This window comes from Microcoleus sp. MON1_C5 (assembly GCF_036701875.1).
Classification (GTDB): domain Bacteria; phylum Cyanobacteriota; class Cyanobacteriia; order Cyanobacteriales; family Microcoleaceae; genus Microcoleus.
Window position 1 is genome coordinate 1 of record NZ_JAUBRN010000017.1, and the last position, 57,671, is coordinate 57,671.

General features: G+C 47.2%; 50 protein-coding genes and 1 pseudogene (1 of these 51 running past the window's edge). 22 read left to right on the forward strand and 29 right to left on the reverse strand.

Going from position 1 to position 57,671, the window contains the following annotated elements; translation table 11 throughout:
- The first annotated feature begins 169 nt into the window (after window positions 1-169).
- Both QUA71_RS10860 and QUA71_RS10865 read left to right on the forward strand, forming a co-directional pair.
- Complete coding sequence (locus QUA71_RS10860; protein ID WP_333284773.1) at window positions 170-1,030, forward strand: FAD-binding domain-containing protein; 861 nt, start codon at window positions 170-172, stop codon at window positions 1,028-1,030.
- The gene (locus QUA71_RS10865) at window positions 997-1,548 is read left to right on the forward strand and encodes a hypothetical protein (protein ID WP_333284775.1); all 552 of its coding nucleotides are present in this window, start codon (window positions 997-999) and stop codon (window positions 1,546-1,548) included. Before QUA71_RS10860 ends, QUA71_RS10865 begins: the two co-directional genes overlap by 34 nt.
- 100 nt (window positions 1,549-1,648) lie before the next feature.
- On the opposite strand, the gene QUA71_RS10870 is transcribed toward QUA71_RS10865, so the two are convergent.
- On the reverse strand, window positions 1,649-2,188 hold the full coding sequence (locus QUA71_RS10870) for a cyclic nucleotide-binding domain-containing protein (RefSeq protein WP_333284777.1): 540 nt from the start codon (window positions 2,186-2,188) through the stop codon (window positions 1,649-1,651).
- A gap of 148 nt (window positions 2,189-2,336) precedes the next feature.
- Between QUA71_RS10870 and QUA71_RS10875 the strand changes: the two genes are divergently transcribed.
- From QUA71_RS10875 to QUA71_RS10910, 8 genes are all read left to right on the forward strand, one after another.
- Entirely contained in the window at window positions 2,337-2,633 is a 297-nt protein-coding gene (locus QUA71_RS10875; protein WP_333284779.1) for a hypothetical protein, read from the forward strand.
- A gap of 285 nt (window positions 2,634-2,918) precedes the next feature.
- Window positions 2,919-3,956 (forward strand): hypothetical protein, encoded by a 1,038-nt coding sequence (locus QUA71_RS10880; RefSeq protein ID WP_333284781.1) that lies wholly within the window; start codon window positions 2,919-2,921, stop codon window positions 3,954-3,956.
- Window positions 3,957-4,237: 281 nt separating this feature from the next.
- Window positions 4,238-4,567 (forward strand): hypothetical protein, encoded by a 330-nt coding sequence (locus tag QUA71_RS10885; protein ID WP_333284921.1) that lies wholly within the window; start codon window positions 4,238-4,240, stop codon window positions 4,565-4,567.
- Window positions 4,560-4,901 carry a type II toxin-antitoxin system PemK/MazF family toxin gene (locus QUA71_RS10890; protein ID WP_333284782.1) on the forward strand — a complete coding sequence of 114 codons (342 nt, stop codon included), beginning with the start codon at window positions 4,560-4,562 and terminating at the stop codon, window positions 4,899-4,901. Before QUA71_RS10885 ends, QUA71_RS10890 begins: the two co-directional genes overlap by 8 nt.
- Before the next feature lie 64 nt (window positions 4,902-4,965).
- Window positions 4,966-8,085, forward strand: coding sequence for an SMC family ATPase (locus QUA71_RS10895; RefSeq protein ID WP_333284785.1), 3,120 nt, complete (start codon window positions 4,966-4,968; stop codon window positions 8,083-8,085).
- A gap of 470 nt (window positions 8,086-8,555) precedes the next feature.
- Window positions 8,556-11,864 (forward strand): PAS domain S-box protein, encoded by a 3,309-nt coding sequence (locus QUA71_RS10900; protein ID WP_333284787.1) that lies wholly within the window; start codon window positions 8,556-8,558, stop codon window positions 11,862-11,864.
- A 159-nt stretch (window positions 11,865-12,023) separates the two neighbouring features.
- Complete coding sequence (locus QUA71_RS10905; RefSeq protein WP_333284789.1) at window positions 12,024-13,898, forward strand: adenylate/guanylate cyclase domain-containing protein; 1,875 nt, start codon at window positions 12,024-12,026, stop codon at window positions 13,896-13,898.
- A gap of 120 nt (window positions 13,899-14,018) precedes the next feature.
- Window positions 14,019-14,621 (forward strand): Uma2 family endonuclease, encoded by a 603-nt coding sequence (locus tag QUA71_RS10910; protein WP_333284791.1) that lies wholly within the window; start codon window positions 14,019-14,021, stop codon window positions 14,619-14,621.
- 9 nt (window positions 14,622-14,630) lie between these two features.
- Here the strand turns inward: QUA71_RS10910 and QUA71_RS10915 are convergent.
- From QUA71_RS10915 to QUA71_RS10930, 4 genes and pseudogenes are all read right to left on the reverse strand, one after another.
- Window positions 14,631-14,810 (reverse strand): annotated as a pseudogene (locus tag QUA71_RS10915) (YebC/PmpR family DNA-binding transcriptional regulator); the annotation flags it as partial.
- A gap of 257 nt (window positions 14,811-15,067) precedes the next feature.
- Window positions 15,068-16,636, reverse strand: coding sequence for a hypothetical protein (locus tag QUA71_RS10920; protein WP_333284793.1), 1,569 nt, complete (start codon window positions 16,634-16,636; stop codon window positions 15,068-15,070).
- Between the two features lie 156 nt (window positions 16,637-16,792).
- Window positions 16,793-17,560, reverse strand: coding sequence for a YebC/PmpR family DNA-binding transcriptional regulator (locus tag QUA71_RS10925; RefSeq protein WP_333284795.1), 768 nt, complete (start codon window positions 17,558-17,560; stop codon window positions 16,793-16,795).
- 144 nt (window positions 17,561-17,704) lie between these two features.
- Window positions 17,705-18,343, reverse strand: coding sequence for a histidine phosphatase family protein (locus tag QUA71_RS10930; protein WP_333284797.1), 639 nt, complete (start codon window positions 18,341-18,343; stop codon window positions 17,705-17,707).
- A 63-nt stretch (window positions 18,344-18,406) separates the two neighbouring features.
- Between QUA71_RS10930 and QUA71_RS10935 the strand changes: the two genes are divergently transcribed.
- Window positions 18,407-18,679 carry a BrnT family toxin gene (locus tag QUA71_RS10935; RefSeq protein WP_333284799.1) on the forward strand — a complete coding sequence of 91 codons (273 nt, stop codon included), beginning with the start codon at window positions 18,407-18,409 and terminating at the stop codon, window positions 18,677-18,679.
- Window positions 18,666-18,887: a hypothetical protein gene (locus tag QUA71_RS10940; protein WP_006631027.1), complete on the forward strand. Its 222-nt coding sequence runs from the start codon at window positions 18,666-18,668 to the stop codon at window positions 18,885-18,887. The genes QUA71_RS10935 and QUA71_RS10940 overlap by 14 nt, the downstream gene beginning before the upstream one ends.
- A gap of 537 nt (window positions 18,888-19,424) precedes the next feature.
- On the opposite strand, the gene QUA71_RS10945 is transcribed toward QUA71_RS10940, so the two are convergent.
- Window positions 19,425-19,631: a hypothetical protein gene (locus QUA71_RS10945; protein ID WP_333284802.1), complete on the reverse strand. Its 207-nt coding sequence runs from the start codon at window positions 19,629-19,631 to the stop codon at window positions 19,425-19,427.
- Between the two features lie 434 nt (window positions 19,632-20,065).
- Here QUA71_RS10945 and QUA71_RS10950 point away from each other — a divergent pair, with 434 nt between their 5' ends.
- On the forward strand, window positions 20,066-20,422 hold the full coding sequence (locus QUA71_RS10950) for a DUF4864 domain-containing protein (protein ID WP_333284803.1): 357 nt from the start codon (window positions 20,066-20,068) through the stop codon (window positions 20,420-20,422).
- 7 nt (window positions 20,423-20,429) lie between these two features.
- Here the strand turns inward: QUA71_RS10950 and QUA71_RS10955 are convergent, their stop codons facing one another.
- Window positions 20,430-21,131: a class I SAM-dependent methyltransferase gene (locus QUA71_RS10955; RefSeq protein ID WP_333284805.1), complete on the reverse strand. Its 702-nt coding sequence runs from the start codon at window positions 21,129-21,131 to the stop codon at window positions 20,430-20,432.
- 331 nt (window positions 21,132-21,462) lie between these two features.
- Between QUA71_RS10955 and QUA71_RS10960 the strand changes: the two genes are divergently transcribed.
- On the forward strand, window positions 21,463-23,328 hold the full coding sequence (locus QUA71_RS10960) for a polysaccharide biosynthesis/export family protein (protein WP_333284807.1): 1,866 nt from the start codon (window positions 21,463-21,465) through the stop codon (window positions 23,326-23,328).
- Window positions 23,329-23,949: 621 nt separating this feature from the next.
- On the opposite strand, the gene larE is transcribed toward QUA71_RS10960, so the two are convergent.
- The 4 genes from larE to fraC form a co-directional block, all read right to left on the reverse strand.
- Window positions 23,950-24,777, reverse strand: coding sequence for an ATP-dependent sacrificial sulfur transferase LarE (gene larE / locus QUA71_RS10965; protein WP_333284809.1), 828 nt, complete (start codon window positions 24,775-24,777; stop codon window positions 23,950-23,952).
- 356 nt (window positions 24,778-25,133) lie between these two features.
- Entirely contained in the window at window positions 25,134-25,907 is a 774-nt protein-coding gene (locus QUA71_RS10970; protein WP_333284811.1) for an ABC transporter permease, read from the reverse strand.
- 254 nt (window positions 25,908-26,161) lie between these two features.
- Window positions 26,162-27,160, reverse strand: a complete 999-nt coding sequence (locus tag QUA71_RS10975; RefSeq protein WP_333284813.1) for a DUF5357 family protein — start codon at window positions 27,158-27,160, stop codon at window positions 26,162-26,164.
- 5 nt (window positions 27,161-27,165) lie between these two features.
- Window positions 27,166-27,684, reverse strand: coding sequence for a filament integrity protein FraC (gene fraC, locus QUA71_RS10980; RefSeq protein WP_190657547.1), 519 nt, complete (start codon window positions 27,682-27,684; stop codon window positions 27,166-27,168).
- Window positions 27,685-27,911: 227 nt separating this feature from the next.
- Here fraC and QUA71_RS10985 point away from each other — a divergent pair, with 227 nt between their 5' ends.
- Window positions 27,912-29,045, forward strand: a complete 1,134-nt coding sequence (locus QUA71_RS10985) for a cob(I)yrinic acid a,c-diamide adenosyltransferase (RefSeq protein ID WP_190731861.1) — start codon at window positions 27,912-27,914, stop codon at window positions 29,043-29,045.
- 463 nt (window positions 29,046-29,508) lie between these two features.
- On the forward strand, window positions 29,509-31,494 hold the full coding sequence (locus QUA71_RS10990) for a calcium-binding protein (RefSeq protein WP_333284816.1): 1,986 nt from the start codon (window positions 29,509-29,511) through the stop codon (window positions 31,492-31,494).
- A gap of 288 nt (window positions 31,495-31,782) precedes the next feature.
- Here the strand turns inward: QUA71_RS10990 and QUA71_RS10995 are convergent, their stop codons facing one another.
- From QUA71_RS10995 to petN, 4 genes are all read right to left on the reverse strand, one after another.
- On the reverse strand, window positions 31,783-31,971 hold the full coding sequence (locus QUA71_RS10995) for a CsbD family protein (protein ID WP_006631016.1): 189 nt from the start codon (window positions 31,969-31,971) through the stop codon (window positions 31,783-31,785).
- A gap of 85 nt (window positions 31,972-32,056) precedes the next feature.
- Window positions 32,057-32,299, reverse strand: coding sequence for a DUF167 domain-containing protein (locus QUA71_RS11000; RefSeq protein WP_333284818.1), 243 nt, complete (start codon window positions 32,297-32,299; stop codon window positions 32,057-32,059).
- Window positions 32,296-32,895, reverse strand: coding sequence for a DJ-1/PfpI family protein (locus tag QUA71_RS11005; RefSeq protein ID WP_333284820.1), 600 nt, complete (start codon window positions 32,893-32,895; stop codon window positions 32,296-32,298). The genes QUA71_RS11000 and QUA71_RS11005 overlap by 4 nt, the downstream gene beginning before the upstream one ends.
- Window positions 32,896-32,986: 91 nt before the next feature.
- A complete protein-coding gene (petN, locus tag QUA71_RS11010) occupies window positions 32,987-33,076 on the reverse strand; it encodes a cytochrome b6-f complex subunit PetN (RefSeq protein ID WP_071883976.1) in 90 nt (29 codons plus the stop codon).
- Window positions 33,077-33,158: 82 nt separating this feature from the next.
- On the opposite strand from petN, the gene QUA71_RS11015 reads away from it, so the two are divergent.
- The gene (locus QUA71_RS11015) at window positions 33,159-33,638 is read left to right on the forward strand and encodes a hypothetical protein (RefSeq protein WP_333284822.1); all 480 of its coding nucleotides are present in this window, start codon (window positions 33,159-33,161) and stop codon (window positions 33,636-33,638) included.
- Between the two features lie 141 nt (window positions 33,639-33,779).
- On the opposite strand, the gene QUA71_RS11020 is transcribed toward QUA71_RS11015, so the two are convergent.
- The 6 genes from QUA71_RS11020 to QUA71_RS11045 all read right to left on the reverse strand — a co-directional run bounded on the left by QUA71_RS11020 (window position 33,780) and on the right by QUA71_RS11045 (window position 41,186).
- Window positions 33,780-34,454, reverse strand: a complete 675-nt coding sequence (locus QUA71_RS11020; RefSeq protein ID WP_333284824.1) for an SDR family oxidoreductase — start codon at window positions 34,452-34,454, stop codon at window positions 33,780-33,782.
- A 171-nt stretch (window positions 34,455-34,625) separates the two neighbouring features.
- Window positions 34,626-35,237 (reverse strand): methyltransferase domain-containing protein, encoded by a 612-nt coding sequence (locus tag QUA71_RS11025; RefSeq protein ID WP_333284826.1) that lies wholly within the window; start codon window positions 35,235-35,237, stop codon window positions 34,626-34,628.
- 234 nt (window positions 35,238-35,471) lie between these two features.
- On the reverse strand, window positions 35,472-36,515 hold the full coding sequence (gene bioB, locus QUA71_RS11030; RefSeq protein ID WP_333284828.1) for a biotin synthase BioB: 1,044 nt from the start codon (window positions 36,513-36,515) through the stop codon (window positions 35,472-35,474).
- A 17-nt stretch (window positions 36,516-36,532) separates the two neighbouring features.
- Window positions 36,533-37,837, reverse strand: a complete 1,305-nt coding sequence (gene bioA / locus QUA71_RS11035) for an adenosylmethionine--8-amino-7-oxononanoate transaminase (RefSeq protein ID WP_333284830.1) — start codon at window positions 37,835-37,837, stop codon at window positions 36,533-36,535.
- 215 nt (window positions 37,838-38,052) lie between these two features.
- The gene (locus QUA71_RS11040; RefSeq protein WP_333284832.1) at window positions 38,053-39,465 is read right to left on the reverse strand and encodes an adenylate/guanylate cyclase domain-containing protein; all 1,413 of its coding nucleotides are present in this window, start codon (window positions 39,463-39,465) and stop codon (window positions 38,053-38,055) included.
- A gap of 251 nt (window positions 39,466-39,716) precedes the next feature.
- Complete coding sequence (locus QUA71_RS11045) at window positions 39,717-41,186, reverse strand: adenylate/guanylate cyclase domain-containing protein (RefSeq protein ID WP_333284923.1); 1,470 nt, start codon at window positions 41,184-41,186, stop codon at window positions 39,717-39,719.
- A 304-nt stretch (window positions 41,187-41,490) separates the two neighbouring features.
- Between QUA71_RS11045 and QUA71_RS11050 the strand changes: the two genes are divergently transcribed.
- Together QUA71_RS11050 and QUA71_RS11055 are read left to right on the forward strand one after the other, a co-directional pair.
- A complete protein-coding gene (locus QUA71_RS11050) occupies window positions 41,491-42,240 on the forward strand; it encodes a class I SAM-dependent methyltransferase (RefSeq protein ID WP_333284834.1) in 750 nt (249 codons plus the stop codon).
- Between the two features lie 251 nt (window positions 42,241-42,491).
- Complete coding sequence (locus tag QUA71_RS11055) at window positions 42,492-43,850, forward strand: FAD-binding oxidoreductase (protein WP_333284836.1); 1,359 nt, start codon at window positions 42,492-42,494, stop codon at window positions 43,848-43,850.
- A gap of 173 nt (window positions 43,851-44,023) precedes the next feature.
- Here the strand turns inward: QUA71_RS11055 and QUA71_RS11060 are convergent, their stop codons facing one another.
- The 4 genes from QUA71_RS11060 to QUA71_RS11075 form a co-directional block, all read right to left on the reverse strand.
- Window positions 44,024-44,410 carry a hypothetical protein gene (locus tag QUA71_RS11060; RefSeq protein WP_333284838.1) on the reverse strand — a complete coding sequence of 129 codons (387 nt, stop codon included), beginning with the start codon at window positions 44,408-44,410 and terminating at the stop codon, window positions 44,024-44,026.
- A 455-nt stretch (window positions 44,411-44,865) separates the two neighbouring features.
- Window positions 44,866-45,756, reverse strand: coding sequence for an ABC transporter permease (locus QUA71_RS11065; RefSeq protein WP_190660756.1), 891 nt, complete (start codon window positions 45,754-45,756; stop codon window positions 44,866-44,868).
- Window positions 45,757-46,647: 891 nt separating this feature from the next.
- Complete coding sequence (locus tag QUA71_RS11070; RefSeq protein ID WP_333060295.1) at window positions 46,648-47,670, reverse strand: ATP-binding cassette domain-containing protein; 1,023 nt, start codon at window positions 47,668-47,670, stop codon at window positions 46,648-46,650.
- 682 nt (window positions 47,671-48,352) lie between these two features.
- Window positions 48,353-48,541 (reverse strand): hypothetical protein, encoded by a 189-nt coding sequence (locus QUA71_RS11075; protein ID WP_015175516.1) that lies wholly within the window; start codon window positions 48,539-48,541, stop codon window positions 48,353-48,355.
- Between the two features lie 177 nt (window positions 48,542-48,718).
- On the opposite strand from QUA71_RS11075, the gene QUA71_RS11080 reads away from it, so the two are divergent.
- Window positions 48,719-48,922 (forward strand): hypothetical protein, encoded by a 204-nt coding sequence (locus QUA71_RS11080; protein WP_333284841.1) that lies wholly within the window; start codon window positions 48,719-48,721, stop codon window positions 48,920-48,922.
- Here the strand turns inward: QUA71_RS11080 and QUA71_RS11085 are convergent.
- On the reverse strand, window positions 48,878-49,801 hold the full coding sequence (locus QUA71_RS11085) for a histone deacetylase (RefSeq protein WP_333284843.1): 924 nt from the start codon (window positions 49,799-49,801) through the stop codon (window positions 48,878-48,880). The genes QUA71_RS11080 and QUA71_RS11085 overlap by 45 nt on opposite strands.
- A gap of 396 nt (window positions 49,802-50,197) precedes the next feature.
- On the opposite strand from QUA71_RS11085, the gene gyrA reads away from it, so the two are divergent.
- Both gyrA and QUA71_RS11095 read left to right on the forward strand, forming a co-directional pair.
- On the forward strand, window positions 50,198-52,909 hold the full coding sequence (gene gyrA, locus QUA71_RS11090; protein ID WP_333284845.1) for a DNA gyrase subunit A: 2,712 nt from the start codon (window positions 50,198-50,200) through the stop codon (window positions 52,907-52,909).
- A 234-nt stretch (window positions 52,910-53,143) separates the two neighbouring features.
- On the forward strand, window positions 53,144-54,439 hold the full coding sequence (locus QUA71_RS11095) for a ribonuclease D (RefSeq protein ID WP_333284847.1): 1,296 nt from the start codon (window positions 53,144-53,146) through the stop codon (window positions 54,437-54,439).
- A 446-nt stretch (window positions 54,440-54,885) separates the two neighbouring features.
- On the opposite strand, the gene QUA71_RS11100 is transcribed toward QUA71_RS11095, so the two are convergent.
- The 3 genes from QUA71_RS11100 to QUA71_RS11110 form a co-directional block, all read right to left on the reverse strand.
- Window positions 54,886-55,947 (reverse strand): NAD(P)-dependent alcohol dehydrogenase, encoded by a 1,062-nt coding sequence (locus QUA71_RS11100; RefSeq protein ID WP_333284849.1) that lies wholly within the window; start codon window positions 55,945-55,947, stop codon window positions 54,886-54,888.
- 28 nt (window positions 55,948-55,975) lie between these two features.
- Window positions 55,976-56,812: an SDR family NAD(P)-dependent oxidoreductase gene (locus tag QUA71_RS11105; RefSeq protein ID WP_333284851.1), complete on the reverse strand. Its 837-nt coding sequence runs from the start codon at window positions 56,810-56,812 to the stop codon at window positions 55,976-55,978.
- A 319-nt stretch (window positions 56,813-57,131) separates the two neighbouring features.
- Window positions 57,132-57,671, reverse strand: partial view of an SDR family oxidoreductase gene (locus QUA71_RS11110; protein WP_333284853.1) — the 3' portion only. The gene runs 291 nt beyond the window's last position; the window shows 540 of its 831 coding nt (coding positions 292-831); its start codon lies off the right edge, out of view; the stop codon is at window positions 57,132-57,134.

Consider the following 57,671-nt stretch of genomic DNA (forward strand, 5'->3'; position numbering starts at 1 on the left):
ATCAGTTGACGTGCCATAACTCATCACCTCTCAACATTATCTTTATTCTATGCAACTTCATGTAAAATTGGTATTACCAGGAGCGAAAAGCAATTTAGGGCGATCGGGCAGGCACGCCCCAACAAATAGCTTTAACATGAGGAAAGAATAGCAGGCGCTTGAAAAAACAATGAGTCAGGACATGAAGCGGGAATTTGCCAGCCGCGACGAATTAATTGCCTACGTGCGTGAACAGTTCCCCGAAGCCGCCGCCCGGGACAGCAGCGTACCCCCAACCCCAGGCGGGCGGAAAGCAGCCGAGACAGCCCTGCAACAAGTCGATCCCGGCAAGTACGCCTCAACCCGCAATTTCCTCAACGGTGCGATAACCCGCTTGTCGCCCTATGTGCGCTACGGAGTTTTGAGTCTGGCGGAAGTCCGGGATGCCGTGCTGGAGAAGGTGCGGCATCGAGAAGAGGCCGTAAAACTCGTCAACGAGTTGGGTTGGCGGGATTATTGGCAGCGACTGTACGCGGAATTGGGCAACGGGATTTGGCAAGACCGGGAACCCTACAAAACTGGCTACACTGCTAAAGATTACAGCGAAACTCTGCCGGAGGATGTCATCGAGGGATCGACTGGTTTGGTTTGCATCGACAGTTTCAGCCGCGAGTTGCGAGAAACTGGTTATTTGCACAATCACCAGCGGATGTGGACTGCCGCTTATCTGGTACACTGGCGCCGCGTGCGCTGGCAAGCCGGAGCTCGCTGGTTTTTGCAACATTTGCTAGATGGAGATCCGGCGAGCAATAATCTTTCTTGGCAGTGGGTAGCAAGCACTTTTAGTCACAAACCTTATTTTTTTAATCGGGAAAATTTGGAGCGTTACACTAAGGCTGTTTATTGTCGCGATTGTCCTATGTACGGGCAATGCGATTTTGAGGGAACTTACGAATATTTGGAAGGGCAGTTGTTTCCTCATGGAGAAAAGGTCGGTCGCAGCGGCGGTTCTAAAAGTTGGCAAGACTTTCAAAAGCGCCGGAAAAATTAAGGAAGTTCGGCAACCGATTCACTTTCTTCGGATTTAACGGATTTAACACCAATTACCAATTACCAATTACCAATTCCCAATTCCCAATTCCCAATTCCCAATTTATGAACAATCCGATTATTTGGCTGCACGGCGACTGTTTGAGTCCTGAAGGCCCGGCTTTTAAAGCGCACCCAGAGGCACCGGCAATCTGGGTTTGGGATGACGCGCTCATTGATGAATGGCAGTTGAGTCTCAAACGAATGGTGTTTATTTACGAATGTTTGCTGGAGTTGCCGGTAGTTATTCGGCGGGGCGATGTGGCTGCGGAAGTTATAGCTTTTGCTAAAGAATCCGGCGCGAATCAAGTGGTGACTGCGGAAAGTCCCAGTCCTCGGTTTCAGGATATTTGCCGGGAAATTAAGCGATCGCACCCTGTAGAAGTTTTGCCACCCGAACCTTTTGTCCGCTACGATGGTTACATTGATTTGAAGCGTTTTTCCCGCTATTGGCGCGTCGCTGAAAAATATGTTTTCTAATTGTAATTGGGGATTGGAAATTGGAAATTGGAAATTGAAAAGAGGTGTTCTTTTCTCTTGTTCCTTCTTCCTTCTTCCTTCTTCCCTCTTCCCTCTTCCTTCAACTCCCCTTCAAACGCTCCAACAGCCATTGAAATCTCGATGCCGCCAAATCTGGATTTTCGACATTTTCCGGGATAGCCCCCTCGTCGTCGGGCTCTTGATATATTAAACCATCACTATCATCGCCGAAGCGCTGGACTGTACCCCGCAGTCTCGACGACAGAAATTTGGTAATCGCCCGATAAAACCGCAGGGAAAAAAGCACGTCTTGCTCTAGTTTTTCAGTTAGCAGCCGCCTCGGAATTGACAGGATGAGGCACTCTTCAATTGCCGTGACGGTAGCAGAAGGAAGCCTCCCGTCTACAAAAGACATTTCGCCCAAAACTTCCCCGGCAATAATTTTTCCAATTTCTTTGTCGCCCAAAGATGATACAGCAACGCTCAAAGTTCCCTCCAGAACTATGTACAGGGCGTCTAATGGCTTACCTTCGGTGATGAGGGTTGTGCCGGGGAGGATTTGGGTGCGGGTGCCGTTGGCGAGCATCCAATCGATGTCGCGATCGCTCAATTCGCCTAAAATGACTAGAACTTTGCTCATAAAGTCAGGTTGAGATGAGATAATTTGTATTTTTTTACTTGTTTAGTTGCGTGCTGTTGTTAGATGGTCAGACCCTGAGCGAAAGCGAAGGCTAAAATTTACAAATAGAACACTAAATTTTACACAATTTTCATAATATTCAGTAATTTTGATACGATCGAGCCACAAATATTTCTCGGATCGGTGGTATTATTCTACATTAATTGTCACGGACTGTGCAGCAGCCGATCGCGTTGTTTTAACTGCACTTGCTTTGGACGGCGGGGCTGCCAAAACTGTTTTGAAAGCTTGTTGTCTCTTGATTTCGAGCTGGTGCGCCCTCAAAAACCGGATTTTTCCGGCGTGGCTGCGAGTGCAGCGCCCCCAAGTACACTATTGTAGAAGGCCAGCCAGACGCGCGATCGACCTCTCAATTAAACAGGAGCAAGGGTGCAATCATCCCTAGGATTGATTTTTTGGCGATCGATCTGTAAATTAAAATTAGCCTCTAAACCCACCGTCCGTTCTTGAATCTAATCAGCTTGAGAGTTGACTATTCAACGGTAAAATGGCAATCTAGGAACAACACAACTCATATTTGTGTCTTTTTTTAGGAAAGCTCTTGACGGTCGCCCTCAAACACTTACACTTTTAACACACCCTTCATTGAGGAGTATCTATGAATAGTCTATTTTCCAAGTCTACTTTTGCGTTAATAAATCTTGCAGCTTTAGCTGTTTGTTGCAGTACCATGTCAGCGAAAGCTGAAACTGGCAACTTGCCCGATGTCGCTACAACTGCAACAATAGCCGCTCAAAATATTGACCAAATTTCTGAGCCGACAGCAACTTCAGCAGTTAAGCCCGACGCAGAAACAACGGCTAGTAATAAAAAAATTGATTCTATCACTTGGAGCGAACTAACAGAAGCGGCAGAGCCAGTCGCCTCTGAACCGGCAGCCAACTTGCAAGTATCTATTGCTGCACCCGAAAAATCGGAAGCAGCAACATCTGAAATTGCTGAGACAGAAACAGCGCAAAATACCTCTATTGCTGCTGAAACTGAAAATTCGGAAGAAACTGCTAAAATTGCTGATAATGGTGTCGAAGTGCAGTCAACAGTCGAGACTGCCAAAAAGAGCGATCGACCTACCTCAATTGTTGCCGAGAGCCATAATCTGGAAGTAACAGCAACGAAGGAAGAAAAAGAAGCCCAAACAGCACAAGAAGTGTTGAGCAATCCTGTCAGCACTTCCGCCTCAGCATTGACAAACCAACCGAAAGTTGCTGAAAAACCGGCAACTGCCTCAGAAGCAACTGAAAAAGTGGCTCAAGGAACTCCAATCCGACCAGGCCGAGCCACCCGTTCTGGGCCCAGCTACGTCGGCATTGGCGGGAATCTAGGTTTTGGCGGAGCTACAGCGTTAGGCGAAGGTTCATTTACGATTATTAGCAAAATCGGTTTGACGAACAATTTGTCGGTGAGACCGACTCTTTTGTTGCGCGACAAGTTAACTGTTCTAGTTCCCCTTACCTTCGATTTTGTATCTCAAAATGCCGTCGAAGTCAGCGAGGAATTTGTGATTACTGCGGCTCCTTATGCAGGTGCTGGCGTGATAGTTTCTACCGGCAAGGACGGTCATTTTGGCTTCCTGATCTCAGGGGGTGTAGATGTGCCGCTGTCGAGAAATTTTACAGCAACAGCGGGACTGAATCTTGGTTTTATCGACGGAGCTGAAGCGGGATTGTTAGTCGGTGTCGGCTATACGTTCCCTAATGTTGCCAGGTAGTGTTGCTGTTTGAGCAAACGCAGGACAAGTAAATAGGCGTGGGGTTGGCTGTAGGAATACAGTCAACCCTTTTTGATGATGGAAAATCTGCCTATGCGATCGATGTAGGGTACGCCACAAGCAGAGAGCGCCGAGATTGATTTTTGTGAAAGATATAATGATGGTTGGATCGATCTGAGATGTTGCGTCATATTCAATAAGCTCTTTATGGACGGGCAGGATGCCCATCCCACAATCAAATTCACTCTTTGTGGAACAGGCCGGAAAGCCTGTTCTTGAAAATGGTGCAAGATATGGGATCGATCGCACTTTCTCACCCACCACCCGAAAAAATCATGACCAAAACAGAAATCTTAGCAGCACTCAAAAACCTGACAGCAGAAGAACGCCTAGAAATCATTGAAGCAGCTTCGCGGATGATGCGAGAAGAAATAGAAGAAAAAGCCCAGCGCAAAGCCGAGAGAAAGCGGAGACTCAGAGCAGCAGCAGAAGCAGCAGTTCCTTTGTATGAACCAGGAGGGCCGCTGCACGATTTGTGGTCGCCCGACAGCGAACCGTATTTCGATTCCGAGGAAGAATACCTGAGCGCAGGGGTAGAAACTAATGCGTAAGGGCGAAATTTGGCTTCTCAGACTAGATCCAACGGTGGGAGATGAAATTGGCAAAACTAGACCTGTTGTGGTTGTCAGCGATGATGAAGTGGGAAATTTGCGGCTCAAAGTAATTGTTCCAATTACAGCATGGAACGATCTTTTTTCCCCACTTGATTGGATGGTGCAGCTCGAACCGACATCAGAAAATGGCTTGGCGAAACTCTCCGCCGCTGATACTTTTCAAGTCCGTTCCGTTTCCCAACAAAGATTGGTCCGACAACTCGGAACCCTGTCCGAGACAATTATGGAAGAAATTGCAGAAGCACTGACAATTGTTCTGGATCTGGATTGAATAACTAGGCAACAGCGTACAAATAGTGTTATTTATAAATAGATTGTATGGCGCGATGGCCTAAATGATTCCTATACAACTTACACTCAAAAATTTTCTCAGCTATCGCGAAGCTGCTTTAGACTTTCGCGGCCTGCACACTGCTTGCATTTGCGGGCCTAACGGTGCTGGCAAATCCTCCCTCTTAGAAGCCATATGCTGGGCACTTTGGGGCTGTTGTCGCAGCGATACGGAAGACAATATCATCCACATTGGCGAAACTGATGTGCGCGTTGATTTCACTTTCTCCACCGGCGGCCAAATCTACCGGGTGATTCGCAACCGGCGGCGCGGACAATCGGGAAGTGTGGAATTTCAAGTCAGCTTGAATTCAGCCGTGACCGAGGAAAAACTTAATTTTCGCACGCTCACAGACAAGGGCCTGAGAACAACTCAGCAAAAAATCCTCGAACACATCAAACTAGATTACGATACTTTCATCAACTCGGCGTATTTGCGGCAGGGGCGAGCTGATGAATTTATGCTCAAAAAGCCGATCGAACGCAAACAAGTTTTAGCCAACCTGCTCAAACTCGACTCCTACGATACTTTATCCGAACAAGCCAAAGATACCTCCAAACAATTTAAAGCTCAAGTCGAAGTGCTCAAACAGAGTTTGCAAACCGTACAAGAGCAACTGCAACAAAAAGAGACCATCGCCTCCGAACAAACTCAATTGCAGCAAGCAACCGATTTGCTCCAGCAGCAGCAGCAAGCCGATACAACCGAGTTACAGCAACTGCAACTCCAGCACCACAACCGCCAAACTTGGCAAAAACTCCTCGCCGGCCACCAGCAACAGCACTACAATATCACTCAAGAATGCCGCCGCTTGCAGCAAGAACTCAGCGCAGCCAAACAGCAGCAAAATGAGCTGCAAGCCCTCCTAGGGCAAGAAAAGGAAATAACAGCAGGCATCGCGTATTTCCAGAGCTTGCAAGCCACAGAAGAAACTCTGGCGGGCAAATTTAAGGCAAACCAACAAGCCCAAAATCAGCGCCAGCAATTGCAAGAACAGCAACGGCAAGAACTGAGCTTTTTGCAAAGCAAAATTCAGCAGTTGCAAGCTCAATTAGAGGTTTTAGAACAAGATGAAAAAGATGTTCTGGAGATTCTCAAACAGCAGCCGGAGGTTGATAAAGGACTCGCACAGTTGCAAGCAGTTCGATCGCGCCTCAACGAACTAGAGCAACTGCAACTGCAAGTTTCGCCGCTGCTACAACAGCAGCAGCAAAAGCAACAAAAGCTCGATCGCGCCCGCGCCGGTTTAACCGCCCGCTTAGACGAAATCAACCGACAGGTGCAAGTTCAGCAGCAGCAGCGACAACCGCAATTACAGCAGGAAATCTCGGCCATCGCCAATCAAATTTTGCAGTTGGAAAACAAGCGAGTTTATCAGCAGCGAGTCCGCGAAAAAGGTCAAGAAAGGCACGACTTTCTAGGAAACCTGCAAGCCAAAAGCCGCGACTATCAAACCAGACTCGCGGAGATCGACCAAAAACTGCAACTGCTGCGGAAACATGAAGGAGAAAAAACCGCAGGCGAAGATAAAGCCTCGAATTTTGCGGAAAACGAGCCATCGAATTCGCCTTTAATGGTGCGGGATGCAAATTTTGGCAATTGTCCTTTGTGCGATCGACCTTTAGACGAACACTACTGGAACTTGGTAGTCACAAAACACCACACCCAACAGCAGGAAATCTGGAACCAACTGTGGGTAGTCCGCGAACAGTTGGCCGTCTCCGAGCGCGAAATTCAAGTTCTCAGACATGAATACCGCGAACTAGAAGAGGAATTAGCGCCCTACCAAGAATTGCGGGAACGCCGCAGTCATTTACAAGCACAATTAGATAGCCTCGGCCAAGATGAAAACCGCCTGCAAAGTATGCGTCAAGACGCGGCAGAAATAGAGCGGTTGCTACGCACCGGCGAGTATGCAGCCGATGATTTGGACCAACTAAAGCAAATCGAACAGCAACTGCAACAGCTCAATTACAGCGATAGCAGCCACTCCCTCGCCCGCAGCGATGAAAAGCGCTTGCGGTGGGCGGAAATTAAGCAAGCTCAAATCAAAGACGCTCAGCAGAAACTGAATAAAATTAATGCCCGCCGCCCGGATTTGCAAACTCAATTAGCCACAGTACAGCAACAGTTAGAACAGCAAAAAAATAGCTCGGAAATACAGCAGCAAATTCTGTCTTTAGATAGATACATTGCGGAAGTTGGCTATAATTTGGAGCAGCACGAACACGTGCGGAGCGAAATGCGCCGATCGCAGTTTTGGATCGCCCGCGCCGAAAAACTGCGAGCGGCCACTCAGCAGTACCCGCAAGTGCTGCAGCGCGTTAATGAAATAGCAAATTCCATCGCCGTGCGCGATCGAGATTTGCAAGCTGTCAGCGCTCAAACTTCAGCGATGAACCAGCAATTGCAAGAACATCCCGATCCCACAGCCCGCATAAGTGCGATCGAACAGCAAATCAGTCGCCGCCGCCAGCAGCTAGACCAACATTTGGGAAGCCTCGGACGCCTCCAGCAGCAGCAACAAAATCTAGAAACTCTGCAAGTTCAGCTAGTAGCTCAAAAAGAGCAAATGCAAGTTGCAAAACGCCAGCAGCGAGTTTATCAAGAGTTGGGTCAAGCCTTTGGTAAAAACGGCATTCAAGCTTTAATGATTGAAAATGTTTTGCCTCAACTTGAAGCTGAAACCAATCAGATATTGTCGAGATTGAGCGCGAATCAACTGCACGTTCAATTTATTACTCAGCGGGCTGCTGCTTCTAAAAAAGCAACTAAATTGATTGACACCTTAGACATTTTAATTGCTGATGCTCGCGGTACTCGCGCCTACGAAACTTACTCGGGCGGTGAAGCTTTTCGGATTAATTTTGCGATTCGGCTGGCGCTGGCGAGACTGCTGTCTCAGCGGGCGGGCACGGCTTTGCAAATGTTGATTATTGATGAGGGATTCGGAACTCAGGATGCTGAAGGGTGCGATCGGCTGATTGCTGCAATTAATGCGATAGCCTCCGACTTCGCCTGCATCCTCACCGTTACCCATATGCCCCACCTGAAAGAAGCTTTTCAAGCCAGGATTGAAGTAAGCAAAACTGCTCAGGGTTCTTCCATCAGCTTGTCAATTTAAAAGGGTTGACGAGCCGGATGAAAGGAGGAGAAGAAAAAAAGTTGAAAATATCAGTATTTTTACCTTCTGTTTTCTTTCCCCCTTCGCTATTTTCACCTTCTGTTTTCTGGATAAGTGCCGAATGTCTTTGGTTATACTAAATTCCCCAAAAGAAGGCAATTGTCTGCCCGTGTCCCAAACCATAATGGAATCAGTCATTGCCGATCTAAAATCTAAAATCTAAAATGGTATTAGTCGTCATTTCCAAAAAGAAGGCAATTGTCTGCCCGTAGTCCAAACCATAATGGAATCAGTCATTGCCGATCTAAAATCTAAAATGGTATTAGTCGTCTCCCCCGTCGGCTTTTGTGGGCTGCTGACTTTGTTAAAAAAGCTAAATTGAAAATAAAATTATAGAATAAGAATGGCTCAAGCTATTTATAAATTTTTATTGTTCTGTCCCCTCCCTGGGAATTTGGATATTGCCACAGATGACAACAGACTCTTTCCACCTGTCTCTCCTAGAGCGGGCGATCGCAGCGTCGAGCAACAGCATCCTCATCGCGGATGCTCGCAGGCCTGACATACCTATTATCTACTGCAATCCTGCTTTTGAGAAACTGACCGGTTACAGTGCCCAAGAAGTTATTGGACGCAACTGCCGATTTTTGCAGGGCCCCGATACAGATCGGGCCGAATTAGATAAACTCCGCAGCAGCTTGCGATCGGGAACGGAAATTCAGGTAGTTCTAAAAAATTATCGCAAAGACAAAACTCCTTTTTGGAACGAATTAATCGTTTCGCCCATCCTAGACAACGAGGGAAAATTAACTCATTTTATCGGAGTTCAGAACGATATTAGCAAAAGAGTAGCAGCCGAAACAGCCCTGCAAGAAAGCGAAGAAAGATTGCGGGCGATCGCCACTGTGACTCCCGTTCCCATGTCAATTACGCGCCTAGAAGACAGCGTTATTTTGTATGCAAATCCTGCCCTCGGGGAAAGTTTAGGTTTGAGTTCCGAACAACTTATCGGACGCAAAAAAATTGAACTTTATGCCAATATCAATGACCGCCGTCAATTGATAGAATTAGTCAAACAAAACGGCTTTAGCGACAGCGAACAAATCTGCCTTAGGAAAGCAAACGGCAGTTTGTTTTGGGTGAAAATGTCGATGCGCTCGATTAATTTTAACGGCGAAGCAGCAATTTTATCGGCATTTTACGATATTACCGCCCGCGTAGAAGCAGAAACAGCACTACGGCAAAGCGAAGCGAGATTTCAAAAACTAGCCGCCAACGTTCCCGGGATGATTTATCAATTTCAGTTAGCAGCAGACGGCACTATGTCATTCCCCTACGTCAGTTCCGGCTGCCGCGAACTCTGGGAACTAGAACCAGAGGTACTCCAAAATTCAGCTATTCCCGCTCTAGAAATGATTCATCCAGAGGATGCGCCAAGCTTCCAGGAATCTCTTGCTATCTCTGCTAAAACTTTAGAGCCTTGGCGGTGGGAAGGCAGATTTGTTTTTGCGGGCGATCGGATTAAGTGGGTTAGCGGGGCTTCCCGGCCAGAACCCGGCGAGAAAGATGACATTATTTGGGACGGCTTGTTGATTGACATTAGCGATCGCAAACTTGCAGAATCAGCACTGCGGCAAAGCGAAGCCAGATTCCAAAAAATGGCCGCCAATGTGCCGGGAATGATTTATCAATACTTGCTGCATCCCGACGGTTCCGATGAATTCATTTATGTCAGTTCAGGCTGTTGGGAACTCTACGAATTAGATCCAGAAAAAGTTCAAGAAAACTCGGATTTAATGTGGTCAACGGTGCATCCAGAAGACCTAAAAGTCCTTTTAGAATCAATCGCAATTTCCGGCGCAACTTTAAAACCTTGGATATATGAAGGGCGGCTCGTAACGCCATCGGGAAAACTGAAATGGATTCGCGGCATTGCCCGCCCGGAAGCGCAACCTGGGGGCGATATACTGTGGGAAGGGGTGACAATCGACATCAGCGATCGCAAGCTAGCAGAAATCGCCCTCAGCGAATCAAAAATGGCCCTGCAACAAGCCAATCAAGAACTTGAAAAGCGCGTCCTAGAACGCACGGAAGCCTTGCAAACATCCCAAAATATGCTGTGGTCGGTAATCAACAACATCCCTCAGTTAATTGCCTGGAAAGATCGAGATTTAGTTTACTTGGGAGGCAACACAAACTTTGCCAAAGTCGCAGGTTTCAATCACCCCAGTGAAATCGCTGGTCTCACCGACTTCGATATGCCTTGGAAGCCCGAAGAAACCGAAATTTTTCGAGCTTGCGACCGTCGCATCATGGCAACAAACACCCCAGAATATCACATCATAGAATCCAAAATGCAAGCCGACGGCACCCAGTGCTGTCTGGATACAAATAAAATACCTTTACACGACAATTCCGGCAATGTTGTCGGCATTTTGTCTACGTTTGAAGACATCACAGATAGGCTTTCCCTAGCAGCTCAAGTCCGGGCCAGCGAGGAACTATTTCGCACAATTTTTGAAGATGCACCCATCGCTATCTACTTAGCCAATTTAGACGATAACAAGTTAGTGCGAGTCAATAAAACTTACTGCGAAATGCTGGGATATACCGCCGAAGAATTGCTGAGCAAAACATTTATAGAACTTGGGCACCCCGAAGATTATTCAAAAAACCTCGAAGTTGCTCATTATCTTGAGCGGGGAGAAACTAATAGCTATCAAATTGAAATCCGCCAGCTTGCCGCTACAGGTAAAATTGTTTGGGTAAACGTGACAGCTACTTTGATTCGAGACGCCGAAGGAAAAGCTATTTACAAATTAGGGATGATTGAAAATATAACTAACCGCAAAATTTCCGCCGCAGCACTCCAAGCTTCAGAATCTCAATTGAGAAAACAAGCAACCCAATTGCAAGAAGCCTACGAACAGCTACAACACGCTCAAATCCAATTAGTTCAATCCGAAAAAATGTCTAGCCTCGGTCAGATGGTGGCTGGCATCGCCCACGAAATAAACAATCCCGCAACTTTTATTAACGGCAATATTTCTCACACATACAACTATTTTCACGATTTAATAGAGCTATTGAATCTCTACCAGGAATGCTACCCGTCCCCAGTTGCTCAGATTTCTGAAAAAGTTAAGGACTTAGAGCTCGATTTCCTGAAGGAAGACTTGCCCAGGATGCTAAACTCCATGAGAGTAGGAATAGAAAGAATTAGTAAAATTGTGTTATCGCTGCGGAATTTTTCGCGACTGGATGAATCAGAAATGAAGTTGGTAGACCTTCATGAAGGAATTGACAGTACGCTGTTAATTTTGCAGCACCGATTGCATCATGGAAGTAAAAAAAGCCGGATTGAAATTATTAAAGAATACGGAAAAATCTCGAAGATTCACTGTTGTGCGGGGCAGTTAAACCAGGTATTTCTCAACATTATCAGCAATGCGATCGACGCTTTAGAAAGCCAACCGCAACCTCGGACGATCGTGATTCGCACCCTGATGAAAAAAGCTGACCTGAAAAGCCACAGTAAAAACCAGCTCAGTGATTGCGATCGCATTGTAATTTGCATCGCCGACAGTGGCCCGGGAATGAGCGAAGACGTTCGCAAGCGGCTATTTGACCCGTTCTTCACCACCAAGCCCGTAGGGGCTGGAACCGGCTTAGGATTATCCATCAGCCATCAGATTGTGGTAGAAAAACATAAGGGAAGCCTGCGGTGCATCTCAGCGCCCGGCCAGGGAGCGGAATTCTGGATTGAAATCCCCTGCTGAGCGATCGTCCATTAATCTAAAAGTTTAAATATCTAACTTTTAATTCCCAATTGCCGTCGGTGCTTGAGTTATCAGGGTTTTGAATTAACCGCACTCAGAGGCCGGAACAAATCGCACTCAGCGGTGTGCTAATCTGCTGCCCTTATTCGCTAGGCAATTATGCTGAAAAAACTACCTTTATCCTGGTCTCGCTACATTCCAGCCGGGTTGACGCTGGCTTTGGGTGTCGGACTGTCGGTTCTGGCATTCGCCTTGGTTTGGGACTGGGAAGACAAGCGCCGCGACTACGAAATGCAGCGTCGCATCGACGATATTTCGATCGGCATCGAACGCCAGCTCAACTCCGACTTCGATACTGTTCTAGCCCTCAGCGACTACATGAAAGCCTTCAGCGCCGTCGAGCGTTCCTCTTTTGCCCGGTTTGTCGCCCGGCCCCTATCCGTCCACCCCAGCCTGCAACTCCTGGCTTGGGCCCCCCGCGTCCCGAATTCGCAGCGGCGCAACTACGAAACCAAAGCTAGAACCGAAACAGAGCCCAGCTTCGAGATTACAGAGCGCGGCCCGCGAGGAGAACTCCGCAAGGCCCTCCAGCGTTCCGAATACTTCCCGGCGTTCTACGTCGAACCAACAGCCGGAAACGAGACAGTATTAGGCTTTGACCTCGCCTCCCACCCAAAAATCCGCGTCGCGCTCGATCGAGGGCGCGATACAGGGGAAATGATTATCACCAACTACATCGGCCTAACTCAGGGCAATTCCCCGGAACTGGGTCTTTTGGCCATAGTTCCGATTTACGAAAACAGCAGTAAACCCACTACCCTAGAATCGCGTCGCCAACTGCTACAAGGATTTGTTCTGGGCGTATTTCGAGGCAAAGATATTTTCCAAACCTCTTTAAAAGGACGCAATACCGACTACCTCAATATTTATCTCGTTAGCGAGGCTCCAGACAAGCAAGAAGCACCGTCGCTGTTACCCCAAACGGGCAACCCGGTTCTCAAAAATCTCCCTGCTGAGCCCCAAATTCAGCAATTTGCGGTGCAGTTCCAATCCGCGAGCCAACAAGTCCTTCCAGCATCAGCCACTGTTGACCGAGCCCTGATGCAAAACTGCCCGATTCTTGACAATCCAGGCCCGAACTATACAGCTTGCAGAAGGCGGCTGAAAATTAGCAGCCGCCAGTGGTCTATGTACGTGTCTGCAACGCCGGAAATTCGCAGGATTCGCAAGCACTGGCGCTCTTGGGGAACTCTGACGATGGGGATGCTGTGGACTCTGATTCCGGTGACATATATGCTGACATCTTTGAGCCGCACCGCCCAAATCGAAAAGCTAGCCCGAGAAAGAATTCGCCAAGCCGAACAGTTGCAGGCTGCTTACCTACAGTTGGAACTCGAACAAGCTAAATCCGAGCAACTGCTGCTGAACGTTTTGCCGGCAGCGATCGCCCTGCGTTTGAAGGACAATGAACACAATATCGCCGAAAGTTTTGCGGAAGTAACTGTGATGTTTGCCGACATTGTGGGGTTTACAGAGCTTTCGTCGAGAATTTCAGCGACGGCGGTGGTGGAAGTGCTTAACGATATTTTTTCGGCTTTTGACCACTTGGCCGATCGCCACGGTTTGGAGAAAATTAAGACTATTGGTGACGCTTACATGGTTGTCGGCGGTTTGCCGACGCCCCGAGAGGATCACGCCGAGGCGGTTGCGAACATGGCGATCGATATGCTGCACGAAATTAGGCTCCTGAGTTTAGAACATTCGGAACCTTTCAGCATTCGGATTGGGATTAGCAGTGGCCCTGTCGTTGCCGGCGTCATCGGCTTAAAAAAGTTTATTTATGACCTCTGGGGCGACACAGTAAATATTGCTTCGCGCATGGAATCCCACGGGATTACTGGCTGCATTCAAGTCACCACCGAAACCTACCAGCTATTAAAAGATAAATATACTTTTCAGAAGCGCGGCGCCATTCAAGTTAAGGGCAAGGGATACATGGTTACTTATTTGCTGACTGGGAAAAAAGATTATTGACCCCGCCCAAAAACGGATACAAGCATCCGATTCCCCGATCGACTAAGACTTTCGATCGCCAAGCTAAAATAGTGTAAGCTCCAGGTATTCTATCACCCCTGCACCAACTGAGAAAAAACTATGACGACGCTGCTAATTCAAACCGAAAGCGTCCCACTGACGGTCAATTTCCCTGCGATCCAATCTATGACTGTTGAACAGTTCTATGAATTCTGTCTAGTTAATCGCGATTTGAGAATTGAGCGTACAGCCAGTGGGGAAGTTATCATTATGTCACCCGCTTTTTCAGATACAGGCAATCGAAACGGTAAGATTGCCCTACAATTGGGGAACTGGGCAGAACAAGATGGCACGGGTGAAACGTTTGACTCCAGTGCCGGCTTTACCTTGCCGAATGGAGCAACCCGCTCCCCCGATGCCTCATGGATTAAACTAGAGCGTTGGAATGCCTTAACTGAAGAACAAAAAGCCTCATTCGCACCGATTTGTCCAGACTTTGTGATTGAATTGCGGTCTGCTAGTGACGCTCTCAAGGGATTGCAAAACAAGATGCAAGAATATATTGACAACGGTGTATCGCTAGGCTTTTTGCTCGATCGCAAAAACAGAAAAGTCTACATCTACCGTCCCGATCGCGAACCTGAAATCTTAGATAATCCTGAAACAGTCAGCGCAGATCCAGAGTTACCGGGATTTGTCTTGCGGATGGCAAAAATCTGGTGATTTAGATCGTTACACCATACTCAAAGACATCAATTCATCTGTCATTTCAAAATTAGCCGTCACGCTTTGCACGTCATCCAAATCTTCCAGTGCATCCATTAACTTAAGGAGCGATCGAGCTTTTTCAGGAGTGTCTATTTCCACTGTATTGCCCGGAATCCAGCGATTTTCCGACTGCAAAACTGCAAATTTTTTTTGTTTCACATGACACTCCCCGCTCTTTCATAGACGGGGATTCTTGGTTCATAGAGCCCTTATTTTTTAGCTCGAATCACTAAATCAATTAACTGTTATCGTCCCAGAGTTGTACCCCATTCGCTTGAGCCAGTTTATGAGCATTGGATTTGACATTTCCGGGCGTGAACGCACGGGGGAGTTTGCGATCTAGCTTAGACTTCAGTTTGTGCTTCAGTGGCTTCCGATACCGCATTCTAGATAGAAGTTGGCTAGGCTTGCTTTTGAGCTTGCTTTCTTTTGCTCAAAACAGCCCGTTGAATTGTCAGCAAAATTTTTCCCTCTTGTTCATTAATTTCACCGTCAGCCTCGATCATCTCAGTGCATCGCTTTAAAAGTGGTTCGGCAAAGTCGAGTTCGAGTTGTTCGAGTAAAATATCCAACTTGGGAGGCAATTTAGACTTATTTTTCACAGATTCAATCTCAGCTAAAGACTTGGGATTTAAATTGGCAGCTTGTAATTGGGGTAATAACTCATCCCATCGGGTGAATTTTTGGGTGGTATAGACGACATACACCAAAATCCAATCCATCACCGTTTCTTGTGCGATCGCTTTCTCTAAATATTGCTCACTTTCCGCTTGCAAGACTTCTCGTAAATCTTCGAGCTTGGTTTCGATTTTCGAGGAATCGAGATGCGCTTCATAAAACCGACAAGCACCGTATCCCAGCGCGTAAATCATTGTCGCACTGGCGCTAGCATTAATCACCGCACCCGCCAAGGGGATATTGCTGACCAGCGTAACTCCAGCTTCGATCGCTAAATTGCTCCCCAAGGATAAACCGAAAATAGCGACAACTTCTTTTTTGCGATCGCTCGATTGCAAATCCATTCCATAGGCGGCAGCTATTTGATAAACCAACTCGGCGGATAACGCCGTCATTGCCGCTAAATCCATACCAGCTAATGCCAAAGCTGCGCCCGGAACTAAACTGCTAACCAAGCCACTTCCTGCAGCTAGCAAGGCTTTTTCCACCATTAAGCGATGTGCGATTTCTTGAGGTTTCTCGTGAGGATATTGGCGCTGCAACTCTCGAACTTGCCCCTCGGCAGTCACTACATCAACTTTATCGATCGCACTGACTAACCAATCAATTTTGAAATTTTCAGTGAGTTTTTTCAGGATAGGACTCTGGGAAATCAAACCGAGGGCTGAATCCAAAAAATTGGGAAATTGGAGTGCTGCACTTCCGGCATTGCCTACCGCATTGCCTACCGCACTCGCGGTATTAACAACAATCTCACCTCCAGCACTGCTTGCTGCATTCCCCACCGCACTCGCGGTATTAACGATCGCACTTCCGGCATTGCCTACCGCATTCCCTACCGCACTCGCAGTATTAACAATCGCACTTCCGGCATTGCCTACCGCACTCGCGGTATTAACAACAATCGCATCTCCAGCACTGCCTACTGCATTCCCCACTGCACTCGCGCTATTAACAATCGCACTTCCAGCATTGCCTACCGCACTCGCGGTATTAACAACAATCGCATCTCCAGCACTTCCTGCTGCATTCCCTACCGCACTCGCGGTATTAACAATCGCAGTTCCGGCATTCCCTACCGCATTCCCTACCGCACTCGCCGTTGCAGAGACGGCTCCGAACACCGAACCGAACCAATTGGATTTATCCCCTGGTTCAGCCTGCACCTCCGATTTGGATCGATCCTTGGTTTCTGCTACTTCGGTTACTGAGAGAACTTCTTGTGAGTGGGTGCTGTCTCTTTTGCTTTCGTTGTTATCTAGCATGGCTTTACTTTGGGGTGACGTTTTCATTGCAGCTTTTTCAGCAATGCGTTGGATTTGACACTCCCCACTCGCGTACAGATAGGGATTCGTTTCCTGGTAATAGTGTAGCGCCATCGTCCCGCTGGCGAGTTCTCGTCTTTTGCAGTGCCAGCAGGACGCTCCCCATCCCTCATCTTTAAAGCATTAAACCATGACCGAAGACATCAATTCATCGGTCATTTCAAAATTAGCTGTCACGCTTTGCACATCATCCAAATCTTCCAGTGCATCCATTAACTTAAGGAGCGAGCGAGCTTTTTCAGGAGTGTCTATTTCCACTGTATTGCTTGGAATCCAGCGATTTTCCGACTGCAAAACTGCAAATTTTTTTTGTTTCAAAACATCAGCCAGTTGTTCCAAACGAGCCACACTTGTAAATACCTCTGCACCTTCAGTATCCTCATCAATTAATATCAAATCATAAGATTCCGCAGCCGCCTCTAGCGACGCTTCAAACAATTGTTCCTCATCAATCGGGCCGCGTACAGTACAAACTCCTTTGTGGTCGAACATCCAGCCCACACAACCAGTTTCGCCCAAGTTGCCGCCATTTTTAGTAAAAGCTTCTCGCAAGTCAGCCGCTGTGCGGTTGCGGTTGTCTGTCAGCGCTTCAATTAGAATAGCAACCCCGCCAACGCCGTAACCTTCGTAGCGAATAGCTTCTAATTCGGAACTTCCCCCCGCTAAGCCGGCACCTTTGGCGATCGCCCTTTCTATGTTTTCATTAGGAATATCTGCCGCCTTGGCTTTTTCAATAGCCGTCCGCAGTTGAAAATTGCCAGCGGGATCGGGAACTCCGCTGCGGGCCGCGACAATAATTTCGCGAGATATTCGAGCAAAAACCTTGCCTTTAACCGCATCAACTCTAGCTTTTTGGCGTTTAATATTCGCCCACTTACTGTGTCCAGCCATACCGATTTGAGATTTGAGATTTAAAATTTGCGATCGAGATTAAACAATAACACCCAGATTCGCACAAATCCAATTAACGTAGGGTACACCTCGGCGCACCTTACACAAATAGCATAAAATGCGATTTTTCGCACGAATCTAACTTTAATTAAACCGGAGCACCGTTTCAGAGTCACTCAGGTGAGAAGTATCGCCATTAAGTGCGATCGACCATTCTCCCTCACCCCGCACCACTTTCACCAAACAGCACAAAGAAGCGTTAATTTCCGTTTCAACACAGCCAGCCAGCCCGATCGCAGTTCCTAAAACCGACGCACCGTGACCTACTAATAACATATCTTCGGGAAACTCAGCCGCGAGGCGTTTAGCAGTTTCCCCCGCCCTTTTGAAACAAGCTTCCCCAGTTTCGGGATAATTAGCAATACCGCCTTTGTAGGAAGCATCTATCCTGGGAAAACGCCTGCACAAAGCTTCAACGGACTCAGTTTCTGGCATTTCTGGCATCCATTCCGGATTCAGCCATTCGCACAGTCCCCACTCTAGTTTAATTGACAAATCGAGAGCTTCGGCCGCGTGATTTGCTGTTTGGACAGTTCGCAGAAAAGGGGAAGCAAAAATATGAGAAATTCCTTCACCTTTGAGGCGATTGGCTAGTTGTTTAGCTTGAACGTGACCGTCTTCGGAAAGGTGGGGGTCATAGGGGCGTTCTGCGGTGAGAAACCAGTCGGGGTTAACGAAGTCGATGCGGTTTCCGTGTCGTGCGATCCAGACTGTTTGTGGCATGAGTTGGTTTGAGTTTTGCTTCTAGGTGTAATATTATATCAAAGATGCTGATTTTTGCTCTTTATGAAATTCGAGTGGGATCAAAACAAGGCTGCGGTAAATTTGTCCAAGCATGGCATCTCATTTGAGGAAGCCAGAACGGTTTTTGACGATCCCCTCTACGTCGATTTCTACGATCCGGATCACTCTGATGAAGAAGATCGCTATATTATTGTTGGAGAGTCCCAGCAAGGTAATTTATTGATAGTGTCGTATACAGAAAGAGCAGATTTTATTCGTTTGATTAGCGCCAGGAAAGTAACACGAGTGGAGCGAGAAGTTTATGAAGAAGGATGAAACAGGGATGGACGATGATCTTCGGTCGGAATATGATTTGAGGAAGTTGAGTGTAAGAAGGGTAGGATCGGGACGAAAGACCTTTGGTGGTGTTAATATTCGTTTAGAACCGGATGTTGCAGAGATGTTTCCCGATTCTGAAGCAGTAAATGAAGCTCTACGGTTTTTGATTAGAATTACTAAAGAAAACGTGGTGTCGGAGAAATAAGCTTAAAGTCTTTGTAGCCACTTTCCCAAGGATAAATTAATTAGAAACTCCAAAATATAAGATTCATGTGTGGCTGAGTTATCTCAGTTACATAGTGTTTTAAATGCCAAGTTTGAGCTTCCCAATCAGAAGCAGAATAACGAGAACCCACCGGCCAGTGGCGAAGATAGGAATACTCATCTATTTTGCTAAGAGATAAAGCATCATTCTGCTTTCGGTTATAAATCGCCCTTCTCCCAACCCTGTTACAGTTATCTCTGCAAGGGAAAAGAGGTAGCCATAACATGAGTGCTGGTCTAATATAACCTTCCCTTGCTCTTCTATCTACACAAATCTGAGCGCCTAGTTTACTTTTACCTTTACCATAGCTAATGCTTTGAGAGCGAATTATTTCTTGCATACGGGTGTCAAATCTGAGAATATTCTCCCGATTATCTGCTGTTCGTCATCAATAAACTTCTTGAGTAGATTCCGAAACTCTCTGGGTGGATTCGGTATATTATCAGTGCTTTCTCTTGGATGATATGTAATTTATACTTATGAAATATGTTGAGTATCTACATCTTTCAGTTGTAAATTTAAGTGGTTCTCAGAAAGAACGATCGCAAATTGCAAAAACTGAAAAAATAGCCCGTGATATTTCCTGTCGGTAAAATTATCTCTGTGAAATTTTGGCGCAATTGCTATTAAGCGAACTGGTCGATCGTAATCCACGCGATCGGCAAAAGGTTTGTGTTCTAACAAAGCATCGTAATCACGGGTTAACTGCTGAACGACCTATCTATCTTCGCCGTTTTTCAACTCTAGCACAACTAACCGTTTATTCTCGTCCACCGCTATAATATCGCATCTTTGCTCGTTGACAGTGAATTGCCGCTTAATGACCGTCAAACCGAGCAAACTTTGCAAGTGAACTTCGACAAAATCCTCTAAGGCTTCTTCATTGGCAAATTCCCACCCCGACCCTGTTTTCCTCTATGCGGCGCTGCTTAGCATTTTGACAATTCTTAAAGTCTTTAACCAATTTTACCGCTAATGTCTGTAGTCCGCCGGGGGTTTAAATAAACCCCGATCGCCCTGACAGCTTCCCAGCCATCCCGCCACACAATCGCCTTTAAGTGGGAGCGCTATAATAGTAACTATTCCACACTCCCATCTGTTGACAAATCATTAAAAATATGCTCATCAGTGAAAGCGATCGCGCTACCATTCGCTCAGTCGTAGAACAGCAACTGCAAGCATTTCAAAAAGACGATGCTGCGCTCGCTTTTTCCTTCGCCAGTCCCGGAATTCAGCAGCAGTTTCGCACAGCCGAAAACTTTATGCACATGGTAAAAATTGCCTATGAAGCTGTCTACCGTCCGCGCTCGGTATTATTTGAAAACCTCGGCACTGTAGAAGGGATTCCCGCTCAGCCGGTGCTGTTGCTGGACTCGGAAGATATCCCCCTCAGAGCCATTTATCTCATGGAAAAACAGTTGGATAAGAGTTGGCGAATTAATGGCTGTTATTTGGTTTCCCTTCCCGAAGAATAAGTTATGCTTACTTTTCGGCTGAGCTTTTTTTGCTAATTCGCAGCATCTTATTACCGCTCTTTTGAAACTCATAAGGAGCCTCTTGAATTTCTACACTAAAACTTCTCTTTTTCAATTCGGTGACGATCGGGTTTAAGTGCTCGGATTCCTCCCCGCTAAAACTCTGCAATAGAGGGAAGACCCGGACTTCCTTCGCAACCCGACACATTTCTGTAATTGCTTCCAGATGAAATTCTTCCGAAAGCAGGTGAGAATAAGCAAATAAGAAATGGCTGCACAAAGCTAAATCGAATTGACCGTTCTCGAAAGGCAAAACTGGCAGCTCAGCAGTCATGTAGCGGCCTTCCTGCAAACCAGAGGGAAAATCTTCTAAAAATTCCTGCATCGCCTTCATTCGCACTTCGCCTAGCTGGTACGGCGATTCAAAATTGTTCCACAGATAGCCGTCTAGATTTGCCTTAACCCCATCAATGACAGTTTGATATGTTTCTTGGATGCGATCGCCAATTTCCACCCCAGTAAACTGATAAACTGGATCGCAAGAAATTACCTTTTTACCTTGGCGAGTCATTTCGGCATTGAAACTTGCCGGGCCGGCGGCACAATCAAGAATGTTTAGCTTGAGGTCACTTGAGGTCAAGCTAAACATTCCTATGTATTCATCCAAGCAGCGTCCCCAGGGAATTACTTGATCCAGTTTTAGTGACACTTGTCTTTGTCCTGCAGAGAGAATTATTTAACATTTTACCTCAAATCAGGGCGTTTTTTTTTATCCATTTCTTTGGCGGGTTGATTTGTATCCCGACTTATGTATAAAGAATTTTGCTCAAACGAGATCCTAATTCTGATAACAGTTGGCGGGCTTTACAGTTTCTTTACAAACAAGGTGCAAAATAGTTAAGTGCGATCGCACAATTTTTATGCTTCCACCTGTGGATTTTGCAGCGAAGCGAGGCTACACTGGACAGCAGGGAAAATAAACTAAAATCAACTAGCTAAATTGCTCTCGTTCATTGGCAGGCTGCAACCAGGGAAGAAAGATGAAACATACCATTCAAACCGCTACAAGTCTGAGTTTGTCAGCACTCCTGGTGCTATTGAGTTCGCTGCCCAGTATAGCTCAGTTGCCTGCCGTCAGAACTCCTGCAGGCACTCCTAACCCAAACAGGCCGAGAGTACCGCCGCCGCCTCTTCCGGGTTCGAGTTTGCCGGCGAGTGGCAATTCTGGTTCGCTGACACCAGAAGCAGCTTATACTTTAGGCCCGGGCGATCGCATTGCTTTAGATATCTTCGGCGTCCCTGAATTCAGCAAGGAATATCAAGTGTTAGTTGACGGGACGCTCAATTTGCCAATCATTCGCAGCGTCTCAATTCAAGGGTTGACGCTGCAACAAGCCGCTAACGTGATTACCCAGCGATACGAACCCTTCATCAATGTTCCCGTTGTTACCGTGACTGTGATCGTCGCTCGCCCCCTAAATATAGGTCTTGCGGGTGAAGTTACTCGCCCGGGTTCCTACAAGATTAATCCCACTAGAGAAGGAGGAGGAGTAAAATTCCCGACTTTGATGGAAATGCTGCAACTTGCACAAGGGGTGACATCAGCAGGAGATATGCGAAATGTCCAAATTCGCCGTCCCCGCAGAGGCGGGCCGGAGCAAGTTACTACTGTAGATTTGCAGGATTTTTTAGAGACGGGAAATTTGCGTCAAGACGTTACCATTCGAGATGGAGATACAATTTTTGTACCGACAGCAAGGGCCCTGAATACTCAAGAAGTTCGTCAAAGAGCCAGTGCTAATTTTTCCGCTGATATTACTAAACCAATTGGCGTGGTAATTGTCGGCGAGGTAAACAGGCCTGGGCCTTATACTATATCTGCTGCTGATTTGCGATCGACCAACCAACAAACAGAACTGAGTTTTGTATCTATCGAGCAACAGCAAGGAGCCGTTGTAGGTTTACCAACAATAACTAGAGCACTCAAAATTGCTGGTGGTATTACTACAGAAGCGGATATTCGCCGCGTACAAATCCGCCGCCGAATTAGAGGAGGTACTGAACAAACTATCATGGTAAATCTTTGGGATTTGCTGCAAAAAGGTGATGCTACCCAAGATGTTTTGCTGCAAGAAGGAGATAGCGTGATTATCCCGACAGCATCTACTGTAGACTTAGCTGAAGTTTCTCAAGTCGCAAATAGCAGTTTTTCTCCGAACGCGATTAGCATCAATATTGTAGGAGAAGTAATTAGGCCTGGGGCTTTGCTGGTGCGACCCAGTACATCCCTGCACCAAGCTTTGCTGACTGCAGGCAGTTTCAATCAATTGCGGGCTAAAAAAGACAAGGTAGAACTATTGCGTTTGAACCCCAACGGTACTGTTTCTCGCCGCACGATCGAGGTAGATTTTGCTCAAGGGTTGAATCCTAATAATAACCCAACTCTCCGCAACAGTGATGTGATTCTCGTAGCGCGATCGGGCTATACTAGGGTAGCAGACAATATCAGCACATTCTTGCAGCCGATCGCCGGAGTTGCAACTGGGATCAGCGCTGTTAGCGGCGTTTTTACTGGGTTTCAAGCAACTATCAACGCTTTTCAAAACTTATTTTTGGGAGGAGATTTCGAGCGGCGAAATCAGCTCAGACAGCTTCGCGAACAACGTCAAGACAGACAAGAGCAACGTGAAGACAGACTGCTAGAAAGAGAGCTACAACGTGAAGACAGACAGCGGCAAGCTGAAGACAGACTGCTGCAACTTGAAGACAGAAGACTGGATCTTGAAGACAGACAGCGGCAAATAAATCTTGAGAATCGGCGAATTCAGATCGAGGAGCAGCAACTTCTGCTCCAAAATCAGCTGCAGCAAATGCAGCCACAGCAAATTCAGCCAACTACTCCTTGATAAGACTCGGGCTTTGAAAGTTAGTCGCCCTCTTTATGAATCGGCGGTTGAAACCGCTGCATAGAGTCAAACTTTCGTCCGAGCAAAGGGGGACTAAGAAATAAAGGGGGTATTAAAACCGGATTTGCTATTACATGGCACATCCCAAATCTACGGCAAACATCCTAGGCGTTGCTGATTTACGGTATGAAACGTTAAATATGTGCGTCATAGAAACCAGTATCCATAAAGCTTTTGGATTTTAAAGTTATTTTTTTCATACCCTGATTAAGCAACACCAGTTTGAGATTACTTTATATTGTTTCCGGTTGCATCGGAATGATATAGAGAACACCGGGAGTGCCTAAGTCCCTACAATTAATGGGGGTAGGGACTTAGGCACTCGCGGTGTCCTGACTGTGAGTAATATTAATTCCGAGGCTAGCGGAGTTGATATCACTGAGTTGGCTGGGCGACAGTAATACGTTACTTTTGCGTAAGTCTTGTAATCCTAACAATTCGAGCCTTGAAAGGTATAAGTTGCTACATCAACAAAGGTAAAGGTTCGATTGACATTGTTCCCCTTTGTCGATGTCCCAAACTACATCAATCATGAAAAATTTTTGTATTGGGAAAAATTAATCAACCTTTTGCCTGCAACAACTGCGGCTGCAAAACCTGATTTAATTTGCCGCTGCGAAACCCCTCCAAATCCAAAGTCGCGTACACAAAACCAAACTCCTGAAACACCGCCACCAATGCAGGCAAATCCGTATTTAGCACAAACTCCTGAATTTCTTCTGCGGGTAACTCAATGCGCGCCGTATCTCCGTCCGATCGCACTCGCAAATTTTTCAGTCCCAACTGTCGCAAATACCGTTCGGCGCGCCCCACTCTTTGCAACTTTCCAACGGTGATTTCTTCGCCGTAAGGAAAGCGCGAACTCAGACAAGGTTGAGCAGGTTTGTCCCACCAAGGCAAATCCAATTCTTTTGCCAACTGCCGCACTTCAAATTTAGCGATTCCTACTTCTGCTAAGGGCGATCGCGCGCCGCGTTCCTTTGCCGCCTGAATCCCTGGACGGTAATCCTTTAAATCGTCAGCATTCACCCCATCCACCACATAAGGATAACCCTTTGCTAGTGCTAGCGGTTTCAAAGTATCGTGCAGTTCGCTTTTGCAGAAATAGCAGCGGTTAACCGGGTTGGAAGTGTAATTTGGATTTGCCATTTCCTGAGTTTCTACTTCCTGGTGGGCAATCCCAATTTCTGCTGCTTGAATGCGCGCATCTTCTAAATCTTCTGGCAGTAAAGATGGGGAAACTGCCGTCACTGCCAAAGCGCGATCGCCCAACACATCAAAAGCGATTTTTGCCACCAAAGTGCTGTCAATTCCGCCGGAGTAGGCAATCAAAGCCCGTTCCATTTGTGCGAAAATATCTTTTAATTGTTCTAGTTTTTCCACTAACATAATTTCACTTTTTATTACTGCTAAGCTATCGTAATCTAATTTACAGGGTGATTTCTCTTCAACATCTTTAGGACTTACGCACGATTGTTTAGAAACCGGTTTTTTTACGAAAAGACGCGTTGTAGACCGCAGATTCGGTAACAAACCCGGTTTCTCGGCCCCGATGCGTAAGTCCCGATCTTGTGGGGAGGGCAGAAAAGCCCGCCCAAAGGTACTATTTAAATACAGAACAGCTTATTCGGGATCAATTAAAAGTTTGAGTTTTAGTCGAGATTTCTGAGCTAGCGCCTCCTTGATATTTTAGCGTGATAATTTGATAGATATACTCAAACTTTTGAAAGTAGGGCAGGCGCGTTTTAAAACTCCCTACGGGAAAATATGGCGATCGCAATTGACAGCAGCAGCACCACATACAGCAAACCGTAGGCAGCATCTGTAATCAAACCTGCTAAGTAAGGAACTTGTCCGTAAACAGCATCGTTTCTCAAATTGAATCTAGCTAAATCCGGCAAAACGAGATAAAGTCCCATCATCAATTGTTCAAGACCTGGATTTTTAGTTAACTTACCCAAAGCCACTAAATCCCGCGTCGAATGTCCCATTAAATAAACGCCAAATGTCAGTAAAGTTGCCAGCAGCGAACTGCTAAAAACCCCAAATAAAATCCCGACACCAGCCATCAGACACAGCTCAAACCAGACAAACAACGAAGCGATTAAAATGCTTTCCAAAGGGAAAGGAATGCGGCTCAAACTCAGAATAACCAGATAGATAACAGTCATTGCTGCTACAAGCACCGCCAGCACCGCCGACAGCCCTAAGTGCTTGCCCACAATTAACTCAGCCCGACTTATCGGCTTAGCAACTAACAGATAAACAGTGCGCTTTTCAATTTCTTTGTTGACCAGTCCGGTAGCCACAAAAACTGTGGCAATTAGACCGAGAATGCTCATAGCAGCCAAACCGACATCTAAGATAATTTTCTTCTCGGTTGTCGCCGCCAATTCCGGTATCAACCGTACCGAGGCGCCCATCAACAGAGCAAAAATAATAATTAAGTAAAGGATGCGATCGCGAATTACTTCCCAAAATACATTGGTCGCGACTGTCAAGATTCTTCTCAAATTCATCTAGTTATTAACCCGCTGGAAACTTTCGCAATCAATACTTTAATATAAGGAAAAAGGAAGTTCGGCAACGCGCAGTGAATGGGGATTTAAGGGATTTAACGGATTGGATGTTGAAGGAAGAAGTCCGAGGTTCGAGGGAAGATTCTCCCCCATCTCCCACTCTCCCCATCTCCGCCTCTCGGGATCGGATACTCTCCCCATCTCCCCCTCTTCCCCTTTCTTCGGGAACACTCTCCTAACTGCCTGAGACAAGCTCAAACTTGACTGTCCCCCGCCGTTCCATCTTTTTTCTGTCCGGGTTGAGAGCGTTTGATGGCACCGCAGGTTACAGTCGCCCTATTGCCTATCTCGAACACCTCGCAAGATTTGGTAAACGAATATGTTTCCGGTCTAAAAACCAGCCCCAGCCAAATTGCCTCCATCTCTAACTGATAGCGGGAATCTCCTTGGACGATCGAAGTTTTGACATCCCACTTCGCATCTTCTGCGACTACCCCAGTTGTTTGTAAGGCTTGATTCCGCAGAAAAAACCGCTCGTTGTCCATATCTATTAACATTTGCTCTACCTGCGCCCACGGTTTTGTGCGGGCTTCATTTTGTAGGTATCTCTCCATTGCATTGAGGATAACAACTCCTCGGGAGCGATTAATAGTTGGCTGTTGAAATGTCACCACATAATCGCTTTGCCTCAAATCCTGGGATAAAACGCTCGGGTACTGTCGTATCCAACCTTGAATTAAAAAGTGAAAAGCAAACCAACAGGAAAACAGCAGGTGAACTAGAGTAATCATCAAAAACTGAGGGCGCACCAACGACCTGATACCTTCCCGTTTTGACTCGCTATTCCAAACCTCTATTGTAGCAAGAACTACTACTGCTATAATTGGGCCGGATATCCATGCTATTTCCTTCCTATCCGACGGCAATCTTACCAGCAACCACAATCCAATTAAAATGCTTGTCACCCACGGACTCAGACTTACTCCTTTAATCACAAAAGGTTGCTGACTGGTCAGCAAACCCATTGAAAGTGTAAAAAATAACCAGCTCATATCAAAAAGCAGAGTTCTCGTCCGCCAGTCAGTGACTGTCGCCACTGTCAGCAAAGCTAAAAAGATGCTGAGCAGTAAAGGAGTCTTCCAGTGGACAACTTTAGGCGGAATCATCGCCTTTTGGATTTTTTTATTGGTTTCCCAAAGGTTGTTTGTCAGTTTAGTGAGTTGCTGAGTGACATCCAAAAATTGCTTCATCATAAATTTCAGTAGACGCTTTGCAAAAACAACACGGTTAAAATAACGACATTGCTAACAGTGTGGGCGATTAAAATTCCCCCAAATTGGGTAGTTACTTGAAAAGTTCTTTTGGGAGCACGGCGGGTGAGGGTTGGCGGCCCTAAAAACTGAGGCTTGGAAGCTTTCTTATTGCCGGAAACCATGTTTTCTATGAATTCTAATCCCTGCCATTTAGCTATAAAAGTTACTGCTAATACTGAGAGTGCTATCAGAGTTATTGGAGCGTAAACATTATCCCCTCTGCCTAATAAAATATAACCGATAAGCTGTTCCCGTAAATCTTTGGTAAGAACGCTTTCAATGCCCAAGAAAACTAACCAGCCCACACAAGTGCAAGAGAGATTGAGGATGGCTGTATATTCAATGCTGGTTTTGGGGCCAAGTTTAAGTAGTTTTTGCAAAAACCACGATTCGATCGCGATCGCCAAAAACATAATTAAAATTTGCACCAAAACAGTCCGAAATGGGAAAACACTCGCAATCATAAGCTTTTAGGTATATCAGCCCGTGTTAAATTTTAATTGTACAGCACAAACGGAATAATCTTAACTGGAGGTTTGAGCACCTGATTGCGTTAGATCGATGCTTAAAAGATTGGGCGTTAGGAGTTATCGTATAATCTGTTGAGATCCGCCAAGAGAATGGAAAAATTAAACATTCAAGGCGCGCGATCGAATACCCACCCCGCTACAGACTCAAACAACTGCTGATTATGGTAAGGAATGGCATTGGTATTCGGACAGCCTCATCCCGGTCGGAACGCGCCGCGGGCCAGATTCACGTCTACGACGGCGCTGGTAAAGGCAAGTCTCAGGCAGCTTTGGGAGTAGTGTTGCGGTCGATCGGGCTGGGTATTAATTCTGACTCGCCCACGCGAGTCTTGTTGCTGCGCTTTCTCAAAGGCCCCGGCCGCTCCTACGACGAAGACGGGGCAATAGAAGCCTTGCAACGGGCATTTCCGCACTTGATCGACCAAGTGCGTACCGGCAGAGCCGAATATTTTGGGGCCGAAGCAATCACCCGCTTCGATCGCGCAGAAGCTCAGCGAGGCTGGGATATCGCCAAAGGAGCGATCGCCAGCGAACTTTATTCCGTGGTGGTACTAGACGAACTAAACCCCTTATTGGACTTGGGTTTGCTGCCAGTTGACGAAGTAGTCCAAACCCTCAAAAACAAACCCGAATATTTAGAAGTCATCGCCACAGGCCGAGCGGCCCCGGAAGCTTTGCTGGAGATTGCCGACTTACACTCAGAAATGAAGCCGCACTATCACCCCGCAGCGGCAGAGCATCATATTTCCGGTATCGAAATATACACTGGAGCGGGCAAAGGCAAGTCTACGAGCGCTTTGGGCAAAGCTTTGCAGGCAATAGGTAGGGGTATCAGTCAAGACCAATCTCACCGGGTGTTAATCGTGCAATGGCTCAAAGGTGGTACCGGTTATACCGAAGATGCGGCGATCGCAGCTTTGCGGCAAAGCTATCCACAGCTAGTAGACCACCAGCGGTGCGGCCGAGATGCTATAGTTTGGCGGGGGCAACAGCAAGAGCTAGACTGCATAGAAGCAGAACGCGGCTGGGAAATCGCCAAATGTGCGATCGCCAGCGGCTGGTATAAAACGATTATTCTCGACGAACTCAATCCCACAGTAGACTTAGAACTGCTGGCAGTAGAGCCGATCGTAGAAGCCCTGCTACGCAAGCCGCGGGATACAGAAATTATTATCACCGGGCGCTGCCACAAACCCCACGCTTACTTTGACTTGGCAAGCGTACACTCCGAGGTATACTGTCACAAACACTACGGCGATCGGGGCGTAGAACTAAAGCGGGGCGTAGACTTTTAAAGCCCGGAGCGGTACGCAGTTCAATCCGGGCCAGAATTATTAAATGACGGCCCTGCCTGGAAAACCGGAAATTGCCACAAAGCCTTGTTACCAAGTAACAAATCTCCCAATTTCCCTTGTCTTCCCGATCACCCAGATCTGCCTTTTTTAATCTTTAATTTCCTCCCCGGGACGCGATCCCCGACCGCCAATCCAAAGTGGAACATTAAGAATATGAGGCGCGTCTTATGGAGCGTGAGCACCTGAGACAGTGCACCAGGATTATTAAAGGGTGAAGACTTTGAAAATAAAAGCTTACAAGCAAAAAGTCCGCGAGGGAGAAAGTCTAGACAGGGTTAACGCCAGTAGGCTAGACTTGCGGCTGGCAAACAGGTTAAACTACAGCGGAATCCAAACATTCGGTGTTCTAGGCAGTGTCTGTAGTCGCACCAGCGATGACCAACAAGTAGAGGAGTGAAGCTTTATGACAACGTTAGATGACAATCCTAATCAACTAGATTTAAACCTTCCGGGACTAGGCCCGGATACAGTATTGGCCGGAGCCGGGGCGGATTTCGTTAGAACTTCCACCCTGGGCGGCAGCTTAATATTTGGCCAAGGCGATAACGATACTCTAGTTTCAGTTGGCCCGAACGATACCATATACGGCGGCGACGACGAAGATTCAATCAGATCTCAGCGCACTCCGGCTTTGCTGTTTGGCGACGCAGGCTTGGACACCATAGTCGCTGAAGCCCAGGCTACCATGGCCGGCGGTTTGGGAGAAGACTTCCTCCAAGGTACAGTCGAAGCTAACCTGATGTTTGGTAATCAGGGCGCAGATACGATGCTGGGAGGGGCCCAGAGAAGAGACTCCCTCTACGGCGGTAAGGACAATGACGCGATCGGCTTCTTCATCGCAGGCGGTGGCAACAACCTTTCTTTAGATGGTGCCTTGGGTATTGGCTTCGCTGGCAATGAAGGCAGCAACTACTTGCGGGGTGATTTGGGCGACGACTTGGTTGTAGGTATCAATGTAAGAGACAGTCTCTTTGGCGGTAGAGGCAACGACACCCTAAGAGGTGTCGCCAGCAACAGCTACCTGTCGGGCGATAATGACGACGACATCTTATTTATTACCAACACTACGCAAAGCAGCCCGTTTGATCCGAGGCCTATCACGATCGGCATTGAGAGAACCACCTTGATTGGCGGAGGCGGCAACGATTCTCTCTACGGCGCGATCGGCGAGTTTGGCGGTGGCAGAAACTTCTTTGAGGGCGGCGACGGTAACGACACGATCAACGTTTTTGCCACTTCGGATACCGCGTTGGGAGGTGCAGGCGACGACTTCATCGTGTCGGCGACGGTGTCTGCACTTTCGAGTGTAGGCGCCTCCAGTTCATTTGCAGGCTTCGCGGGTCGCAACTTGCTCGACGGTGGAGTGGGCAATGACACGATCGTCGCTGCCTTCTCCAGCGATACGATGATTGGCGGTGAAGGCAACGACAGCCTGAGCGGTACCTTTACTAATGCAGCCGCTGGAGATGGCAACGATACTATCGATGCTACCAAGGCCTTTTTTGGTAATGCTACTGGTACTGCTTTGATTACTCTCGAAGGCGGGCTGGGCAACGATCTGTTAATTGGCTACACCAATCCTACTACTGGCAGCAGCTTCACCGTCACCAACCTCATGAACGGTAGCGAGGGAAGTGACACCATCATCTTTGGCAGCCAGCGCGATCGCGTGATCGGCAACTTTGCGGGTAACGACTTCATCTCCTACGCTAGCGGCGTCACCTTTAGCGGCACAGTCGCCAACTTGATTACCGATACCTTAGGCAGCAACTACATTATTGGTGGCAACGGCACTGATGTCATCACTACCGGTGCTGGGGATGACATACTGTTCGGCGAGGTACAAAACGCAACAACATTCGGGGACGATACCTTAAATAGCGGCGGTGGGAACGACACGGTTCTGGGTAGCTTTGGTAAGGACTATTTGATCGGGGGCGACGGTAACGACTCTCTCGGCGGCGGGCCTGGTGCTGACACGCTGATTGGTGGCAGTGGCAATGACAGCTTCTACTACACCAACGAAGGCGAGGGCGTCACCCTCGGCACCACCCCCGGCAGCGCATTGGGTACTGAGCCAGACGCAATCGGAGATTTTGTTGTCGGTCAAGACAAGTTTATCTTGGCGTTAAACGGCTTCAACGGCTTGAAGGCAGTCGAAGCGAATCGACTTTCTTCGAGGTCGTTCTTGGTGCTTGAGAGCGGGACTTACACTGGCCAGTTTGGTCCAGCCGGGGCCGATCCCAACCAACCGTTCGTCTTTTATGAAAATCAAACCGGACGACTAGGATTTGATTCTAACGGTGCTGGTACTGTTGACCAAGGCATTACGCTGGCAATTCTGAATGGCAGACCGGGCATTACGGCTTCTGACATTACGCTGATTTAATTTGGGTAAAAGTGGGTGGGGTCGATTCTGAAACATCGCCCTACCAACTCTCAAAACTAATTCTGGTATGTTTAGAGCTGGGGATATCAATCCCTGGCTTTTTTATTGCAGCGATTTTTAGTCGAACAGGGTGCGTCAGGGAGCCTGAGATTCTTGGCATCGCGAGGTGTTTGCCTGATACTAATAGCCCCCCTCACGCATCCTACAAGTTTGGGCGATCAAAAAAAAGCCAGCAAACGATAGGTTTGCTGGATTGAGTAGGCAGGAAACTTGTAGCAAATACTGTTACTAAGCTTTGTCTACAATCTCTTTTGCTTTATCTTTGAGGTCTTCTTTCAGGTGAATTGCTGATGCTTCGTCCTGCTTGGCTTGACCTTCTAATTTATCTTTCTGATTGCCTGTAACTTCGCTAGCAGCTTCTTGGATTTTGCCTTCAATATTCTTCGCTGTTGCTTCGACTCTATTTTCAATGCTCATAATTTTATATTCTAACTCTACAACTACTAATATAGGATTTTAAAGTTGAGTCTGAATCCCTCTTTAGATAGATGTGTTATTACTTTTATTTCAAAGTTAAAGGCTCAATTGGTATTTCCACAAGTTTATTTCTAGAGGAAAAACCGGATTTAATGCCGATCGCAGATTTCGGCACTTTAAACTTTTTCGCCAACAGCATGATTAATTCTTGATTGGCTTTACCCTCAACAGGCGGCGACTTGAGATGTATTGTGAGGCTGCCGTCGGGTTGTTCTGCGATGCTTTGCTGTTTGGAATTCGGTTTAACTTTGACTGTGAAAATAGTCATACTTCGACTTTCTCTGAATGTTCGATCTTCGTTCCCAAAACTTTCAGGAATTCAGCCAGCCAGTTAGAATGTGCTGGCCACGCGGGGGCGGTGACTAAATTGCCATCGACTACGGCCTCGGTAACGGGAACTTCTGTATATTTGCCGCCGGCCCGGAGTACGTCGGGGCTGCAAGCGGGGTATGCGGTGCAGCGTTTGCCTTCGAGTACGCCGGCGGCGGTTAGAACCTGCAAGCCGTGACAAATAGATGCGATCGGCTTTTTGCTGTTGGCAAAGTAGCGGGTAATTTGCAGCACTTGTTCGTTGAGGCGGATGTATTCTGGGGCGCGCCCTCCCGGGATAATCAAAGCGTCGTAGTCTGCCGGGTTGATTTCGTCAAAAGTCGCGTTTAAAGTGAAGTTGTGACCGGGTTTTTCGCTGTAGGTTTGATCGCCTTCAAAGTCGTGAATTGCGGTGCGAATTGTTTGGCCGGCAGCTTTGTCCGGGCAGACGGCGTGGACGGTGTGACCTACCATTTGCAGTGCTTGGAAGGGAACCATTACTTCGTAGTCTTCTACAAAGTCGCCGACTAGCATTAATATTTTTTTTGCTGTCATGTTTCCTACTCCTGTTATTTTGATTTAATTAAATAGGATTTAAAAAAATGCGGGGCCGTTAAAAAGCCTGCCCCGCAAGCTATTCTGGAATCTAGAAACCGTTGCGTCCCCAAATGACCATTGAAATTGAGAAGGAGAACAGAACTAGCACCGAAACCCAACCGAGTGACAAAATATCCATAGCTATTTATTGAACAAACTGTACAAAGTGACTCCAAACCTTATGATAAGTCAATTTGAGCCATTTTTGAAATGAGGGCGCTGTGAAGGATTCGTCAAATTTTAGTGCGGCTGAACGGGTAGAATCTTTGAAGGCAGGGACTGTTGCTGGTTTGTCTTGTTTGCTTGGTTTTGGGGCGATCGCCCTTGGTAATAGCTTAATTCTAGCGGATAGGTTGGATTCTCTGGCGAGTTTGCAGGTAAGGGAAATTGACCTAAATTTTGCCTTCAGAGGGGCGATCGCACTTTTGGGCGGTTTTTTGTTCGGCGTGACTTACCGCTATGCGATTCGCCGAGATGTTAACCCGCAGCTTAAATCTGGTGCGGTGTTGGCTTTTGGGTTGGTGCGGGCTTTTGGACAATTGGATGCTGGATTGTTTTTTGAACCCGGGAAGATGCCCCCCCTACAGGAGTTATTGCCGTTTGCGGTTCGCGGTGCCGAGAGTGTGGTATTGTTTGCGATCGCGGGTTTGGTTTTGGATTGGGCGATCGGGCGATCGTGGATTAAGCCTTTCGATTCTTGAGTGCAAAATCTTGCAGCATTTTTAGGAACAGGCAAGATGCCTGTTCCACAAAAGTTAAATTTTCTTGTGGGGTGTTGCTCCTAGCCCGCCCAAAAAATACAATTTAGATGCGAAACAGCTTATTTTGCGCTAAACCAGCCCCTAAAGATTTAATACCTCAAATTCTGGATTGCCGTAAAGCATTTGCCTGTCTACCGCCGACAAAACTTTATTGTTAGCAGCATCAGAAACTAAACACTGACAAACTAGCTGCGCTACATCCGCCCGGTGAATAGTTCCAGCAACTAGACTATCTTCTGTTAAAATACCGTTGCCTGTTGCAGGTTCCGACTTGAGTCCGCCCGGACGAATCACTGTATAAATCATCCCGCTTGCTATCAAATGATTTTCGGCTTTTTCCTTTTCAATTAAAACCGGGCCCAAAGTTTCCAAAACTTGCGGTTGCAAAGCAGCGGCACTATTACCGCTGCCGATGGATGAAACTAAAATAAATTTTTGCACGCCTGCTTTGACAGCCGCATCAATCAAGTTTTTGTTGCCCAAATAATCGGCTCTTTCCCCATCTTTGGGCAAGCCGCCAATTGTGCTGATTACGGCATGAATTGGCTCACCGCCAGCCATTGCCACTTCCATAGCGGCAGCATCCAAAGCATCGCCAGTCACGACTTTGATGCCCATTCCTTCTAATTCGGTGCTGGTTGCGGGCGATCGCAAAAGTGCAGTTACTTGCATATTTTGTGCTATCAGACATTTCGCGATTTCTAAGCCGACTCCTCGACTAGCACCCGCTAAAAAAATGTGGGATTTCTCTGTCATATCAATTTTGATTTAAGGGGTTCACAAAGTGGTTTATTTGAATGTAGATTATACAACAATCCTCGGTCAATCGGTGAATGAGTTTTTTTATTTTACCGCAGAGGGCGCAGAGGGCGCAGAGGAAGAGAGGGGAATGATTCGCAATTACCTATTCCCAATTTCCAATTTACGTTAGATTTTTTTGCCCACCATTACTACCCAAGATTGAGCTTCGCGGGGTAAGCCGGGGGGGCGATAGTAGTGATTGACAATTGCAAATCCCGCTTGTTCTAAACAAGGCGCTAAAGTATGATATTCCCATCCGGCAGTATAGCGTTTTCCCGTCGGTCGCTCGTCGTATCCCTCCCAATTTCCCCGGCACATTGACATGACAATTGCACCGTTAACAACTAAGGCTTTGTGCAAATCTTGCAGCACTTTCACCATCTCGTCGCTGGGAACGTGAATCAGGGAAGCATTGGCAAAAATACCGTCAAATTCTGCTTTTGGCAAGTCTAGGTTCAGAAAAGATTGCTGCCAAACTTCGCATCCCGATAACTTCTTAGCTATTTCTACAAAAGCCGGAGTTGCATCTAAGCCTACAACTGTGTGTCCTTGGCTCTTGAACGCTACTAAATCTCGTCCCGGGCCGCATCCTATATCGAGAATTTTACCGGGATTGCGGGGCATAGCAGCCGTCAGTGCGTTGCGATTTTGGGATACGTCGTGATGCCAAGTTCCTTCTCGGAAAGATTCGGCAGTTAGCTGGTATTCTGCGATCGTAATTTCTTCGCGTTTGTCCACAATTTCCCCCTCTTGTATTATTTTAGATTTTAGATTTTAGATTTTAGATTGAAGAATGTTAACCTTAGAATAAGGGTTTATGGCTACAATCTAAGCACTTAAGGCTGAGGCATTTGCTACGTCAGAAACCCGGTTTCTCTCCCCCATGCGTAAGCGTGAAGTATAGATATTGGGTAGGGACACGGCACTGCCGTGTCCTACTCTATTTCATTCGATTGAAAACTACTATAATAGTTAAACAACCAGGGTTTTTTGTTCGGGTTTGGTAACTGCTGAATCAACTTCTAAGAGAGAACCTTCGGGGGATTCGATCGCAAATCCCGCATCTCGAATCATGTCCCAATCTTGATGGGCAGCTTGTCCGGGAGTTGTCAGATAATCGCCAACAAAGATAGAATTAGCGGGGTAGAGTCCGAGAGGTTGCAGCGATCGCAAATGCACCTCGCGTCCCCCAGCAATCCGAATTTCTTGGCTAGGAAGCAAAAATCGGAACAAACAGAGAATTCGCAAACATTGGCGGGGAGTTAACCTGTTCACATCTGCAAATGGCGTGCCGGGAATCGGAATGAAAAAGTTGACCGGCACGCTAGTAACGCCCAATTTGCGAAGCGAAAGCGCTAAATCGATCGCATCATCATCCGATTCGCCCATCCCTAAAATTCCGCCGGAACAAGTTGTGATTCCCGCTGCTTTTACGTGTTCGACGGTTTCCACCCGATCGCCAAAAGTGTGAGTGGTGCAAATGTCCGAGTGATATGATTCGGAAGTATTGAGATTGTGATTTACGCGATCGACTCCAGCTTTAGCCAAACGGTGAGTTTGTTCCTCGCTCAACAATCCCAAACAAGCACAAATTTTCAGGTTATGATTTGCCTTCACAGTCTCGACAGCATCTAAAACGCGATCGAAAGTAGATGCGCTGGGTTGACGGCCCGAAATCACCAAACAAAACGTACCTGCTTTTAAGTCTGCTGCGCGTTGGGCGGCATCCAGAATTTTCTCCTTAGCTAAAAGCGGATATTTCTCAATTTCCGCAGTCGAAATTTTTGACTGAGAACAATAATGGCAATCTTCAGGACAAAGACCGCTTTGAGCGTTTAACAAATAGTGCAGCCTGACTCGGTTTCCCCAGTAGTGGCGGCGCACCCGATAAGCTGCGTTTAGTTGTTCCAGCAAAACCTCATCCGGTGCGCGCAATACGGCTAAAGATTGCTCGCGAGAGATACATTTGCCCGCCAGCGCGTCGTCAGCCAAATCGTTCCAATTGGGTAAATTCATTACTAAAATTAAAGGGGTTACAGAGTATCCAAAACCTGACGAATTACCCGATAAATCGATTCTAGTTCATCAGGAGAAATGCAGTAGGGCGGCATCAAGTAAAGCGTGTTTCCCAAGGGGCGGAGCAAAAACCCCGCTTCGAGAAATCTGGCTTTCAATACAGGAGCGATGTCATTAAAATAACCGGAAACGCTTTCGGTTTTCACATCCATTGCTGCGATGGTGCCACAAGTCCGAATCCGTTCGAGTTTAGGATGATTTCTCAGCCATTGATTCAGGTATTGGCGGTGCAGTTTTTCCATACCTTGATACACATTTGGGTTTTGCTCCAAAAGCTCCAAGGATGCTACACTCACCGCACAAGCTAAGGGATTTCCGGTGTAAGAATGACTGTGAAAAAAAGCTTTGTCCGGTTCATCTCGCCAGAAAGCTTGATAAATATCCTCCGATGCCATTGTGACAGCAAGTGGCAAACAGCCGCCAGACAATCCTTTAGACAAACACAGGATATCCGGTGAAGTTGCAGATTTAAGCGAGGCAAACAGTTCGCCCGTGCGGCCAAAACCCGTCATTACTTCATCGTAAATCAACAATACATTAAACTGGCGAGCAAGTTGTGCGATATCCTGCAAAAACTCAGGGCGGCACATTCGCATTCCCCCGGCACCTTGCACCAAAGGTTCGATAAAAATTCCCGCATAGCCGCCCTGCTTTAACAAAAACTCCAATTTCTCTAAACTCGCCGCCTCCTTGGTTTCCACCTCCTCGTCGCCGTCAAAAGTCGCGGGAAAAGGAACAACATCCCCAGCAAACATTAAAGGTGCAAAAGATTCCCACCACAGCGAACTTCTGCCAGCAGACATCGCGCCCACAGTATCGCCGTGATAACCTCCCTCAAAACTAATAAAGCTAGTGCGGTTAGTTTCTCCGAGATTGCGCCAATATTGAAATGCCATTTTCAGAGCCACTTCAACAGCAGTCGAGCCGTTATCAGAAAAGAAAATCCGCGTTAAAGAAGCAGGCGTATGAGTTAGCAATTTACTCGCAAGTTTCTCGGCAGGTTCGTGAGTAAACCCCGCAAAGATTACGTGTTCTAATTTTTGGGCTTGTTCGTAAAGAGCCTCAGCGAGAACCGGATGGCTGTGCCCGTGAACAGTCACCCACCAACTAGAAATGCAGTCGAGAATTTGCCGCCCGTCTGCCAATTCCAGCACCGATCCTTTGCCGCGAATTACCTTCAGCGGCGGGGCAGCCGTTTTCATTTGCGTGAAGGGCTGCCAAATCGGTGAATTTGAATAATTATGTTCCTGATCCGCAGTCATTTTTACCAATCAAACTAATATTAAGTCGCCTTTTAATATAGCAATTTTCCCTCACTTATGAACTTTTTATTTTTTCTTCTTTCTTCTTCTCTTCCTTCGTGTCCTTAGCGTCTTCGCGGTTCGTTCAAAAAAAATCTAGTTTGGAGTTGAAGGCGGCTGCCCTGCAACGTCTGCCGCCAGATCGCGTATTCCCCAGCGATGGTTAAATTTGTCAGTTACAATTTTCGGCCTTTCAGCAAATAAGTCGTCATTGCTCCTTTGCCTTTAACATTAATTTTACCGCGCTTTTCCAACAAATACTTATCGCACAGCAGCTCATAAGTTGAGCTGCTAACTTGAATTTTACCCGGAAGCCCCTGAGATTCCATGCGGCTTGCTGTATTCACAGCATCTCCCCACAAATCGTAAATAAACTTTTTAGTACCGATGACACCTGCTACCACAGGCCCAGTATTAATGCCAATGCGGATATTGAGAGGTTTACCGCATTCGTCGCGGAATTTCATAATTTCTTGCTGCATTTCCAGCGCCATTTCGGCAATAGATTCGGCGTGATTTGTACAGGGAAGTGGCAAACCGCCTGCTACCATATAATTGTCGCCTATCGTCTTAATTTTTTCTAAGCCGTATTGTTCGCTCAAGCTATCGAAAGATGAAAATATTTTGTTAAGTAATTCTACTAATTGTTCAGGAGACGTGCGCGAAGATATTTCGGTAAAGCCCACAATATCAGCAAACAAAACCGTAACTTCGGCAAATCCGTCCGCAATATTTATATGGCCTTGTTTTAGGCGATCGGCAATCATTACTGGTAATATATTTAGTAATAAACGTTCCGACTTTTCTTGTTCAGCGCGCAATACTTCCTCAGCTTGTTTACGCTGTGCGATTTCCTTGTATACTCGGTGAAACATTTGATTGAATGCGACCATGAGTTCTCCCAACTCGTCATCGCGCTTGACAGACAGAGAGTAGAAATCAGGTTGTTCTCGATCTTTGCTCAAAGCGTCTCCGGCAGCGATCAAGTCATCGCGCAATCTCAAGAGAGGTGAAATTACTGTCACCCCTAAAAAAAACATAGTCACAGAAGTGACAAAGGCTGATATAATGATTACTAGAACGGCAATCCGCCCGATAAATGCGTAGAGTTCCGGTTGAACGGTGGAAGCATCGTGGCGAACAATTAAGATGTAATCGCCTCCAAAATGTCGCTCCGTCCAAGCAATATCGTAGCGCTGGCCATCGAAATTGTGACTGTGAACTATACGAGCTCTTTTTAGTTGCTTTAAACTGATTTCTGGGGTTTCGCCCAGTGTATATATTAGCTGACCGTTAGCTTGGTAAATAGATAGTCCTAACACTACTTGAGAATCCTTAATAATATTTTTTACTTCTTCTTGCAAGAAAGTGCGATCGGAAATATCTTGTTGGAGCAAAAACTCTAGGGAATCAACAGTCGCCCGAGATACCTGTTCCAGTTGACTTAAAAGTTCATTTTCTCGCCGAAAATAAGAGGGAACTAAAATAATTCCCTCTATGACAAGAATGCTAGCAAATACCCACAAAGCTATTTGCCTAGACAAGCGAGATTGGAAAAATTTTAAGAATGATAAAATCCGCGATCGCATAAAATTTACTATTTTGCCAATGGCTAATGTAGGACATAGGAAAATAAACCCGGTTTCTCGTAATAAATTTTTGGTTTGTCAACGAAGCAACCGCGCAGAAACCTGGTTCTCACATCCCCTTTGTAATTCCTGTAATTGTCAGCAGTCAAAAGCCAGCAGGCATTAACTGTTAGTTCTTGGCTAAGGGCTAACAACTAATGACTGATGACTCCGGACTAACTAGCAGACCCCTTCATAATATAATAAACAAATTAAACCGAAACTGCGCTGACTAGCCTGCCTGCAAGCAGATAAGTATTCATATCGCCCTTGCCTTTGATGTGGATAATTCCTCTGTCTTCAAACAGATACTTATTTTGCAAGAGATCGTAAGTTGATTGTGTGACTTGAATCGCCCCGGAAATTCCGTGGGATTCCATGCGAGATGCTGTATTGACGGCATCGCCCCAGAGGTCGTAAATAAATTTTTTAGTGCCAATAACCCCGGCAATGGCAGGCCCGGTATTGATGCCGATGCGAATGTTAATTCCTGCATGATGTTTGGCATTAAATTTTGCTAATTCCTCCTGCATATCTAAAGCCATTTCCGCAATGCTTTCGGCGTGGTTGGTGCTGGGATTTGGCAAACCTCCCACTACCATGTAAGCATCTCCAATTGTTTTGATTTTTTCCAAGCCGTACTTTTCCGTTAAACTATCGAAGGCTGAAAAAATTTCGTTGAGAAACTTGAGCAATTCTTCGGGAGATATTTGTGATGAAAGCACCGTAAAGCCCACGATATCTGCAAACAAAATCGTGACTTCTGCGAAGCCGTCAGCAATACTGCTTTGACCGTCTTTGAGCTTGGCAGCAATGGATTCGGGTAAAATATTGAGCAGCAGGCGATCGCTCTTTTCCTGTTCTTTTACCAATTCTACATTAGTTTCTTGCAATTGTGCCGTGCGTTCCCAGACGCGCTGTTCTAATTGTTTAGCATTTTGGCGCAACCTGCTGATAGCTAAACTTAATCCTGTGACCCCTAAAACTGAAAGTCCTACTAACAGTAAAAACAGGTTTTTAAGTTCACTTTGAGTATTTTGAGTGATGCTCTCTAGAGGTTGAGTAATTTCTAATATCCCCCGCACATCTCCCACTTGCCAATCAGTTTTAGGACTGTCGCGGTGAGTATTGTGACAGTTAACGCAGCTAGAAGTTAGAATATCTGCCTCGGCATATCGAAAGGCTGGCTTGCCGCGAAAATCCTCACGGCGAAAAAACTTTTGTGTAGGATTTTGCGTCAAATACTTAATAGCTTGCCGTTCAAAATCGTCTCGGACTCCGCCTTCTTCTCGTCGCCAGGGAAACGGGTAGTTGCTGTAGAGACGAAGTGATACTTCGGGATTTTTTTGGGTGATATTTTTGCCGAGTTCTATTAAGAAACTAGCCGGTACCGGAATTGTTACTTTTGTCGGGTTGTAGTCGTGGGTAAAGTTAATCGTGTTAGCAGTGTTGAGAGGATAAACAACATCCGAACTGTAAAGGGTGCGGGCTTCTTTAACAGCTTGGGCATAGAGGGTGGCATTTTGGAGGGCTTGCGATTCAATTAGGGTTGAGGAAAGAGAAGACATATTTGCCATCGCTACTCCTACACCTACACAAAATAAAATTGTTACCGCAAGCAGAATTCGCTTGTAAATTAATTGGCTGATGGCAGCCCGAATTCTAGAAATCAACTGGCGCATGGTATCCTCAAGCGTGAGGTTTAATCTTGATTGGAATTTAGGCACTACTAACATAACACTGCTTGTTCAGAGTGTTTTGCTGGCGTCAGGGGTAAAACCAGACTGGAGAGTGCAAGGGATGGTTAATTATTGCTTACCGCGAGTGTTTCGCTTATCCGTAACGAATACGCATAACTTGATAGTGATTTTCAGTTGAGTGAAGTACAGATGATCGAGTAAGGAGACGGCACTGCCGTGTCGCTAGTTCACGCATTTTTTGTTCTATTTCGGTTAGGATAACAATTGTAGTCTATGGTTGGCGATCGTGAATTCTGACTCTACTGTCTCACCTACTAAGAAGGAAATTTTTCCGGGAGAAGTTTTCGTCAATACTGCTGATTTTGATACCGGCATTCGGCGACTTTTACCTAAATATGACGAAATGCTGGATGTATTAGCAGGCTGCATTGCTAACACAAACCATCGCATTTTAGAACTCGGGTGCGGTACCGGGGAACTGACTGTAAAAGTTCTCAAACGCTACCCATCTGCGGAAATAGTTGCTGTCGATTACTCGCCGCGAATGCTTGATTTTGCCCGCACCAAAATAGAGTCGGCAGGATACGCAGCCCGGTGGACTGGCATAGAAATGGATTTTGGAGAATGGGCGAACAATCCAAATTTATCAGGTTTGGGCGATAAATTCAATGCTTGCATTTCCTCTCTGGCAATTCATCATCTTGAGGATGAGATGAAGTTGAAATTGTTTCAACGCATTCGCGAAAGTTTAAATGCTGGTGGCTGTTTTTGGAATGCCGATCCTCTTTTAGCAGAATCGGCAGCAATGAAAGATATTTATCAAGCGGCGCGAGAAGATTGGGCGCGAAATCAGGGCGAAACCTTAGCACAAATTCGCGCCAATGTGGGAACGAGTGTCTCTTACGGGTATTCTAATCCCGATCGCCTAGCTACACTTTCGGCACATTTGGAAATGCTGGTAAAAGCTAGATTTGACACTGTTGCAGTGCCTTGGAAATACTACGGTATGGCGGTGTTTGGGGGATTTGTTAATTGAGAAAAGCAGTCCTGGAGGCGGAACTTCTATATGTAGGGTGCGCCCCTGAGCACCTTACTGCTTAAAGAAAGATTGCAATTAGTATTTTATGTTACTAAGTTCTGCTTGAGAAAATATATAATATGAATTCCGGTTGCATTGGAATGATTAAACCGCAGAGTACGCAGAGAACGCAGAGGAAGAGAACAGAGAGAGGAATAATTCCGATGCTAACGGATTTGATATAATACTGCGAGCATAAAGGAAACAAAATGACTGCAACTGCGATTCAAAGTATTGACTGGGATGCTTTTTCTTCGGAACTCTCGGGAATCGAAATAATTAGCGATCGCGCGCAAGTTGTCAAGCTATCTCAAGACTATTATCACTTCAGTCCTGTTTTGCAACCTCTCTTAAGTGATAAAACAGGAGATTTAGTAGTGCGTCCCGCCAGCGAAGCCGAAGTTTTTCGGATTGCAGCAGCCTGCGTCAAATCCAAAATTCCGCTAACTGTTAGAGGTGCAGGAACGGGCAATTACGGGCAGTGCATTCCCCTCAAGGGCGGCGTCATTTTAGATACCAGCAAAATGAACAGTATCCGCTGGATAAAACCGGGTTTAGCTTGCGTAGAACCGGGGGTGAAAATGTCGGTTTTCGACAAACAAGCGCGAGAAACTGGTTGGGAATTGCGGATGGTTCCCTCAACCTATCGCACCGCAACTATTGGGGGATTTATTGGCGGCGGTAGCGGGGGAATTGGTTCGATAACTTACGGGCAATTGCGCGATCGGGGAAATCTTCATGCCGTTCGAGTCGTTACAATGGAAGACGAGCCCCGCGTCATCGAATTGCGCGGCGATGAAGTGCAAAAAGTCAATCACGCTTACGGCACAAATGGGATTATTACTGAGTTAGAAATTCCCCTCGCCCCTGCTTATCCTTGGGCGGAAATCATCGTCGCTTTTGACGATTTTATGACATCGGCAAACTTCGGTCAAGCTTTGGGCGATGCTGACGGAATTATCAAAAAACTAATTTGTGTTTGTGCTTGGCCGATTCCTGCTTATTTTGCTGCTTTTCGCGAGGAGATTCCTGAAGGTAAGCACTGCGCTTTGTTAATGGTAGCTGAATCTTGTCTGGAACCGCTGCAAGATTTGGTGCGCGAATATGGCGGCACAATTTGCTATCAAAAAAACGCGCAAGCAGCGAGCAAAGGTGCAGCCCTTGCTGAATTTACTTGGAATCATACAACTCTGCACGCTCGCAGCGCTGACCCGTCTCTGACTTATTTGCAGACGATTTTCCCCCCAGATAAAGGTTTGAAATTGATTGAGGAACTGTACAATTATTATGGCGATGAGGTGATGATGCACTTGGAGTTTTTGCGGATGAATGGCAAGGCGATCGCCGCAGCTTTGCAAATAGTTCGCTACACTACGGAATCACGGCTCAAGGAAATTATTCGCTATCACGAAGAGCAAGGTGCAATGATTGCTAATCCTCACACTTATATATTGGAAGATGGAGGGATGAAAAGTATTAATGTGGAACAGTTGCAGTTTAAAGAGTTGGTCGATCCTTACGGTTTGCTTAATCCGGGTAAAATGCGGGCGTGGTTGGAACGGGATTAAGGGCGATGGTTTTTAGATAAGATTCGGATCTTGAAATCGCTGCTAGACAAACTTCGTCCGCCTAAGCGCTGGCGCGCTGGCTTCGCCCATGCGGACTAAGAAATCAGTTTTCTATGCCGGAGGTTTTTAGTCAATAAAAACTAAATTCCTGACTGCGAACAAAACTTGTCAATTTAAGGGACGGGGGCGGTAATTTCTGCTGGTGCGATCGCCGGTGAAGGCACTGCTTGGTCTGGTGTTTGCAGCATAAGGCGCTGTTTGTTGCGAAATTCTGCGGCCGCATCGTTCAAATTTTGGCGCTGTTCGGTATTAAATTCTTCCATGCTGCGGCCGCCTCCCAATTTGGATCTGTGAATTAAATCAAATATTCCGCTTCCGCTGCTGCGGCCGGAAAAGGGGTCGGTATTGTCTTGAGTTTGAAAGTCTTGCAGCGGTTGGGCATTATTTAAACCGCTGGCTTGAGCGAAGCTTGCTTGAGGGGAGAACAGAGCACAGGATGCGATCGCGCTTGCAGCAATCCCCATCATCAATTTGCCCGATTTGGAAGTTTTGGTGTTCATAATTTATTAGTTGAACCTTCAAAAAAACAATTCTATCTAAAAAATATTCTGACTTGCGACTAAATATTATATTAATTCGCTGGGGCTAAGGACAGAGCAATGCCCATTGGTGTCAACTTAAGCTTTTAGTCCGCCAGTCCTGCAGATCACCCGACAGTCCGCCAGGGAATGAATTCCCTGTCTCATAGCTAAAGTCCTCTCAAAGAGGACTGAAGAACTCATTAGTCCTATCGCTTACCCGGTAGTCCGCCAGGGAATGAATTTCCTGTCTCATAGCTAAAGTCCTCTCAAAGAGGACTGAAGAACTCATTAGTCCTATGCAAGAGGACTTTGGCTTTGAGGCGAGGCTCTTGTTTCAACCCCTGACGGACTATCGGTTTTACCTTAAGTTGACACGACCAAAGGCATGGCGCCGTGTCCTAGAATTGACGGTGCAGGTGAAACGATCGCCCTAACTAAGCAAACCTTCGTCTCAGCAGCGGTTGAATGCTCAGCAGCGCTACCGCATCAAAGGCTAGCAATACTAACAGCGCTCCTCCAAAGGTAACATTACCCCAAGGAGCGTGCATCACGACACTGGCTAGTGACCAATCGCTGTGCAGGTACAGGTAGCGGATGGGTTCGATCGCGTAACTCAGAGGATTGAGAGTCACCACAACTTGCAGCCACTCTGGCATAAACGACAGCGGTGCGAGGGCTGTGCTGGCAAATAACAGCGGCAAGTTAGTAACAAAAATTACCGCAATTAATTCTACGTGGCCGGGGAGAGCGAAGGCTAAACCCAGACTCAAGCCTGTGACGCCCAAAACTAAGAGTAGGACAATTAGGGCGATCGCCCCCAGTCCGGCAATTCCGGGGAATCCCGCGCCCAAAAACGCTCCCGCTGTAACGATTGTGCCGGTTTGGATAAAGCTGAGGGTGACGATAAAAATAGCCGAAGCTAGGACGATCGAAAATCTGGAAGCCAGCGGCGCGACTAACAAGCGGTTGAGAAATCCGAACTCGCGATCGAACATAATCGGCAAACCAGCATTCAGCGCTCCTGCAAAGGCAGTAAAAACGATAACGCCAGCGCCGAGAAATTGCCCGTAATTCTGGCTTTCGCCGAACAAGCCTGCGGGAGCATTTTCAAACAGAGCTCCGAACAAAACCAACCACATCAGCGGCTGAATAATTCCTGCAACTAGCGTCGAGGGGCGGCGCTGCAATTGAATAAACAGGCGCTTGGTTAAGGCGAGAGTTTCTTGGATGAAGTCGCCCAGCAGGGAACTGGAAGTGTCAGCGGATGCCGTGGAGAGTGGCCGCTGCTGGTTGAGGTTGTTGGGGGATGTAACAGTACCGCTCATAATTGCTTGTTGTTGATTTTGACTGTTGTGATTATGTTTACAGGAAATATGTTGAAAGCGATTTTGGCAGGATGCTTTGATTATAGGCTATTTGGAGTTGAGAGGGCGGAGTAGCTGCTGCTATTGCTGTTCATCGAGTAGCTGGAATGAAAGGAGAAAATTGTAGTAAAATGGTTAAAGGCTACATATTAATTTAGTTTCGGAACTCTTAACAATATTTGAGGATAAATTGATGTCCTCAAGGGCGATCGCTACTTTGGTCAAAATCATGGAATCTTTGCCGAAAACTGTGAGAAATATAATTTTTAAACACCTGCAATAATTCCTTGGCAAATTTAAGATTACTTACTGTTTATGTGAATCCCGACAGTAAGTTATAAATTCCGGCTGAGATTGAAAGTCAACTGAAGCCCGGGGATAGATATACAGTTACTGTTACAGCATATAGCACTGTTTTTCAGAAGCTAAAAGTCGGTTTTGATTGGGAGGAGTTGCGGCGACGTAGAGACTCATTAGCACCCGATCCCAATCCGATGACAATCGATGAAATTTGTGAACTTGTCCGGGAAGTTCGTTGTGAAAAAAATTCTGAAAGAGAGTCACAGCTCTGAAACTCAATAATAATTGAAAAATAAACTCTTATGCCCTTTGGGCAGTATGTTATATAAAACAATCCTGGATGCAACATCACCACAGACGGGGGCGACCACGGGGGATGGCCGCTACAAAACGGTATATATAGAGGCTTTGCGTAAGTCCTATAATTGTCATCCTGAATGAGAGTGTTGCGATCTTCGTGAAGGGTTGCTCTGATAATGAAAATTTACCGTATTACAAGGACACGGCGGTGCCGTGTCCCTACAGATGCCGCTTTCCACCAGCCGGTATAATTTACGATCGCATCGCCTGTTTTTGCTCCGCCTTCAAATCGCGGTTGCTAGCAGCAGCCAACTCCGCATCCAACAGCGTCTTACCAGTCGCCGCCAAATACACATCATCCAAACTCGGCCGAGATTGAGCAATCCCAAAAGTAGGCAATCCCGCATCTTTCAAAGCTTGCTGAATAGTCACCAGCGCATCGCTTTGCGGTGTTACTACTAAATTGAGAGAATTTCCTTGAGCCGTGTTGACAATTACTTCCTGCACAAAAGGCAAAGATTGCATCAGAGTTTTAGCTTTTTCGGCTTCTTCCATCGGCGAAAACTCCCGAATCCGCAGAGTCACCCGATCGCCCCCAACCCGATTTTTCAACTCCTCCGGCGTGCCCTCAGCAATCACCGTACCCTTGTCAATAATCGCCACGCGATCGGCCAAAGCGTCAACTTCTTCGAGATAGTGACTCGTAATCAAAACCGTCGTACCTTCCTCCCGCAAGCGACGCAGGAAATCCCACACTACCACCCGGCTTTCAATATCGAGCCCGACAGTCGGTTCGTCTAACACCAAAACATCCGGCTGGTGAAGCAACCCAGCAGCTAAGTCGAGGCGTTTGCGGATACCGCCGGAATAAGTACCCGTCTTTTTATTTTGCCACTCCTCCAAACCGAGGAGTTTCACCATTTCGTCAATCCGCCCTTTAATCGTATTGCGCGGCAAATGGTAAAGCGCTGCTTGCAGTTGCAGGAGTTCCCGCCCCGTCAGCACCTTATCGAGAGCAACTTCTTGGGCGACGTAGCCGAGTTTTTGTCTGGCAATTCTCGGCTGGCTGACAGCAGAAATGCCAGACACTTCAATGCGTCCGCTATCGGGCGCACTCAAAGTACAAAGTACCCGCAGGGTTGTGGTTTTGCCTGCACCGTTGGGGCCTAGCAAACCAAATATTTCCCCCGGTTCTACCTTGAAGGAAACATCTTTAACGGCTTCTACAGTGCCGTAGCGTTTCTGAAGATTTTCAATTAAAACGGCGGGAGCCATATATTTTGGGGATGAACTGGTTGTTAATATTTTGACACTTCCGGGCCCAAATTGCCGGAATGGTCGATCGACTAATGCGACTGGCTGTGCTGGTAACGATCGCACACTCCTCCTCAACCGGAAACTGCTTATAGTTTTGGTTCTTAATATCAGTTTAAAAAATATCAACTTTCTAGCGGTTTTCAACCCTGATCTAGCAGTTCTCAATAAAGTGAGGTCTTCCCTATGCCCTATGCCCTATGCCCTCTGCCCTATATCAAGCGTGCACCTCATGTTACTGAGAAAGGCTATATTCATCAGTTTTCCCACTCTCCAATCTCCCCTCTCAAATCCAAAAAACTATGAGTTTTGAGTAAATTATAACTTTTCAGTTAGTAACTCAAAACTCACAAGTTTTCAACAAGTAGAGATGCACCCGAAACCTGTTATTTTATAATTATCTCTACCTATAGGCTGATGTGTAGCGAGATGTTGATAATTAACACACTGGTCAAACACATCACACTTTCGAGTCCACTATTAAACACAAAAAACTTCCCGAAGTGGCAAGTTATACTTGTAACGAGTTCTCCAAAGAATGTAACTGTATGCCCGTGTTCTCAACCCCGATAGTTATCAGTTATTACCAATGCTTTAATCGAAAATGGTATTAACTCCCCTAAAGGGAGTGGCTGCCAGGTCTTTAATCGACAATTTTTACCCAACCGCGGCGAACGTTGTACAGCAGTCGGTTGATGATGGCATACTCATCTTCATTCAGTGTTCTTTCTAAAAGTGCAGATCTGAGCTGTCTCCGGTCGTGGCGAGTCACGACGCTGGAGAACATGACCTGACCAAATAACTCTTCCAGTGTCATTTGGGATACTGACATGATAAACCTCCTAGTTGATTGAGACAGATAAAATTTTCACAGGCTGACTGTAATCCTATTATGCTCTTCGCGAGCGACTTCAAATGCGATCGAAAACATTGACACAGTGTGATTTTTTGGTTAAAAATCTGTGACCGAGACTTTGATGCCAAGTGACTTGGATCTCTTAAATTTGTGATGCTTGTCACTGAAGTCAGCAGGAAGAACTCAGAAGGAAGAGGGAAAAAGACCATCAAGCACGATCGCCAAATAATCGCTTCGCCGATCGCCCTCAAAAACTCTCCATCCCCTCCTCACCGCTTCTCAACCTTATTTTTCCCTATGCCAATTTTCCAGCTAATTGAGGCATCGGTCAATAGTCGCCACAACCGACTCGGCTAACTCTTTCAGCGCGTAACCCCCCTCCAAACCAAAGGCGATGCGGCGGGTGAGTTGCAGGCAGTATCCGGTGAAAGTACCGAAATCTGACGGAGCCAGAGTCATGCTCGCCAGCGGATCGGACGCAGTAGCGTCATAACCGGCGCTGACAATCAACAAATCCGGTTCAAAGTTTGACAAAAAAGGCACGACAAGAGATTCAAAGGCGCTCAGGTATTCAGCTATGCCACCGCCCGGATAGAGGGGAATGTTCAGCACGTTCTCGTAGGCACCGCGCTCCTCGGCATCTCCCGTTCCCGGATAGCACGGAGATTGGTGCAGGGAACAGTAGGCAATTTGCCGGCAGTTTTCCACCAAAGATTGAGTGCCGTTGCCGTGGTGCACGTCCCAGTCGAGGACGGCGACGCGGTTGATTCCCGGCTGTTCCAGGGCGTAGTGAGCAGCGATCGCAGCATTGGAAAACAAGCAAAAACCCATCGCGCGGGCGTTTTCGGCGTGGTGTCCCGGCGGCCTTGCCAGCACAAAAGCCGGTTCCCCCGCAGCCACCACTCGATCGACCCCATCGAGCCAAGCACTCGCCGCTAGCAGCGCTACGTCGTAACTTTCAGCAGAAATCGGCGTATCGCCGTCGAGGTAGCCGCCTCCCCGATGAGCCAAATGTTCGACCTCTTTGATGTATCTTTGCGAGTGAACTTTTTTGATAGCCGAGAACAGTGCTTTTTCGCGCTGCGCCACTGGGGTGGGCAGTTGCCACTCAATTTGAGCCGCCCAAGGAGCAGCCTTCAGAGCGTTGGCGATCGCCGTTAAACGTTCTGGTCGCTCTGGGTGAAGCATTCCAGTCTTGTGCAGCAAGAAATCTTCGGAGTAGATGACGGGTAGCATCGGCTGATTTTAGATTTTAGATTTTAGATTTTAGATTTTTAGTTTGCTTTAAGAAGGCCTTCGGTTTTGTGAAATTAAAATTGCGATCGGGCCACCCTTTTAATTTTTTATATAGCCCTCAAAAAAACTCACCAAAGCATGAAACCCGACCGCCTAAAAAAACCTTTCTAGCTTTTGCGAACCGCTGACAAAATCACCAACTGACAAATCATCAATTGTCCTTGTTTCGTCCCTTAATTTTTCTGGCAACTTTTCCATAAACTCAAAGGCAAATTGTGATATAATTTCAGGAGTAATTTGCAATATTTGGCAGCTCTACTGAATCCAAACCGATTTTATCGCATTTTTGAGATTTATAGCGGTCAAATTTAAATTTTTAACGGAGTTTTTCAACCTATGAGCACCTCTGAGTCGCGGATAATCCCGACGGATCTGGGTAATGAGATGTCCCGATCGTACTTGGAATACGCCATGAGCGTAATTGTCGGTCGGGCGCTACCAGATGCCAGGGACGGTCTCAAGCCCGTTCACCGACGCATTCTCTACGCCATGAACGAATTGGGCTTGACTCCCGATAGACCTTTCCGCAAATGCGCCCGCGTCGTGGGGGAGGTGCTGGGCAAGTATCACCCGCACGGAGATACAGCGGTTTACGACGCCCTGGTGCGGATGGCTCAGGATTTCTCCATGCGGGAACGCCTGATCAACGGCCACGGCAACTTCGGCTCCGTTGACAACGACCCGCCCGCTGCCATGCGGTACACCGAATGTCGCCTCACAGCTTTGACGAGCGACTCCATGCTGCGCGACATCGACTCGGAAACAGTTGATTTCGGCGACAACTTCGACGGTTCCCAGCAAGAACCCCTCGTACTCCCGGCACGCATTCCCCAAATTTTGCTCAACGGTTCCTCCGGGATTGCTGTGGGGATGGCAACCAACATTCCGCCGCACAATTTAGGCGAAATAATTGACGGTTTAGTAGCACTAATTCACAATCCAGCAATTACCGACCTGGAATTGATGCAGTACATCCCCGGCCCGGACTTTCCCACCGGAGGGCAAATTCTGGGGAGATCCGGCATTCGCGATGCTTACACCACCGGTCGCGGTTCGATTACAATGCGCGGAGTCGCCGGCATTGAAACCATTGAACATCCGGGCCGCCCCGACAAAGAAGCAATTATTATCACCGAATTGCCTTACCAAACAAACAAGGCAGCGCTAATTGAGAAAATTGCCGAACTTGTCAACGACAAAAGATTAGATGGAATTTCCGACATTCGCGACGAAAGCGATAGAGACGGAATGCGGATCGTGATCGAACTTAAGCGCGACGCCTATCCCCGCGTCGTTCTTAACAACCTCTATAAACAAACACCACTCCAAGCCAACTTTGGAGCCAATATGTTAGCGCTAGTAAACGGGGAACCCCAACTACTTACGCTCTCCCAATTCCTCAATGTCTTCCTAGATTTCCGTATTGAGACAATTACTCGCCGGACTCAATACGAACTCCGGAAAGCAGAAGAACGCGACCACCTTCTGCAAGGCTTATTAATTGCCCTAGACAACTTAGATGCAATTATTCACCTAATTCGCGCCGCTGCCGACTCCGCCGCAGCGAAACAAGAATTGATGGATAATTACGGTCTTTCCGAACAGCAATCCGATGCAATTCTGCAAATGCAGCTCAGGCGTTTGACAGCATTAGAAGCGCAAAAAATTCAGCAAGAACACGAAGAACTGCGAGCTAAAATCTCCGATTTGGAAGATATCTTAGCGCGCCGGGAACGCATCTTAGAAATCGCCGAATTTGAAGCAGTCGAAATCCAAACCAAAATCGCCACTCCTAGACGCAGCGTCATCGAACACGCCGAAGGAGAAATCGATGAAAGAGATTTAATTGCCAACGAACAAGCAATTATTCTGATTACAGAGCAAGGCTACATCAAGCGGATGCCTGTCAGCACTTTCGAGGCCCAAAGTCGGGCTACTCGCGGCAAAGCAGGCGCGAAAATGAAAGAAGACGACGGAGTAGAACATTTCCTTTCCTGCTGCGATCACGATAGCGTTTTGTTCTTCAGCGACAGGGGCGTAGTTTACTCTGTCAAAGCTTATCAAATCCCCGTCTGTTCGCGGACGGCCCGCGGCACTCCTGTGGTGCAACTGCTGCCGATTCCTATAGAAGAAAAAATCACTTCTATGGTGTCAGTGACAGAATTCACCAGCGAAGAATACTTGGTAATGTTGACTCGCGGCGGCTACATCAAGAAAACCGCACTTTCCGCTTTTGGCAACATCCGTACTAATGGATTAATCGCGATTTCTCTAGAAGAAGGCGACCAACTGCGCTGGGTGCGGAGAGCAAAAGTGGGCGACAGCATCATCATCGGCACGCGCCAAGGGATGGCAATTCATTTCCGCACCAATCACGAACAGTTGCGCCCTGTCGGCCGCGCGACGCGGGGTGTAAAATCGATGAAATTGCGATCGGGCGATGAGTTGATCAGCATGGACATATTGCCCAGTTCAATTGTTGCCGAGATTGCTGAATTGGAAACTGAAGATTCGGAATTCGAGGGAGCTAATATTGCTCAATTAGAAACGGGCGACTCGGAATTTGAAGGGGCAGAAATTGCTGAATTGGAAACGGAAGATTCGGAATTGGAAGATGAAGAATTAGAATTGCAAGCCGAGGAAATTGAAGGCGAAGATGCTGAAGAAATTTCGACAGTTAGCAGCGAAGTTCCTTCCGTGTTGGTAATCACCACCAACGGCTATGGTAAGCGGGTTCCAGTTTCTCAATTCCGCCTACAAAGACGGGCGGGCAAGGGATTGACGGCTACTAAATTTAAGTCGAAAAAGGGTAAGGATCAGGTAGCTGCGCTGCGAATTGTCAATGAAGATGACGAGTTGATGATCATTACCAACCGAGGTATTATTATCCGTCAGGCTGTGAGTGCAATTTCCACACAATCGCGAACTGCAACGGGCGTGCGGGTGCAGCGGTTGGATGAGGATGATTCGATCGTAGCTGTGGCTTTAGTGCCGCCTGCGGGTGAAGAATCGGCCGAAGAATCGGAATCTGAGGAAGTGGCAGAATAGTCATAGGTTAATAGTTTGTAAGGTACGCGCTGCGTACCTTACTGCTGAATGGTAAAAATGCGATCGTCTATTCCCGGTTTCTGCTTCCAAGACTGGTCAACATTTAATACTAATTATGAAAAAATACCTCTAGGGACACGGCATTGCCGTGTCCTTAATGCGATCGTTGACAATCGATCCAATAATTGCTATAGCATAAGAGAATCAAAAAGTTAATAGCAAAAGTCTGTAAAAATGCCTTATTTAACAGCAGAAAACGACATCAAAGCACTCATCGCTAAATTTGCCCAAGCTAAAGTCCTGTGGGTTGACACAGAAATAGCAGACTATAAATCCAACCCCAGATTATCTCTGATTCAGGTGTTAGCTGACTCCACAGATTCGAGTGGAGATGGCACTTTTCTACTAGATGTCTTGGATAAACCTGAATTGGCAAAAGATTTTATCAACCAAATCATGGTCAATCCAGATATTGAAAAAGTTTTGCACAACGCCAGCTATGACATCAGATTTCTAGGCAATGACGATGCTCAAAATGTCACTTGCACATTGAAAATGGCGAGACAGATTCCTTATTACATCCTGCCATTACCCAACCGACAACTCAAAACTTTAATAGAAACACTTTGCGACATTGCTTATGTTGATAAAACAGAACAAAGCGGCGATTGGGGCCAGCGTCCCCTGACCCAGAAGCAGCTAGAATATGCCAAGATGGACGCGGTTTATTTAGCTGGAGTGCATCGCCGCCTGCTAGAAATCCTTGCCCAATGTTACCCCGAACCCGCAACGGAAAATTTGACAGCATTGGGCGAAAAATATCAGGAAATAGAATCTCAGTGGAAGCCGCTAGACTCAGAAATTGCTGAAGTCAAAGAACGATTTAAAGCGGGGATGATGGCGCAAAAGCTCAAAGATAGTTCTTATTTTGAGCTTTCCCGTTCGATAGCTATGAAAGTAGATTTTCTCACCCTGGCAAGACTGACGCAAACTGAGGGAATTGAGTTAAATTTTCCGGTGACGCTGACGAAAGAAATTCAAAAACAGTTAGGCAAACTCATCGATCATCCATCTTTGGAAGTGGAGGATATTGCTAGTTCGCGGTTGAATTCTAATGTACAGCAGCGGCGAAAATCTACTAAGAAAATTGCGCCGGAACCGGAGAGTGAGGATTTAACAGCCTTGGGGGAAAGGTACAAAGAAATTTTGCCCGAATGGAAGTTGCGGGATTCTGAAGTTGAGCACCTGAAAGAGCGCATTAAAAAAGCAATGTTGGTGCAAAATCAGGAAAATACTCCCCATTTTAAGTTATCCAGTTCCTCGATTTTGAAGGTAGATTTTGCTAAATTGGCAAAACTTGCGCTATCTGTGGGAGTTGAGTTAGATTTTATGGTGACGCTGACTCAATACATCCAAAAGCGGTTAGGGGAAGCGATTAACAAAATTGATGTGCAAATTGAGTATATTACGAGTTGGCGGATGACGGCTAAGACTATGGAAGAGGAAGATGATGATGAAATCCCTTTTTAACTACTAAAATATCACGTTTCCTCTCATTTTTCTGTGTGATCAGAGGCCTGGAAGCGTGAGAAAGAGGTCTACAAAAAAGACACAATCAGGGTTGCAGCCTGTATACCCTGTTGATAAAAGCGATGTTTATTACGAGTTAAATTCATTAACTATTGTACAGATTCAGAATATTTATCCACATAATTCACCCACTGCTCTCCATCTTGCGCCAACGCCAAAGGTACTCCGTCTGCGGTATTTTTTGCTTTGTTCTTTAGGCGGAACTTCCCGGCTTTGGGACAGGGCGGTGTCATTCTCAGAAAAACCAGGATTTTGTAGGGGCAATGCTAAGAGTGCGCGCCCAGGCCCAGACACGATAAATTGGGCATTTCAGCGATCGGGGCAACCACGGGGGGTTTGCCCCTACAAGAGAATGAAACAGCCCTGCCTTCTAGGGGCGGCCTCAGTTATTCAGATTTCAGAGATGCCATATCAATTACAAAGCGATATTTCACATCGGACTTGAGCACTCGCTCGTAGGCTTCGTTGACCTTCTGGATGGGGATGACTTCGACATCGGCAGTGATGTTATGTTCGCCGCAAAAGTCGAGCATCTCCTGGGTTTCCGCGATGCCGCCGATGTTAGAGCCGGAGAGACTGCGGCGGCCCATGATCAGGCTGAATGCCGCGACCTCCAGAGGCTTCTCAGGTGCGCCGACAAGGGTGATGTTGCCGTCGCGGTGGAGCAGGTTGAGATAGGCGTTGATGTCGTGTTTGGCGGAGACGGTATCGAGAATGAAATCGAAGCTGCCAGCGTGCTGCTGCATTTCGTCAGCATTACGGGAAACGACCACTTCGTCAGCACCGAGGCGGAGCGCGTCTTCCGTCTTGTCGGGCGAGGTGGTGAAGACGACGACGTGGGCACCGAACGCACGGGCGAACTTCACGCCCATGTGACCCAGCCCGCCAAGACCGACTACGCCGACCTTCTTGCCCTTAGTGACGCCCCAGTGGCGCAGGGGCGAGTAGGTGGTGATCCCGGCGCAGAGGAGCGGCGCAACCCCGGCGAGATCGAGGTTATCTGGAACGCGCAGAACGAAGCGTTCATCGACGACGACGCTATCGGAGTAGCCACCATAGGTGACTGGAGCAGTCTTGTGCTTGTCTGGGGAGTTGTAGGTGAAGATCACATTTTGGCAAAACTGCTCAAAGCCAGCTTTGCAATGGGGACAGGTACCATCCGAATCGACCATACAGCCGATCCCCGCGAGGTCGCCGGGCTTGTACTTCGTCACTGCTGAACCAACTTGAGTGACCCGTCCGACGATCTCATGACCGGGGACGATCGGGTAGGTAGTAGACATGAAGTCGCTCCACTCATTACGCACCGAATGGACATCGGAGTGACAGATGCCGCAGAAGAGAATTTCGATCTGAAGGTCATGTTCGGTTGGATCGCGCCGTGCGATCGTGTCGGATGCCAATGGTGATGTTGCACTAGCAGCGGAATAAGCTTTTGTGTTGTACATGAATTAATGCTCCTAAATAGTACGTGTGCTAGAAGTTTCCATCCGTAGACGTGGAAAGCGCCTCGTGGTCTTTGATCTCTTGCAGACGGGCCTCCAGGGCCGGCTTAATCATCGTGACGGCATCGCTGCCCGCGTGAAACTGCTTCGGCGGGTTCTCCATTCCAGCAATCTTGACCAGAGCATCACCCAACTTCGCCGGGTCGCCCTGTTGTGTGCCGTTGTAGGTTGACCACGTCTCTTGAACACTGCCCTTGGCCGCGTAGTCTTCAATAGTCTGACTGGTCCATTTGGCGTTCTGCGCGTCCAGCAGTTCCGTACGGAAGAAGCCCGGTTCGACGAGCGTGATCTTGATGCCGAAGCGCTCGACCTCGGCCGCGACCGACAGCGAAAGACCTTCGACCGCGAACTTTGATGCGGCGTAGGCGGCGCAGTGCTCGAATCCGATTACGCCCGCCATCGAGCTGATATTGATGATGTGGCCCGACCGCTGCTGACGCATGATCGGCAGCACGGCTCGCATGACGTACACCACGCCGTAGAAGTTTGTAGACATTTGGCTTTCGATGTCGGCGGTGGTCATCTCTTCAAAATTACCCAGCAGGCTGTAGCCCGCGTTGTTAACCAAAATGTCGATGCGACCGAACTGTTTCACCGCCTCACCGACGGCCGTTTTCGCCTGTACCTCGTCGGCAACGTCCAACTGGACAAACGCAAGCTTCTCGCTTGCAACATCGCGCAAGGCATGGCGCACTTTGTCGAGGTTTCTTCCGGTCGCGACGACACGGTCACCTGCTTGTAATGCCGCCTTAGCAATTCCGGTACCGATACCGCTACCAGCGCCTGTGATGAACCAAGCTTTGTTCATAGTCATATCCTCTCAATTACGATGATGCCGTTGCTAATTGACTGAACCATTAGGACGATATAAAGATCCCTACAGCAGGGCCAGGAGTCCAATCACATCTCCAACTTCATAAATCTGTGGCTCAGAGACATTGACAGAAAGCATTAAGGTCAACCTTCGTATTGTTCGTCGCTGACCTTTTCCATCCAGTCCACGGGCTCGCCGTCGAGTACCTCCTGAGTAGCGATATGAGTCATCGCCGCTGGCGGTGAAGGTGACGATGGCGACAATGCTTTGTTGTCGTGCGTTTAGGGTTCGATCGGGTTGGCGACGAACATCACTACACCGTTTGACCGCCATCAATGACCAGCGCGTGCCCGATCGCGAAGGAGGACGCATCCGAACACAGCCAGACGACGGCATTGGCGATCTCTTCGGGCTGGCCCATCCTGCCAATTGGCTCCTGCGAGATCACTTGTTCTCGTCCTTCGGAAGTGCCGCCGCTGAAGCGATCCATCATCGGGGTGTCGATGATTCCGGGACACACAGCGTTGATACGAATGTTCTGCGCGGCGTAGTCGAGTGCCGCCCCCTTGGTCAGTCCGACCACGCCGTGCTTTGCAGCCACGTAAGCAGCTTGACCTTTGAAGCCTTTGACTCCAGCACCTGAAGAGGTATTCACGATCGCGCCGCTGCCTTGCTTGAGCATCAGCGGGATTTCGTGCTTCAGGCACAGGAACACGCCGCGCAGGTTGATGTTGACGATGCGGTCCCACTCCTCCTCTGTAAGGTCGGCTGTCGCCGCTATCTTCTGTTCCACGCCGGCGTTGTTGAAGGCAAAGTCCAGTCGCCCGAAGGTCTCAATCGTCTTATCCAGCGC

Excerpts from the sequence above, each read along its gene's own strand:
- QUA71_RS10995 (WP_006631016.1), bottom strand. The coding sequence starts at position 31,971 with ATGAGCATTGAAAATAGAGTCGAAGCAACAGCGAAGAATATTGAAGGC.
- QUA71_RS10925 (WP_333284795.1), bottom strand. The coding sequence starts at position 17,560 with ATGGCTGGACACAGTAAGTGGGCGAATATTAAACGCCAAAAAGCTAGA.
- QUA71_RS10985 (WP_190731861.1), top strand. The coding sequence starts at position 27,912 with ATGGTAAGGAATGGCATTGGTATTCGGACAGCCTCATCCCGGTCGGAA.
- QUA71_RS10935 (WP_333284799.1), top strand. The coding sequence starts at position 18,407 with ATGAAATTCGAGTGGGATCAAAACAAGGCTGCGGTAAATTTGTCCAAG.
- QUA71_RS11100 (WP_333284849.1), bottom strand. The coding sequence starts at position 55,947 with ATGTACAACACAAAAGCTTATTCCGCTGCTAGTGCAACATCACCATTG.
- QUA71_RS11065 (WP_190660756.1), bottom strand. The coding sequence starts at position 45,756 with ATGAGCGGTACTGTTACATCCCCCAACAACCTCAACCAGCAGCGGCCA.
- QUA71_RS10885 (WP_333284921.1), top strand. The coding sequence starts at position 4,238 with ATGGTGCAAGATATGGGATCGATCGCACTTTCTCACCCACCACCCGAA.
- QUA71_RS10940 (WP_006631027.1), top strand. The coding sequence starts at position 18,666 with ATGAAGAAGGATGAAACAGGGATGGACGATGATCTTCGGTCGGAATAT.
- QUA71_RS10990 (WP_333284816.1), top strand. The coding sequence starts at position 29,509 with ATGACAACGTTAGATGACAATCCTAATCAACTAGATTTAAACCTTCCG.
- QUA71_RS10870 (WP_333284777.1), bottom strand. The coding sequence starts at position 2,188 with ATGAGCAAAGTTCTAGTCATTTTAGGCGAATTGAGCGATCGCGACATC.
- QUA71_RS10960 (WP_333284807.1), top strand. The coding sequence starts at position 21,463 with ATGAAACATACCATTCAAACCGCTACAAGTCTGAGTTTGTCAGCACTC.
- QUA71_RS11055 (WP_333284836.1), top strand. The coding sequence starts at position 42,492 with ATGACTGCAACTGCGATTCAAAGTATTGACTGGGATGCTTTTTCTTCG.
- QUA71_RS11005 (WP_333284820.1), bottom strand. The coding sequence starts at position 32,895 with ATGACAGCAAAAAAAATATTAATGCTAGTCGGCGACTTTGTAGAAGAC.
- QUA71_RS10890 (WP_333284782.1), top strand. The coding sequence starts at position 4,560 with ATGCGTAAGGGCGAAATTTGGCTTCTCAGACTAGATCCAACGGTGGGA.
- QUA71_RS11060 (WP_333284838.1), bottom strand. The coding sequence starts at position 44,410 with ATGAACACCAAAACTTCCAAATCGGGCAAATTGATGATGGGGATTGCT.
- QUA71_RS10860 (WP_333284773.1), top strand. The coding sequence starts at position 170 with ATGAGTCAGGACATGAAGCGGGAATTTGCCAGCCGCGACGAATTAATT.
- QUA71_RS11000 (WP_333284818.1), bottom strand. The coding sequence starts at position 32,299 with ATGACTATTTTCACAGTCAAAGTTAAACCGAATTCCAAACAGCAAAGC.
- QUA71_RS10910 (WP_333284791.1), top strand. The coding sequence starts at position 14,019 with ATGACGACGCTGCTAATTCAAACCGAAAGCGTCCCACTGACGGTCAAT.
- QUA71_RS10920 (WP_333284793.1), bottom strand. The coding sequence starts at position 16,636 with ATGAAAACGTCACCCCAAAGTAAAGCCATGCTAGATAACAACGAAAGC.
- fraC (WP_190657547.1), bottom strand. The coding sequence starts at position 27,684 with ATGATTGCGAGTGTTTTCCCATTTCGGACTGTTTTGGTGCAAATTTTA.
- QUA71_RS11020 (WP_333284824.1), bottom strand. The coding sequence starts at position 34,454 with ATGACAGAGAAATCCCACATTTTTTTAGCGGGTGCTAGTCGAGGAGTC.
- QUA71_RS11045 (WP_333284923.1), bottom strand. The coding sequence starts at position 41,186 with ATGCGCCAGTTGATTTCTAGAATTCGGGCTGCCATCAGCCAATTAATT.
- QUA71_RS10900 (WP_333284787.1), top strand. The coding sequence starts at position 8,556 with ATGACAACAGACTCTTTCCACCTGTCTCTCCTAGAGCGGGCGATCGCA.
- QUA71_RS10970 (WP_333284811.1), bottom strand. The coding sequence starts at position 25,907 with ATGAATTTGAGAAGAATCTTGACAGTCGCGACCAATGTATTTTGGGAA.
- QUA71_RS11070 (WP_333060295.1), bottom strand. The coding sequence starts at position 47,670 with ATGGCTCCCGCCGTTTTAATTGAAAATCTTCAGAAACGCTACGGCACT.
- QUA71_RS10905 (WP_333284789.1), top strand. The coding sequence starts at position 12,024 with ATGCTGAAAAAACTACCTTTATCCTGGTCTCGCTACATTCCAGCCGGG.
- QUA71_RS11085 (WP_333284843.1), bottom strand. The coding sequence starts at position 49,801 with ATGCTACCCGTCATCTACTCCGAAGATTTCTTGCTGCACAAGACTGGA.
- QUA71_RS11040 (WP_333284832.1), bottom strand. The coding sequence starts at position 39,465 with ATGCGATCGCGGATTTTATCATTCTTAAAATTTTTCCAATCTCGCTTG.
- QUA71_RS10975 (WP_333284813.1), bottom strand. The coding sequence starts at position 27,160 with ATGATGAAGCAATTTTTGGATGTCACTCAGCAACTCACTAAACTGACA.
- QUA71_RS11075 (WP_015175516.1), bottom strand. The coding sequence starts at position 48,541 with ATGTCAGTATCCCAAATGACACTGGAAGAGTTATTTGGTCAGGTCATG.
- QUA71_RS11095 (WP_333284847.1), top strand. The coding sequence starts at position 53,144 with ATGCCTTATTTAACAGCAGAAAACGACATCAAAGCACTCATCGCTAAA.
- larE (WP_333284809.1), bottom strand. The coding sequence starts at position 24,777 with ATGTTAGTGGAAAAACTAGAACAATTAAAAGATATTTTCGCACAAATG.
- QUA71_RS10930 (WP_333284797.1), bottom strand. The coding sequence starts at position 18,343 with ATGCCACAAACAGTCTGGATCGCACGACACGGAAACCGCATCGACTTC.
- gyrA (WP_333284845.1), top strand. The coding sequence starts at position 50,198 with ATGAGCACCTCTGAGTCGCGGATAATCCCGACGGATCTGGGTAATGAG.
- QUA71_RS10880 (WP_333284781.1), top strand. The coding sequence starts at position 2,919 with ATGTCAGCGAAAGCTGAAACTGGCAACTTGCCCGATGTCGCTACAACT.
- bioA (WP_333284830.1), bottom strand. The coding sequence starts at position 37,837 with ATGACTGCGGATCAGGAACATAATTATTCAAATTCACCGATTTGGCAG.
- QUA71_RS10950 (WP_333284803.1), top strand. The coding sequence starts at position 20,066 with ATGCTCATCAGTGAAAGCGATCGCGCTACCATTCGCTCAGTCGTAGAA.
- QUA71_RS11080 (WP_333284841.1), top strand. The coding sequence starts at position 48,719 with ATGCTTGTCACTGAAGTCAGCAGGAAGAACTCAGAAGGAAGAGGGAAA.
- bioB (WP_333284828.1), bottom strand. The coding sequence starts at position 36,515 with ATGAATTTACCCAATTGGAACGATTTGGCTGACGACGCGCTGGCGGGC.
- petN (WP_071883976.1), bottom strand. The coding sequence starts at position 33,076 with ATGGATATTTTGTCACTCGGTTGGGTTTCGGTGCTAGTTCTGTTCTCC.
- QUA71_RS10895 (WP_333284785.1), top strand. The coding sequence starts at position 4,966 with ATGATTCCTATACAACTTACACTCAAAAATTTTCTCAGCTATCGCGAA.
- QUA71_RS11105 (WP_333284851.1), bottom strand. The coding sequence starts at position 56,812 with ATGAACAAAGCTTGGTTCATCACAGGCGCTGGTAGCGGTATCGGTACC.